Origin of the sequence: uncultured Roseibium sp. (assembly GCF_963675095.2) — a bacterium.
Taxonomy (GTDB): Bacteria; Pseudomonadota; Alphaproteobacteria; order Rhizobiales; family Stappiaceae; genus Roseibium.
Genome location: NZ_CAXXSJ010000056.1, coordinates 1 through 56,746, shown reverse-complemented (window position 1 = coordinate 56,746; position 56,746 = coordinate 1). Strand labels below are relative to the sequence as shown.

Here is a 56,746-nt window from a genome sequence, read left to right as displayed (position 1 = left end):
GTCAGCGGCTGCGCAGGCGCACGTCGGCGTGGTCGCGGAGCCAGTCGCCGAGGATCTGCACGGCGAAGGTGAGGAGCAGGATCATCATCGCCGGGGCGACCACGATCCACGGGGCGGTCGGCAAGTAGTCGCGGCCGACGCCGACCATGGACCCGAGCGTCGCCGTCGGCGGCTGCACGCCGAGGCCGAGGAACGACAAGGTCGATTCCAGGATGACGATGTTGGAGAAGTTCAGGGTGAACTGGACCACCAGCGGCGACACCACATTGGGCAGGATGTGGCGCAGGGCGATGCGCAGCGGGGTGGCCCCGGCCGCCCGCGCCGCCTCGATGAACGGCATTCCGGTCAGCTTGCGCACCTCGCCGCGAACGATACGCGCGTGCTGCTCCCAGCCGTAGACGCCGAGCACCAGCACCATGATCTCCAGCGAGCTGCCGAAGATGGCCAGGATCAGAAGCGCGATCAGGGTGAAGGGAATGGCGATCTGGGCATCGACCGCGCCCATGACGACATCCTCGAACACGCCGCCGACAAGACCGGCGAGCAGGCCGAGCGTGCCGCCGATCAGCAGGCCGATGACGGCGCCGGCGAGAGCAAGGGCAAAAGTCAGGCGCAGGCCGTATATGCAGCGCGAGAGAACATCGCGACCGAGCTCATCCGTGCCCAGGAAAAACCCGGCCTTGTAGCGCTCGAAACCGAGCGGCGGGCGCAGGCGCGAAATCAGGCTCTGGTGGTTGGGGTCGAACGGGGAGATCAGCGGTGCCGCGAGCGTCAGCAGCACCAGGATCAGCCCGACGATCAGCGCGATCCTGAGAACCCAGTCCGCCTTGCACCACAGCGTGTAGCCGGGGATCCGGTGCAGCGACATGTAAGGTCTCCGGGAGGTCTGGGGCAGGGAAGAGGTGAGGTCGCTCATGGCTTATCCCTTTGCAAGACGGATGCGTGGATCGGCATAGGCGTAGGCGATGTCGACCGCCGCGTTGACGCAGATGACAGCGACGGCGACCATCAGCACGCCGAACTGGAGCACCGGGTAGTCCCGCATGATCGCGGAGCGCACCAGCAGGTCGCCGATCCCCGGCCAGGAGAAGATGGATTCGATGACCACACTGCCGGCCGCGATCCAGCCGGCAATCTGCAGGCCGACGACGGACAGGATCGTGATGGAGGCGTTCCGAAGCCCGTGTTTCAGGATCACGGTGCGTTCCGGCAGGCCCTTGGCCCGGGCCGTGCGCATGTAGTCCTGGCCGAGCACGTCCAGCATGGCGTTGCGGGTAAAGCGGGTCAGGGCCGCGACGAACATGCCCGACATGGCAAGCGTCGGCATGATGAAATGCAGCGCGGTGCCGTCGCCGACGACAGGCAGCCAGTTGAGCGTGTAGGCGAAGATCAGCACCAGCAGGGTGGCGATCACGAAGGGCGGCACCGCATAGCCCATGAAGGCGATGACCATGATGGCGCTGCCGACGAACCGGGTCCGGTAGACCGACGCCGCAATGCCGAGCGGGATGGAAAGCGCGAAGGTGAAGACCGCGGTGCTCAGCAGGAGCTTCAGCGACGGCCAGATCCGTTCGGCGGCGATCTCCGCGACCGGACGCCGCTCCAGGAACGACAGGCCGAATTCGCCGGTAAGGATCGAGGCGATGAATTTCCAGTACTGGGTCGCGATGGAGCCGTCGAGGCCGTAATAGGCGATCAGCAGCTGGCGGTCTTCCTGGGTGATGCCTTCGCCGATGACGAAATCGATCGGATTGCCCGACAGCCGGGTGGCGAAGAAGACCAGCGTGACGATGATGAACAGCGTGACGGCCATCTTCAGCAAGGTGCGCAGCACATAACTCAGCATGACAGCGCTCCCTGGCCGATGGAGACGGGGTCTTTGTGAAAGGCAGCGGACGGCGGCCGGGCCACGTGAATGAAGGCCAGACCGGCGCGGGCGGCGGCCTCGCCGTCGGTTGCCGGATTGTCGCCGACGAAGACGGAGGTCTCCGCCGTGGCGCCGGAGCGGCTCAGCGCCAGGTCGATCAGCGCCGGTTCCGGCTTGCCGACGGAACGCAGGACCACATCCGGCTTGCACAGGCGTACCGCGGCGGCCAGCGCCCCGGTCTCGGGAACCGGCAGGCCATCCGGATCCGGATGGGTGGCGTCCAGATTGGTGACGATGAGCTCGGCGCCGTGATGCAGCGCCTTCAGCAGCCGCTGCAGGTCGCCGATGGCGAACTTCGGATCGCGCGCGAGCAGCACCACGTCAGCCGCATGGTCGGACAGCCGAAGGCCAAGGCTCTGCGCGAGATCACGGATCGGGTCCTCCGCAAACACCTGAACCATGGCGCCCGGATACTCCCGGGCGATCCGGTTGACGGCGACTTCACCGGCAAGGCAGATCCGCTCTGCCGGGATGTCGAAGCCGATCAGGGCCAGACGGTCGGAAAGCGTTTCCCCGGTATCGGCGGAATTGTTGGAGACGATCCAGAGGCGGTTCGCCACGGCATCGGCGAACTCCAGCGCTCCGGAAAGCGGCCTCCCTCCGGCCACCAGGCAGCCGTCGAGGTCGCACAGGACGGCATCATAGCCGGCGACCATCTCCGGGGTGAGTTCCTTGACCTGCCTGTTTCTCAATTCCAGCATTTGTCCATCCGATTGGCCGCAATTGATCGTTCAGGCGCTCTGGCCGGCAGGGCAGCCTGGTACGGAATGCGGTCCGTTTTTGCGTCTAAAACCGGTCTGGCTTGGGACCCGGATCCGGTCTCGGGATGGATATGAAACTGTCGTCTAAGTGTGACGCCGCCGTAACAAAGAAAACCTATGGTATGGGCCAGCAAAACATTTGCATTGCCCCCAACAGGAATGGCTGACTTTTCATGTCGGTGACATTGTCTCGTATCCGCGCGATCAATGCGGTCGCGGCCGGCGGCTCCTATGCGGAAGGCGCCCGGGCACTCAAGGTTTCCCAACCGGCCGTGGCCCGTCACGTCAAGGAACTGGAGGCGGAATTCGGCGTCCGCCTGTTCGATCGCAAGAACGGCATTCTCTATCCCACGCCGCTCTGCAACGAGCTGTGCGATATCGCAGAACGGATGGCCGAAGCCGAGCGCGAGGCACGCCGCATCCTCTCCCGCCACAACACGCTGCTGAACGGGCGGCTGACCATAGGGCTCGGCAATTCCATGCCCGGCATGGCGCTCGTCGCCCAGTTCCTGAAACGGCATCCCAGCATCGAGATCGCGGTGGAGACCGGCTCCCACGAACAGATCACCAAGGCGGTGCTGCGGCGCGAAGTCGACGTTGCCGTCCTGCCCGACGTGCCCGCCGACGGCCGCTTCCGCCAGGCGCTGCTCGCGCGCCAGAACGTGGTCGCCATCGTCCATCCGGACAGCGCCCTGTCGCGGGAGGCTTCGGTCACCTGCGAACGGCTGATGGCCGAGCCGCTGATTTTCCGCACCCGCGGTTCGTCGACCCAGAGGGTGGTGGACCGCGCCTTCCGCGCCGCCGGGTTCGAGCCGGTCCCCTTCCTGACCCTCGACACCCGCGACGCGGTCTATGAAGCCGTGGTCAACGGCCTCGGTGTCGGCTTCCTGTGGCGCTTCGGCACCGGTCGGACCGACGTGGTCCACCGGGTGCCGGTCAGCGACATGCAGCGCGAATACGATGAAGTGGTCTTTTCCCTCGCCGACGAGCGCAGCGTCCTGCTCGACGCCTTCTTCGCCGCCGTCGAAGCCTTCCGCAAGGACGCGGACAGCATCCTGCAGCAGTAGAAATGGCCGAGCGGTCAGCGAGGCGTGGCAATTGCTCTAAGGCGATTTCACCGCCTGGTTTTCCATCGACGTACTGAATCCGGTACTCTGTCAGGAATGATTTCATTCTTGCTCGAGAAGTAACCTATATGTTACTAATTTACCAATGCAATTAGTCGAGTACCAAACCGGTGACGGCAAAAGCCCATTCGCGGAATGGTATAACAACCTCGACCCAAGAGCGGCCGCCAAAGTGACGGTTGCCATGGTGCGTATGGAGCAAGGCAACTTTTCCAATGCCAAGGGGGTCGGAAGCGGCGTCCAGGAGTTCCGCATCGACTTCGGACCGGGCTACCGGGTGTATTTCGGTAAAGATGGCGACCGTCTCGTTATCCTGCTTGCAGGCGGCACCAAGAAACGCCAGCAGAAAGACATCGAGGCAGCCCAGGCCCGTTGGCAGGATTACAAACAACGGAAGAAGAAGGGCTAGCGATGGCTGGACTGACACGTGAATTCAAGGGGACGGTAAAGGCACGCGCCGAACGTGACCAGGCGTTTCGTGCTGCCCTGCTCTCCGAGGCTGTAGACCTGCTGATTTCCGGCGACGTGGATACCGGCAAGGCCGTTCTGCGCGACTACATCAACGCAACAGTGGGTTTTGAGGAACTGGGCCAAGAAGTAGGCACCCCCTCAAAAAGCCTCATGCGGATGCTGAGCGAAAAGGGCAATCCAACTGCTTCAAAGCTGTTTGCGGTTATCAGCCAGTTGCAGAAGGCAACCGGGGTGCATCTGGCGGTGGGTACTGCACACCAAGCATAGATAGAAAACGCAAATTTATGAAACGGGATGATGATTATATACGGCAGATGCTCATAGAGCTTGAAGCGTCAAATGAGCTATATTTGATAGCTCCATTGACCATGGGAGCCAGCCCCGAAGAAACGAAACGATACCAGCATGCCGAGCTGTTATGTGATGCTGGTTTTTTTGAAGCTGTGAATGAAGGCGTCTATCGCATGACCAACCAAGGTCATGATTATCTAGAAGCTGTTCGCAACAATACAATTTGGGAAAAGACAAAAGTTGGGGCGTCGGTAATTGGCGGCGCTACCCTTAACATTATGAAAGACCTAGCTGTTGCCTATCTGAAGCAGGAGGCCAAAGCTAAACTGGGCCTAGATTTATAATGGTTATCAATAGACATGAGCGCTAGACGGAAACAGGTTTCAGATTCTTTATTGCGAGTTTTTCTCAGGCTTCTCCCGATTGTGCCGGGGTCAGAAATCTATGATTTGATAAGAAGGGCGGCAAGATCATCCGAAGATACTGAGAAGCAGATAAAAGAAGCAATGGACGCTCTTTATAATTCATCAGAATTGATTGGGCGGCTGGAAAGCACCCTCAAGGATAGAGAGGTGAAGCTAACAGCTCTCAAGGAAGAATATGAGCGCGTGTCACAGCTGGCTTCGCTGACCCGAGAACAAGGCGAGGCTATTGCTGGTTCACTAGAAAAAGTAATTGGTAAGTCACAAGGAAAAGAGAGGGTTATCGCCTTTATTACAAACATCAGCGCGGGCGTGTTGGTTTTTGTTTTGGGCGTATTCGCATCCGATTGGGTAAAGAGCCTCCCTTCACTCATCTCTGGTTTGTGGCAATAGGCGCTGTTCATCGCGGCTCTGACTTCTCTGAAAGCCGATAGTGCTCCTGCATCATCTTAATAACCCCAGTGGCCGAGGTTGCCCTGATTTCAAGGTCAGAGGTTTTATAGGTTGTGAGGGGTATCAGCCGCCCAGCGGCTAAGAGCACCCTGCCCTGCTCTACAATCGCTACCCACATCTCCATATCTCCAAGCCTTCTGCATCGAGAAAACTGATAGCAGGTGATGGTTAGCGTTATCACCCGCGCGGTGGCGTGGGTGAATCTGCCCCCCATCTGAAAGGTGTTAAGTGCGAAAGGCTGAAATTTGGCCAAGATTGGCTGAATCCTGCCACTACGAAAAATGCCGGAACAAAGCTTCAGGGAGGTAAGTGCTATTGTGCGCTTACTCCCCGACTTTTTGTCGCCAACCTAAGATGGTAACGATTTATTTATGATTAGAGCTTAAAAATTGCGAGAACAGCCAGAAAACCGTCTTTAAACGCACCCAGGAGGGCTTCTGATGAGCGAAAAAGTCCCGAGTGTCCAAAAAGTAGACACTCTGCTCAACTCACTTAAGCGGCACTTTCCGTCTATAAATTTCGTAGCAAAACAGAAATCTACGACAATGACAGCGAAAGGGTGGGGCATTCGCTTGAGCCGAACTCAAACAGAAACGACTGTTGCTCCACACTCCGGAGGAGATGATGAAGGGCGTTGAACTCAAGGGGTGGCGAAAGAAACACAACTACTCTAGTCAATCAGCTCTACAATTGGAGCTTGACCTTGGGTCGAGAGCTACAATTAGTGCATGGGAAAATAGTCAGGAAGAACTTCCCCGCACAATACAGCTCGCGCTCATGGCATTAGAAAAATGCCCTGAACTACGCAAGGTCGATGGACTGCGTTCGACGCCAGGGAGACAAATTTCGTCTAGAACTAACGTAAAAAAACAGGCCTATCCATTTAGTGAAATCGTAGAGAAGTGAGCCGCACCGCAGAAATCGGACAATCACGTAAGCTATAAGTTGTTGTCCACTGTTCCCATGATGAGAGCGTGTTGGTTTCTGCATCCCATAAGTCATAACTATTGCTGCACTAACCTGAGGCCACTTGCTCTGAAACCGAAGTTTGGAGGACAGCAGGTAGAGTTTTCCCGTTTCGATCACGATTACGCGCCAACTGCGCAGGCGATCCAAAACAATTTCTTATTTAGGCGCCGTGGCCGGGGCGACCATGCCGGGGACGTAGGCGCTGGAAATGAATGCGCGGGCGTGGGCCTTGAAGGCTTCCGCCAGCCGGGACGGGCGCAGGGATTTCAGGCTCGCCACCCCGAGGGTCATGGGCCGGTGGCTGCCGGAGATGCGGACACGGACGACCTTGCGCCCGTCGAGGGCGGCATCCGAGCGCGGCGTCACATTGGCGAGCGTGTAGCCGAAGCCGTTGGCGACCATGGTGCGGATCACGTCCGGATGGGCGAAACGGTAGCCGATGTTAGGCGTCAGGCCTTCGGCCATGAACAGCGCCTGGAAATATTCGCCCGAGAGCGGCAGGTCGAGGAACACCATCGGCAGCTCGGCAAGCTCCTCGAGGCTGGCCGAGGACCGCCGGGCGAGGGGATGGTTCTCGCCGAAGACCGCATGGACGGGAAGTTCCACCAGCGGCTGGAAGTCGATGTCTTCCGGGATCGACAGGTCGTAGGTCACCGCCACGTCGATTGCGGCACTCCTGAGCCCGTTCAGCATGGTCTCCTGATGATCCACATGGGGGCGGATGGTGGTGCCGGGAAAGGCGGAGGTGAAGGCAAGCGCCAGTTCCGGCAGGATCATCGGCGCCAGGGTGGTCAGGCAGCCGACGTTGAGCTGGCCGCGGATGTCGTCGCTTGCCTCTGTTGCGACGCTGTAAAGGGTTTCCGCCTGTTCCAGCAGTTGCTTGGCTTCCGCCAGCAGTGTCCGCCCGACCGGGGTCAGCGACAGCCCCTGGGCATGGTGGCGGATGAACAGCTGGACGTTGAGCTCTTTTTCAAGCTGGGAAATCGCCGTCGACACCGACGGCTGGGATATGCTGACCCGCTCCGCCGCCCGGGTGATGCTTCCGGTCTCGCCGGCGGCGATGAAATACTCAAGCTGTCGGAGCGTGAAACGCATGCTCTGGATCCTGTTTTCAGCAGACCCTAGAGCAAGCCGCATTCGGAGTGAATCACTTCAGCCGCTTATTCGTCGCCGGGCACGCCGTAGCTGGGAGCCGCGGTCGGATCGATGGCGCGGGTGACGTAGTCTTCAAGCTGCGGCTTGTAGAGATCCCAGAGGTTCGACAGCGCCCCGATCGGATCTTCCTCGACCCAGTCGACCCGGAGATCGGCCACCGGCCAGCTCACGTTGCGGACCATGTAGAGGCCGGCGGAATGAACCGGCCCGGCTTCGCCGCCCGCCGCAAGGCCGGCCTTCATGGCGGCGATCAGCCGGTCTCCGAGATCGCCTTTTGTTTCCGAGAAGTTTGCGACCATGGCCGACGGAACCGTGTCATTGGCAAGCAGATTGCCCGCCGCGGCGCAATAGGGTCCCTGCGCGGTCGCGTTGATGCCAAGGGTCTCATCGCCGGAAAAAGTCGCCGTCTGCCCGGTCCGGTCCAGGACAACCACCTGCCGCCAATCCTTGGTCGGATAATCGGAGAGCAGGATTTCCAGCGCCTTTGCGGCCGCTATACCGCTTTGCAGGAGGTCGAGCGCCTTCGGACCCAGGGACGGGTCGGTGATGTTCTGCGAGGCGACCACACCGGCCCCTGCGCGGGCATGGGAACAGCGCGCCGCCACGGCGGGCGAGGACGAGGAAATGGCAATCCCCATCATTCCGGATTTGGGGCAGCAGGCGGAAATCGAAAAGGTCATGAAAGAAGCCCTGGATTATGCATCGGGGATGACGGCGGTCACGTCGATTTCGACCAGCCATTCCGGGCGCGCCAAAGCCGAAACGACGATGCCGGTCGAGACCGGATAGACGCCCTTCAGCCACTTGCCCACCACCCGGTAGACGGCTTCCCGGTAGCGCGGATCGACGATGTAGATGACGATCTTGGTGATATGCGCCAGTTCGGAACCGGCCTCCTTCAGCAGCATGTCGATATTGGTCATGGCCTGTTCCGCCTGGGCGGTGACATCGCCGATGCCGACGTTTTCCGAGGTGTCGAGGTCCTGGCCGATCTGGCCGCGTGCGAACACCATGGTGCCGCGGGCGACCACGACCTGGCACAGATCGTTGTCGAGCTTCTGCTCCGGATAGGTGTCCTTGGTGTTGAAGCAACGGATGCGTTTATGGGTCATGGGCTTTCCGTCAGTCATGCGTCTTCCGTCTCCAACTGCGGGGAGTGGGTGTAGGTCATGTAGCCGCGCTGCTTTGCGATATGGTCGGCCACATATCCGGCGTCGTACCACACACCCCAGATGAAGGAGGACCCGCGCCGGGTCTGCCAGGGCAGGCCGAGGAAATAGACCCCCGGCTCCTGCGAGACGCCGCGCTTGTGGATCGGCCGGCCCTGATCGTCGAAGGTGTCGACCTGCAGCCAGTCGTAGTCGACGGAAAAGCCCGTCGCCCAGATGATGGTGGTGATCCCGGCCTCCGCCAGGTTCAGCTCAAGGATCGGGTTCGCCACACACTCCGGGTCGGGATCGATCTCGCGCGCCTCCGGTTCTTCCGGCAGATCCAGGCCGTTGCGTTCGATAAAGGCATCGGCCTCGTCCAGAACCGACAGGTAATTGGCATCCCCGCCTTCGATATTGGCCTTGAGATCGGGCGCAAAACGCAAGGAGCCGTCCTCGTAGGCTTCGGTCCGGCCGAGAAGCGTCATGCCCTTTGCCGCGAGACGGCGGAAATCGACCGTATGGCCGCCGTCGACGCCGCTGACGGCAATCGTCGTGTGCTCCACGCCCGGCGTGGCTTCCGCGTCCCACTTGTTCAGGACTCCCAGCCACCAGACGAAGTCGCGGCCGCGATAACTGCGCGGCGGGCGGTCGTGCGGGCCGACGGATAGATAGACCTGCTTGCCTGCCTCAAGCAACTCTGCCGCGATCTGTGCGCCCGAGGACCCTGCACCGACGACCAGCACCGCGCCTTCGGCCAACTGGCCGGGATTGCGGTAGGCGGCCGAATGCATCTGGGTGATCCCGGCATGCGCGGGAACCATATCCGGCATGACCGGGTGCTGGAAGGCGCCGGTGGCCGCGATCGCGTAATCGGCCTCGATCGGGCCGTCTGAGGTTTCGGCATGAAACCCGCGCCGGCCGGTGTTCCGCTTGACCTCGGTCACCTCCACGCCGCAGCGGATGGGCGCGGAAATCTGGTTCGCATAGGCAACGAAATAATCCGCGACATCTTCCTTCGCAACGAAGGCATCCGGATCGCAATCGGGAAATTCCATGTTCGGGAACCGGTCGTGCCAGGCAGGGCCGTTGGCAACCAGCGAATCCCAGCGTTCCGAGCGCCAGCGCTCGGCGATCCGGTGCCGTTCCAGGACGAGATGGGAGATGCCGCATCGGCTCAGGTGCTCGCTCATGGCAAGGCCTGCCTGACCGCCACCGACAACGAGCGCTTCCACTTTTTCAACCGTCATGTCCGAGCCCCGTCCTGGCATTCTGAAGAGCTTCGATGATGGCCGGAGTCGTTGATTAGGTAAATTCTTTCTTTTCTATATTTTGCTTCAGGAAAAGCTAAGTAGCGAGTTGATCGCTGACCCTTTGAAGCATGGCCCGGCAGGCTTCCATCTGGTCGCGGGTGACGAATTCGTCCGGCTTGTGACCCTGTTCCATGTTGCCCGGTCCGCATACCACCGCCGGCACGCCGAGCGTCGAGGTGAACAGGCCGCCTTCCGTTCCGAAGGCGACCTTGATCGCTCGGTTGGTCCGGGAAAGCGAAAGCGCGTTGGAAACCGCCGCGCCGCCGGAGGAGGTATCGAGGCCCGGGTATTCGTTGAAGATCTCGATGTCGATGCCCGCTTCGGGAAAACGTTCTTTGGCCCTAGCGGAAATCCGCCCGGCGGAGGCGAACAGCCGGTCCATGAGGACCTTCGGATCGTCGGAGGCGATATTACGGATCTCGAAGGACAAGGTGCAGTGATCGGGCACGATGTTCAGCGCCGTCCCGCCATGGATGATGCCCGCATGAACGGTGGTGTAGGGGATGTCGTAGTCATCGTCCCGGCTGCCGGTTTCCTCCAGTTCCCCCTGCAGGGCGCGGATGTCCTTCAGGAAGTCGGTGGCAAGGTGAATGGCGTTGAGCCCGGTCGGTGCCAGTGCCGAATGGGCGGCGACACCGCAACAGGTCGCATGGGCGCCGGTCTTGCCCTTGTGTCCGGCGGCCACCTGCATGGAGGTCGGTTCGCCCACCAGCACCCAGTCCGGTTTCAGCCCTGCCTTGGAAAGTTCCGCCAGCATCGGCCGCACGCCGACGCAGCCGATCTCCTCGTCATAGGAAAGCGCGATATGCAGCGGCCGCGACAGGGGATGGTTCTTTGCCGCAACCATCGCCTCCATGGCGCAGGCGACGAAGCCCTTCATGTCGGTCGTGCCCCGGCCGTAAAGTCGGCCGTCCGCCTCGCTCATGCGGAAAGGATCGCGGGTCCAGTCCTGACCGTCCACCGGCACCACGTCCGTATGGCCGGAGAGAACAATCCCGCCCGGGCCCTCCGGCCCGACGGTGGCGAACAGATTGGCCCGGTCGCCCGTCTCCGACGGGTAAAGCCGGCTTTGAATGCCGTTTGTCTCAAGGAAGTCCGCAACGTAGCGGATCAGGTCGATGTTGCCGTCCCGGCTGACCGAAGGAAAGGCAATCAGGCGGTCGAGGATGTCGAATGCGGTGCTCATGAACTCAATTTTCGACATTTCGAGCGATTTGACCAGTTTTCTCCGGCCCGAGGGAGAGAATGGACACGAAAAACAGTACCGCATTTTCTGAATAGCCGAATTTTCCGAGAGGCTTATACCCCCCTCTGTCTCCTGACGGAGACATCTCCCCCTCAAGGGGGGAGAGGAAAACAAGCGGATAAGCCAGAGCTTCAACGTGTACGCCGTTACACTGGACACGAGTGGCTAAAGCGTGGAAATCACTTCGGTAATGCTGTCGCGCAGGATGTCCGCCACTTCCCCGATCTGGCGTTCGGTCAGGATCAGGGTCGGCGACAGGATCAGGATGTTGCCGAGCGGGCGGGCGATCAGACCGCGTGCCTGGGCGGCGCGGGCGACCTTCAGGCCGATCTCGTCTTCCGGCGTGAACGGCTCCTTGGTCGCCTTGTCCTTCACGAACTCGATGCCGATCATGAAGTGGCTGCCGCGCACTTCGCCGACGATGGACAGGTCGTCGAGGCCGCGCAGGGCGTTTTCGAAGATCTTGCCGGTGGCGCGCACCTGTTCGGGCAGCTTGTCCCGTTCCATCAGTGCGATATTGGCAAGACCGGCCGCGGCCGCTGCCGGGTGGCCGGAATAGGTCATGCCGTGCAGGAACAGCCCGCCCGGCCCTGAAATGACCTCATGGATTTCATCCGACACGATGGTCGCCGACATGGGCTGGTAGCCCGAGGTCAGGCCCTTGGCGGTGGTGATGATGTCCGGCGTCACGCCGAACACGTCCTTGGAGGCGAAGAAATGGCCCAGCCGGCCGAAGGCGGTCACCACCTCGTCGGAGATGTACTTGATATCGTTTTCCGCGCAGACCGCGGCCATGCGGGCATGATAGCCCTCCGGCGCGACGATCACGCCGCCTGCCCCCATGATCGGCTCGGCGATGAAGGCGGCGATGTTTTCCGCGCCGATGTCTTCGATCGAATCTTTAAGATCCTCGACAAGCGCGTCGAGGAATTCCGCTTCCGTCATGCCGTCGCCCTCGCGCCAGTAATGCGGAGAGCGCAGGTGGTGCACCAGGTCATTGGCGCCGTCCCAGCCGACCGAATAGAGCGGCGTCGTCATGGCGATCGCAAGATGGGTCGAGCCGTGATAGGCGCCGATGCGGCTCAGGATCTTCTTCTTGTTCGGCCGACCCAAACGGTTGTTGTAGTGGTGCAGCATGCGCACCGCACTGTCATTGGCGACAGACCCGGAATTGCCGAAATAGACCTTGTTCAGGTGACCCGGCGCCAGGCTCGCGATCTTTTCCGCAAGGGCGGCAGCCGTCGGGTGGGTGAAATTGTAGAAGGTCGAATAGAAGTCGAGCTCGTTGAGCTGCTGTGTGATCGCGTCGATGATTTCCTTGCGCCGGTGGCCGGCGTTGACGCACCACAGCCCGCCGATGCCGTCGATCAGCTCGTTGCCTTCACTGTCGCGAACCAGTGCGCCGTCGGCGCCGACGATCACGGTGCGCGCACCGTTCTGCTTCAGGGCGTTCAGGTCGGCGAAGGACTGGATCAGATGGGTATCTGCCGTCAGCACCGCGTCGGTGGTCATGTTCAGATCAAGTTTCATCGGTTTTCCCGACCTCCCTGTAGTCTTCGCGTTGAAGTGAAAGCAGTTCCGGGGCAATGCCGTCGACCGGAGCGAGGTCCGCAACAAGAAGCGCCTCGCCCGTTCCGGCTGAAGCCAGCACCTTGGTGTCCGGGCCGACGATGACGGAATGGCCGCCGAAGGTGATATCGCCCTCGGATCCGCAGAAATTGGCGTAGGCGATGGTCAGGCGCATTTCCGCCGCACGTGCCGGCACGAAGGTGGTCGACACATGCTCGAATCCTTTCGGATTGGCGGTCGGCACCAGCACCAGACTGACGCCCTGTGCGGCCAGGGCGATGCAGTGCTGGGGAAATTCAATGTCGTAGCAGATCATCAGCGCGGCCTTGTGGCCGTAGAGATCGAACACCGTATAGGCGTCGCCGTAGGAAAAGCTGGCGCGCTCCATCGGCCCGTAAAGCTGGATCTTGCGGTAATGGGCGAGCTGTTCGCCCGTGTCGTCGAATGAGGTGGCGGCATTGTAGACCGTGCCGTCTGCGGCTTCCGCCCAGCCGATGGTCAGGCCGCAGCCGGCCTGTTTCGCAAGGGCGGCGAGCCGTTTCGTCCAGGCCCCGCCCAGAGGCTGGGCGAGGCTTTTGTGCAGGTCCGGCCGGTTGTAGCCGGGCAGGAAGACTTCCGGAAAGACAGCCATCCTCGCGCCCGCCAGGGCGGCGGCCGACAAGTACCGTTCGATGCGGGCAAAGCCTGCCTCGATATCGCCGCCGATCGCCGGTCCCTGGTAGAGCGCGAGTTTCATGGCTGCCGTTCCGCTTACTTCTTCAGGTTGGTCCAGATGGCGTCGTAGAGGACCTGGGTCTCTTGCGGACAGGCTTCCACGAAGACGCCCTTCGGGCCTTCCGGCGGATTGGATTCCGGCGAGTTCTTGACTTCCGGGTCGAGGAACGGATCGACGCCCTTCACGCCCGCGGTGTACTGGGCGTAGTTTGTCACGGCCGCCGCGTTTTCCGGCTCGAGCAGGAAGTTCATGAACTTCAGCGCGTTGTCGCGGTTCGGGGCGTCCTTCAGGAGAACCACGTTATCCATCCACACGATGTAGCCTTCCTTCGGGAAGGCGTATTCGATGTTGGCGCCTTCCGCCCGTGCCTTGGCGGAGAAGCCGGACCAGATCATGCCGGCGGCCGCGTCACCGGAGACGAGCACGTCCTTGGCGACATCCGAGCCGAACGAAGCCCAGTCCGCCTTGGCGTCGATCACCAGCTTGTTCAGTTCCTTCAGCTGGTCGCGATCGGAGCTGCACTGGGGAATGCCCAGGTAGAGCGAGGCAAGGGTCAGCGTCTCGCCGGCGGTGTCGAGCACGTTGATCTTGCCCTTCAGCTCTTCCGGCGGATCGAAGATCACCGACAGGCTGTCGATCGGTCCCTTGTAGACGTCGCGGTTGACCGAATAGGAGGTCGATCCCCACTGGTAGGGGATGGAGCTTTTCCGGCCCGGATCGAAGGACACGTCGACCCACTGGTCCTGGATATTGCCGAAGTTGGACAGCTCCGACGGCTCGAACGTGTCGAGCATGCCTTCAGAGCCCAGGATCTTGACCATGTAGTCGCCGGGCACGGCCACATCGTAGGAGCCGAGCTTGCCGGCCTTCAGCGCCGCCAGCAGCGCCTCGTTGCTGTCGTAGGTGTCCATGGTCACCTCGACGTCGTATTCCTTGGCGAACTTGTCGAGCAGTTCCTGCGGAATGTACTCGAACCAGTGATAGATCGAGAGTTTCCCTTCGGCCTGCGCCGCGCCGGTCAAGGCGAGAAGTGCCAGGGACGTTGTCATTAGAAGCTTTTTCATGTCTTGCTCCACTCTGGTTGGCAGTTGTTTTTGCTCAGTTTTCTTTTGTTTTATTTTGCCCCGCCCGGCCGATCAGCCAGGACAGGGAAACGAAAATCACCGATATGCCCAGCATCAGGGTGGAAATGGCCATGATGTTGGGCTTGATGCCCTGCTTCACCGATCCGAAGATCGCCGTCGGCAGGGTTTCGACGCCGGCTCCCTTGACGAAATTCGTGATCAGGAAGTCGTCGAGCGAAATGATGAAGGCGAGCAGGAAACCGGACAGGATCCCGGGCGTCATCAGCGGCAGAAGCACCAGCTTGAAGGCTTCCCTGGGGGTGGCGTAGAGATCCATCGCCGCCTGCTCGTACATGTCCGGAATGCTCTGCATCCGCGCCGAGATCGGCAGATAGGCAAACGGGATGCAGAAGACGATATGGGCGACCAGGATTGTCATCAGCCCGGTGGTGAAGCCGATCGCGGTGAAGAACACCAGGCTCGCCACCGCCGTCACCACTTCGGGCACCATCAGCGGCAGGCTGATCAGCGCAAAGCTCAGCGTCTTGCCGTTGAACCGGCCGGTTCGGGTCATGGCGACGGAGGCAAGGGTGGCGATCGCCGTGGCGATGATGGACGCGGTGATGGCGATGACGAAGGAATTGATTGCCGCCTGCTGGAACTTCGGCGCTTCGGGACCTGTGAAGACGTCCACGTACCAGGCCAGAGACGTGCCGCCCCATTTGGTGATCGAGGTCGATGCATTGAAGGAATAGACGGCGACCACGATCAGCGGCGCATAGAGCACGATCAGGCACAGGATCGTGATCGTCAGGAAACCGGGGAAGCGGCGGAGATCCGTTCTGGCTGCCATCTCACGCCCCTTTGTTCTGGTTGCGCGCATAGACCAGCAGCACGGCCATGACGATGGTCAGCAGGATGGTCGAGGCGGCCGCGCCGAAGGGCCAGTTGCCGGCACTGCCCTTGAACTGCTCCTCGATCAGCGAGCCGATCATGAAGGTCTTGGCGCCGCCGAGCAGGTCCGGCGCAAGGAAGGCGCCGAGCGAGGGCACGAACACCAGAATGCAGCCGGCGACGATGCCCGGCTTCACAACAGGCAGGATCACCAGCCGCAGGGTGGTCCAGACACCGGAATAGAGATCGGCGGCCGCCTCGGAGAGGGCGAAGTCATACCGTTCCACCGCCGCATAGATCGGCAGAACCATGAACGGCAGGTAGCTGTAGAAAAGCCCGAGTTGGACGGCGAAATTCGTGTTGATCAGCCCCAGCGGTTCGGAAATGGTTCCCGTCCACAGCAGGAACTCGTTGAGCGGTCCGGTGTCGCGGATGAGGAATTTCATCGAGACCGTACGGATCAAAAGGTTCACCCAGTAGGGCACGGTCACCAGAAACAGCCAGACGGAGCGGGTCTTCGGGTCGCGGGTCGCGATGAACCAGGCGGTCGGAAACCCGATCAGCAGGCAGGCAATCGTCGCAAGCCCCGCCTGCCAGATCGAGCGCCAGAAGATGCCGATATAGGTCCACTCGATGGTCGGCGGTTCATCGCCGAACAGGCCCCGGTTGAAGAAAAACTGATCATAGGCGGCCGTCGAGAACTCCCAGATCACGCCGCCGCGGAATTCCTTGGTCAGGAACGAATAGATCGCCATCATGACGACGGGTGCGAGCAGGAAAATGCCGATCATCACCCAGGCCGGAAGCATCAGCTTGAGGCTATTGCCCCGATAGATGTTGGAGGCATGGCCTGCGCCCATCGGCGCGCCGGCCGCCATCAGTCGGCAAGCAGGCGTGCAGCACCTGCCTCCAGTTTCAGGCCGACAACGGCGCCGGTTTCCGGAACCGCTGTTGTTTCCGAGTTCTGCAGCCGGACGGTCATCTTCTCGCTGTCGGCAAGGCGAACCTGCAGATGGATGTCGGTGCCGAGATAGACCTGGCCTTCCACGGTGGCATCGAGGTCGCCCCGCCCCGGCACGCACAGGCTGATGCGTTCGGGGCGCACGGACAGATGGCCCTTGCCCGGATCAACAACGGCCGCCGCCGGGCAGGTAAAGCCATGCCCGCCGGGCAGCAGGATCGCCGCCATGCCGTTTTCGACCGAGCGCACCTCGACATCGAGCAGGTTGGTCTCGCCGATGAAGTCGGCGACGAAACGGTTGAGCGGGGTCTCGTAGATTTCCTTTGGCGAACCGATCTGCTGGACCCGGCCTGCGGACATCACCGCGATCCGGTCCGACATGGTCAGCGCTTCTTCCTGGTCGTGGGTGACGAAGATGAAGGCGATGCCGGTTTCCCGCTGCAGGGCCTTCAATTCCATGCGCACCGCCTGGCGCAGCTTCAGATCCAGCGCCGACAGCGGTTCGTCGAGGAGCAGCACCTGGGGCCGGGGCGCGAGCGCGCGGGCAAGGGCGACGCGCTGCTGCTGACCGCCGGACAGCTGAGTGGGCCGGCGCGCGGCGAAGTCGCCAAGCTGCACCAGCTGCAGCACCTGGTCGGCACGGGCGTGCGCTTCCTGCTTCGACCAGCCGCTGCGCAGCATGCCGAACATCACGTTCTCGGAGACGGTCATGTGCGGGAACAAGGCATATTGCTGGAAGACGGTATTCACCGGCCGCTTGTGCGGCGGCAGGCCGGTGATGTCGTCCCCTTTCAGGCGGATGGCGCCTTCGGTCACCTCCTCGAAGCCGGCAATGGAGCGCAACAGGGTGGTCTTGCCGCAGCCGGACGGTCCGAGCAGGGTGAAGAACTCGTTCTCGCGGATATCCATGGAGACGCCATGCAAAGCGGTGACCGGGCCATAGCGCTTGACCACCTTGTCGATACCGACCGCAATCTCGGTGCTGGCCATGGATGCCTCTTTTCTGATACCCCTGAGTTGGTGAGGGAAACCGTAAATCGGCACAATACGGGGGGTATATACCCCCAAGGAGGTATGTCCGATGGAGCTGCCGAATTCAGCGGAAAAGCACTTGGGGGCGGCCATATCCGCGCTGGCGACGGACCAGTTCGAAACCAAGCTGTATCAATGGCTTATCCGGTGTTTTGAGATCGATAACACGACCATGCTGGCGTATTTCCAGAACCGGGCGCCGGAAGTGCTGTTTACCCAGGCGGTCGAAAAACGGGTCCATGAAAAGCTCGAAACCGACTACATTCCGGGCGCCTATCTGCTCGATCCGTTCCACGCCCTGCATGTCGAAAACGCCCCGCCGGGGCTTTACCGGCTGAAGGGGATCGCGCCCGACCAGTTTCACCGCAACGAGTATTTCGCCGCCTATTACCAGCGCACGACGCTGATCGACGAAATGGCCTATATCGCCTATCCGGCAGAAGGGGTGTCGGTGCACATCTGCCTTGGCCGGGACGTCACCTCGAGCCGGCGCTTTTCCGTGCGCGATGTCCAGAAGGCGGAACGCATTGCTCCCATCGTCTGCGGTCTGATCGAACAGCGCTGGTCCGGCCTGCAGTCGAGCGGCGACTTCCGCGACGAGGATCTGGCCGACCACCTGATCTCTGCCATGAAGCAGGAGCACTGTGTCTCGCTTAGTCCGCGACAGGCGGAAATCGCCCTGCTGATCCTGCGCGGCCATTCTTCCGTGTCGATCGGCTTGCGCCTCGGTATCTCCGCGCAGACGGTTAAGGTGTTCCGCAAGCAGCTTTACAGGAAATGCGGGATCTCATCGCAGGCCGAGTTGTTTTCCCTGCTTATGCCATTGCTGACATTTCACGAAAACGATCGTTAGGAGGTTCAGGTTCTATTTGATCTGCACAGTATTTTCGTCGGCGATGGTATCGCAACTCTGCTGTACGGCTTTGCGTTACAACCCCTTAAAAAGGCAGCTCAAGGAAATGTCGCTAAAAACGAAAAGCAACCTAGAGGAAGGTAAAATAAACAAAATGATTTAATTAATTTAATATGGATTCAATATTATACATCGTGAAAAATGACAATAAATAAATAAGTGAAATCATATACTTATTCAATTTCGCGTTAATAAATACAGTTTAAGCTAATTCCATATCTGCGGTTGAGGCACCGATATGGTTGAAGCATTTGATGGCCGTTTTGCAGAGCTGACAGCGGCTTTTACGAAGCGGCTTACTTCTGAACTCGACATGCTCGAGAAATTCGGTCGCGAGCTGGAACGTCATGCTGCGGATCCGGCCATGTTCGATCAGGTTTGTCATGTGGTTCACAGGCTGGCCGGATCGAGCCGCGTCTTCGGCTTTGGCGAACTGACCCGTCCCGCGCAGGAAGTCGAAGCTCTCATTGCCGAACAGGCGGACCCGGAACGCATAGCTGAAGGAACCCGTCAGCTCGCCGAGGACATCCGCCGGTCCATCAACCCATGACGCCGCAATTGCGCAATCTTTCGTTCTTTTCGGGATAGTCATATGACGCTGATTTCACTAGTAAAATCTGGAAATCCCGAGGCAAAATCTGTCAAAGGCACCTCCGAGTTCGAGCCCGGACAGGCAGAAAGAAAACGCATTTACCTGTTTGACCGGGACCCCCATCTGACGGATTTGAGTCAGAAACTGCGGAGCCTTGGCTATGAGGTTGCCAGCGGTCCAGGCGACGGAAACAGCGAAAAATGCCTCGCCGCGGTGATCCACGAAAAGGCCGATCCGGAGCTGGAGCTCACGGCTTCCCTGATCCCGGATCACAAGGTCATCGTCCTGTGCGAAAACAGGAGCTTCGATTTCAGGATCAAGGCCGCCCGCCTGGGCGTGTCCGCGTTGGTCCAGCATCCGGTCGATCTCATCGAGCTGGAAGGCTGGTTTTCGGATTTCGACCGCGATCAGCAGGTCGAGCCAAAAGTCCTGATCGTCGATGATGATGACATCGTCGCCGAAGCCTATGCCTTTGCACTTCAGCAAAAGGGGATGCGGGCCGAAACCCTGTCCAATCCGCTGAAGACCGGACAGATGGTGGAGGATTTCTGCCCCGACCTGATCGTCATGGATCTGGACATGCCGGAGGCGAACGGTCTGGACGTGGCCAGGGCCCTTCGGCTGTCCCGGCCGCATCTCTCGTTGCCGATCCTGTTTCTGTCCGCCGAGCAGGACGAGGACATCCAGCATCAGGCCCGGCAAATCGGTGGAGACGACTTCATCACCAAGCCGGTCGATCTCGCCACCCTGACGAACAAGATCTCCATCCGGGTCTCCCGGGCGCGGGACCTGCGCAACATCATGGAGCGCGACAGCCTGACCGGTCTGTTGAACCACGTGAATTTCAAGGAACGGCTGGCGGCGGAAGTCGGAAGGTCCCGGAGAACCGGATCGCCGATCGCCGTGTGCCTGCTGGATCTGGATCACTTCAAGGCGGTCAACGACACATTCGGTCACCAGGTCGGAGACAGGGTGATCCAGATGTTCGCCAACTGCCTGACCGGGTCCTTGCGCAGCGTCGATGTGATCGCGCGCTACGGCGGCGAGGAATTCGGCCTGATCCTGCTGGATGCGACACCCGAGCAGGGCGCGCGCGTTCTCGACGGGATCCGCCGGAGTTTTTCCAATTTCCTCTTCGATACGGATGATGGCCCTCAATCGGTCACCTTCAGCGGCGGCGTCTGCGGGCTTGAGGATGCGTCGACGACAGAAGGTCTCCTGGGAGCCGCGGACAAAGCGCTCTACGAGGCAAAGCAGAAGGGCCGGAACCGGATTGTTCTGCATTCGCAGCTGGAACAGCGGTGACCGGAGGGGGCTTGCTGGCAGGGTAAGAGCGGGGGATGGGCATGACCAGATCGGGTACGTCCGTTGAACACGAACATGACGAGGCTGCCCGTTCCGGACGCCGATTGGCAATGTCCATGCAGCGCCGAATCATGTTCCTTGCCATTTTCTGCGTGATCGCAAGCACTTTCGTGATCGGCAGCATCGCCTACGATCGTATCCGGTCCGCAGCGTTCGATCAGGCCACCGAACGCCTGGCCGGCCAGACCAAACTGGTTTCCCAGAGATTCCGGCTCGCTTACCGGGATATCCAGGAAGATCTGTTTGCCCTTTCGACGACACCGCCGATCCGCGGCATCATCCGCGCCTCGGCAACCGGCGGCATCGACCCCTACGACGGATCGTCACTCCAGGCCTGGCGGACCCGCCTGGAGGCGATCTTCGCCTCGATCATGCGCAATCATCCCTCCTATTTTCAGATCCGCTTCATCGGTGTGGCAGACTCAGGCAGAGAGATCGTCCGGATCGATCGCGTCGAGAACGGGGTGAAACTGGTGCCGCCCATCCGGTTGCAGCAGAAAGCAGGGGAACCCTATTTCTCCGAAGCGCTGCAGGCGCAGGCAGGAAAGGTTCTCTTTTCTGATGTCTCTTACAACCGCGAATTCGGCAAACTGGATCCCCGAAAGATCCCGACGATCAGGGCGATGCTGCCGATCGAGCTGGCGGATGGCAGCCGTTTCGGTTTCATCGTCATCAACGCGGACTATCACCTGATGCTGAAGGAGATCGTCGACGAACTGGCGCCCCACGTCGATACATATGTGGTCAACGGAAATGGCGACTACATGGAGCAAATCTCCAATATGGCCTCAAGCGACACCTATCTGGAGCTTCACGACCAATACACCAAAACGGTGCCCGAGGTCGTAACCAGGACCCTGCAAGCGAAGGAAAACGAGGGCATTATTCATATCGACGAAAGCGTGGCCTATTTCGTCAAGGATCATGGCAATGTCGGCCCGTCATCTTCCCTTGCGGTCATTCTCAAGGTCATGGAGGACGGGCTCTACGGGGATGCCCGCAAGACCCGAAGGGAAGTTCTGCTGATCGGCGGTCTGTTGATGCTGGTCTGCCTGTTCATTTCCGTATTGATTGCCCGAGCGATGATGGCGCCGCTGAACCGTCTGGTCGGCCTTGTCCGCGGTGTTGACGATCACGAATTGCTTTCGAAACTACCGGTCGGCCGCTCGGACGAAGTCGGCGATCTTGCCCGTTCCCTGAGGCAGCGGACACAGGCGCTGATCGCTTCAGAAGCCCGCGCGAGCGCCATTGTCGACAACGTCCTGGATGGCCTGCTCCTGATCGGGGAAAACGGCATCATCGAGCGTTTCAATCCGAGTTGCGAACGCATTCTCGGCTACAAGGCCGAGGAAGTCATTGGCAAGAACGTCGCCATGTTCATGGATCCCTCCTTGGCCGCGCGCCATGGAAGTTTCCTGCATAATTATGTTCGAGGCCAGGGCAGCGGGTTTATCGACACCAACCGCGAGGTGGAAGCGGTCACCCGCTCGGGCAAGAGGATTCCGATCGAGTTGGCGATCAGTGCCTTGCGGCTTGACGGAGAGATGAAATTCAGTGGTGTCATCCGCGATATCAGCGACCGCAAGGAGATGGACCGGTTGAAGGCGGAGTTCGTCTCCACGGTCAGCCATGAATTGCGGACACCCCTCACCTCCATTCGCGGTTCTCTCGGTCTCATTGAGCGCCTGATGCCGAGGGATCTGCCGGATTCCTTCCGCCAGATGATGCACTTGGCCCGCAAGAACACCGAACGCCTGATCGTCCTTGTCAACGACATCCTCGATTTTGAAAAGCTTTCCGCTAACAAGCTTGATTACGACATGACCACGGTCGACGTGAACGAGGAGCTGAAACAGACAGCCGAACTCAACGCGGGATATGCGGAACAGCACCATGTTTCGATTGAGCTACAACTGGCGGAAGATCCGCTCTTCATTCTGGTGGATGTCAACCGGTTCCAGCAGGTGCTCGCAAATCTGGTCTCCAACGCCGTCAAGTTTTCCGAGCGGGACGGTGTGGTCATTATCCGCGCAGAAGAGACAGGCGGAAACGTCCGTATTTCCGTGATTGATCGGGGCGAAGGTATTCCTGACGCCTTCAAGGAAAATCTGTTCACGCCGTTTGCTCAGGCGGACGGAACCTCGAGCCGGAAAAAGAGCGGGACCGGTCTCGGCCTGGCGATTACGAAGCGGTTTGTCGAAGGCATGAACGGGTCGGTCGGATTCAGCAGCCGGGAAGGCGAAGGAACAACCTTCCGGGTCGAATTCCCTCAGGTCCTTGCGGGCGCTTCGATAGAAACGCTGGACCGGCACGAGAGCGACGGCCGGGTAATTGGGCTGCACATCGAAGACGATACCGATTTTCACAAGATTCTGGCCGCCGCAGTGTCCGACGACATCCTGCTGGTGCAGGCCCGGACCTTGAACGAAGCCCGGCACCGTCTGGCGGTGGACTTTTTCGATGTGCTGATTATCGACATCGCCCTCGAAGATGGAAACGGCCTGACCATCCTGGATGAGGTCGGTGATGCGGAAGGCATGCTGGTTGTCGTCGTCACCGCCCTCGACATTACGATTGAGGATCCCCGGGTGGATATGGTCGTGGTGAAGTCGAGACCCCGCAAGGGAAATCTGCCGGAAATACTGCATGAACTGATCGAGCGGAAGATACGGAAACGAGCGGTCGCCTCCTAGGAATCGAGCAAGGCGCCGGAGCGGAAACGTTTATCCGAACGAATATGGCCGGGTGCGTCTCAAACCGGCGTCTTTAATGTTTCAAGCAGGTCGGCGACGTCTTCGGCAAGTGTGACCGGCTCGAACGGCTTGGCGATCGTGCCCCGGGCGCCCAGGCCGGAAAGTTCCGCCAACTCGTTTCTTTGCGTCTTTGCCGTGACGAAGATAACCGGAATATCGGCCGTCACCGGATTGCCTTTCAGTTTCCTGTAGGTGGAAGGCCCGTCCATGACCGGCATCATCACATCGAGCAGGATCACATCCGGGTTCCAGTCGGCGGCAATCTCCAGCCCCTCGGCTCCGCTGGATGCATGCACGGCATCGAATGTATCGTTCAGTTTCAGACACATGACCGCAATGGTGCCGATGTCCTCGTCGTCATCGATATAGAGTGCTTTCATTGGCATGTGTAGGTTCCATTGGTCTGGAGGGCGCGCGCCGGTCAGGCGGCGGCTTTTCCGGTCTTGTGGCGGGCCTTGATCGCATTCGCCAGCTGGTCCAGGCCTTCGGTCACCTCCGCACTCGCATCATCAAGCTTTTTCAGGGCGTCCAGCATGGCCTTGTGATCCTGGGCCTTTGCAGCCTCGAGCGCCAGCTTGGCGGAGGCGTGTACCGTCTGGTGCGGGGTGACCAGAGACTGGAACGCGGGCAGGGAACGAATGCTTTCATCGGTAATCTGGTCGTACCATTTGCCCAGCCGGCAGTGATGGTGATCGGGAACATCGGCCACGTTCCAGTTGTCGGCGCCCAGGCAGGTGTCGATGATGCGCTTCTTGAACAGCGCGTGGTCGATCTTGGCCATGTAGCACAGGCCGACATCGGACTGGGGATCGAACAGCTGGTCCGCATTGACCTTGAACTGGTTCGTGCTTGAGGTCATCGCCGATGCGATGATCTTCACGTAGTCGTGGCTTTCGCCGGCGAGGTTCGCAACGTCATTGATGCTGACCGCGATTTCGCCGCTGGCCTGCTTCTGCTGGGACAGCACCGCGGCGATTTCCGACATCCGGCCCGAAACGCTGTCCACCTGCTCTGCGAACCGGTCGATCTGCTCCGACGTGCGGGCGATCGCCTCTTCGCTTTCCTCGACGGCTTCCGTCGAGGTCTGCATGTTGGTCTGGATCGCCGACATGCCTTCGCGCAACGCCGCGATGCGTCGGGCAATATCATCTGTGGACTGCGCCGTCTGGGTCGCCAGTTGCTTGACCTCGGACGCCACGACGGCGAAGCCCTTGCCGGCTTCTCCCGCACGGGCCGCCTCGATCGTGGCATTCAGCGCCAACAGGTTGGTCTGCTGCGCGATGCCTTCGATCACGCTGAGCATCTGGCCGATCTGGTCGGAGGCTTCGGAGAGTTCATCGACACTGCTGGAGGTTTCATGGACGGCCCGGGCGATGTTGGAGACGACAGACGACAACTGGCTGATTGCCGTTCTCCCGTTCGCGACGGAGGCGTTGCTGTCCTGCGCTTCCTGGGCGGCGTTTTCGCTCGATGAGGCGATGCTTTCGACCGACGAAACGAGTTCGGTCGCAGCCGAGGAAATCGTCTGGCCGTTGTTGGCCACGTCGCTCGAATTGCGCTGCAGGAACGCAAGCTGCAGGATCACCTTGTTGATATCCGTAACCGAGTCGGCGAGCTTGCCCAGGCTGTCTGTCTTGTTTTCCAGCGCGTCATTCAGCGTTTTCCGGATCAGGGCTTCCTCATAGCCGGTCTGGGCCGCGGCCATGTCGGTGAACAGCCGGAACATCAGGGTGCACAGGACGCTTTCCAGTTCGCCCTTGCGGAATCGATGTTTGCGGATGAGCTCGGGTACCAGTTTCATCAGCACCCAGCCATAGGCGCTGATGTACCAGACGGGAGACAGGCCGATCCTCAGGTGCGTCTTGCCGATCTCTTTCGATTTTTCCAGGGTCAGCGGCGACAGCTCGTCCTTGAAAAGTTCCTGCCAGTGGCTGAGCTGGGCGGATCTGGCCGACGCGGCCTTGTTGCTGTCCGGAAAGAACTCCGCCGCCGGTGAAGCCATGATACGCGCATAAAATTCATCGAGAATGTCAGGGAGCTTGCCGACAACGCCTTTTCTCGTTTCAGCGACCCGCTCCGGCCCGGACATTGCGGACGACAGGAATTTTAGTGCTGCATCGCTGGCGATTTCCATCGGCATTCCCCCATTTCACGGTTTCGGCTTCGGAGCCGGACCAAAGCTTTTCGTGCTCTCAAGAATCAATGGAGAGCAGGAAGTGCCATGAATGTAATCTTTCGAAATATAATAAATAATTACCCTACGGAAATAATGGCGTATTGGTTATTACTTACGGATAGTATTCGTAAAAATGACAGTGAAACAGGAATATTATCTATGAATAGGGCGTAGAAAGATACGTTGTCGCGGCGCGTATTCGGAATATTGCTTATAATTGCTTGCGGAGGTGGGTTGCGCACTGATGTGCAGCCCTTAAGCGGAAGCTCCGCTCGCCATTTGTGAAAATGCCATTTTCGCTTCTGATTAAAAATTCGCCTTGACCACAGGCGCGGCAGTTTCCTACGATTTCTTGACCAAATGGTCAGACGTTTTGCCTGCGCGAATAAGCAAAAACAGCGCAGGACGCGGAGGACCGGAGCGGATAGGCTGCCGATGGCGTGCGCGCACGTTTACAGCGGCAGGGGCGGAAGGCTCTCATTCGCTTCGTTGGTTTTGAAGGTTTCCAGAGAAGGGGCCGTTCGGTCCCGACGAAAAAGGAGTAGGGGAATGGCATTGAAGGCTTTGAAAGCTCTGGCGGTTGCATCTGTGTTCGGCGCAACGGTCATGGCGGGTGCTGCACAGGCAGCCGACGAGCTGACGCTTCAGCTCAAGTGGGTCACCCAGGGTCAGTTTGCCGGTTACTACGTGGCCAAGGACAAGGGCTTCTACGACGAGGAAGGCCTCGACGTCACGATCAAGCCGGGCGGTCCGGACATTGCTCCGCCGCAGGTGATCGCAGGCGGCGGCGCGGACGTGATCATCGACTGGATGCCGTCGGCTCTTGCCAGCCGCGAAAAGGGCGTGCCGCTGGTCAACATCGCCCAGCCGTTCAAGAAGTCGGGCATGATGCTGACCTGCCGCAAGGACACCGGCATCACGTCTCCGGACGATTTCAAGGGCAAGACCCTCGGCGTCTGGTTCTTCGGTAACGAATATCCGTTCCTGTCCTGGATGAGCCACCTCAACATGCCGACAGAGGGCGGTGCCGACGGCGTGACCGTCCTGAAGCAGGGCTTCAACGTCGACCCGCTGCTGCAGAAGCAGGCCGACTGCATCTCCACCATGACTTACAACGAATACTGGCAGGTGATTGACGCCGGGATCCCGGAAGACGACCTGATCGTCTTCAAGTATGAAGACCAGGGCGTTGCCACGCTGGAAGACGGCCTTTACGCGCTGGAAGACAGCCTCAAGGACCCGGCCATGGTCGACAAGCTCGCCCGTTTCGTGCGCGCGTCCATGAAGGGCTGGGCCTACACGGCCGAACATCCGGATGAAGCCGCCGAGATCGTGCTTGAAAACGACGCCACCGGCGCCCAGACCGAAAAGCACCAGAAGCGTATGGTTGGCGAGATCAACAAGCTGGTCGACGGTTCCGACGGCAAGCTCGACATGGCCGCCTACGAGCGCACCGTGAAGTCCCTGCTGTCCGGCGGTTCCGATCCGGTCATCACCAAGGAGCCGGAAGGCGCCACCACCACGGTCGTCACCGACAAGATGTAATCCGGCCCACAGGACTGGTTAGGGAAAGGGCGCTCTTCGGGGCGTCCTTTTTCATTTTAAGATGCGAAACGGTTGCGAACGCTGTGCGCTTGCGCCACTGCTTTGGTCAGCAAAGGAAAAGGGGCGAAGTTTGACGGCGGGTAAGGCCTATGTACTGGGTGGATACGGCTTCATCGGCGCAAGTTGCATCCGTGCTCTCAAACGCGCCGGCTATGACGTCACCGGTGTCGGCCGGTCTCTGGAGGCAGGCCTGGCCAGCGATCCGGGCATTTCCTGGCTGGAACGCGACATCGCCCGCACCGATGCGGCAACCTGGAAACAGGATCTGGCCGACGCGGATGTCGTGATCAACGCCTCCGGCGCCCTGCAGGACGGCGCGCGCGACAGCCTGAAAGCCATCCATGAAACCGCGGTGGCGGAATTGATCGCCGCGCTGAAGGGGTCCGATACCCGCTTCATCCAGATCTCCGCCGCCGGCGTTGCCGAAGAGGCTTCGACGGATTTCTTTCAGACCAAGGCCCGGGGCGATGCCCTGATCGCAGCCTCGGACCTGAACTGGATCGTGCTTCGGCCAGTTCTGGTGATCGGGCCGGAGGCTTACGGCGGCACCGCCCTGCTTAGGGCAAGTGCCGCCATGCCGGGAATCAGCTTCGCCATTCAAACCGGAGTTCCTGTCCAGACCGTTTTCGTCGAAGACCTCGCCGCAGCGGTGGTTCAGGCGGCAAGCGGCGAGCTGGGTGCCGGATTCATCGCCGATCTGACGGAAGATGAGCCCGTGAGCTTTGGCGAACTGACGTCCCGGATCAGGGCCTGGCTCGGCTACAAGCCCTGGCGGTATGTGCTCCCGGTCCCGGACGCCGTCGTCAGGCTGATCGGTCGCTGTGCGGATGCTCTCGGCTGGCTGGGCTGGCGCTCGCCGTTGCGCACCAATGCGCTGAAGGCGCTGGCGGAGGGCATCGTTGGCGATCCGTCGGAATGGAAGAAGCGCGGCGGCCGGCATCTGCGCAGCCTGGAGGAAACCTTGCAGGCCATGCCCGCAACTCCTCAGGAACGGATGTTCTCACGGCTTTTCCTGCTACTGCCTGCGGCAATTGCGGCTCTCGCCCTGTTCTGGGTCCTCTCCGGCTTGTTCGGGTTCATCAGCTTTGGCGAGGCGGCGGCCGTTCTGACGGACAAGGGAGTTTCCGATGCCGTTGCCGGTGCGGCGGTTCTCGGCGGCTCGGTGATCGACATCGGTCTTGGGCTTGCCATCCTGAACCGAAAATGGACCCGGCGCGCAAGCCTCGGCATGCTCGTCGTGTCGCTGGCCTATCTGATCGGCGGAAGCCTCATCGCGCCTGAGCTTTGGGCCGATCCGCTGGGGCCGCTGGTCAAGGTTCTGCCTGCGATGGTGCTGGCCCTCTTCCCGGCCCTTTTGCTGGAGCGCAGGTGATGGTCTACGAACTCTTGCGGTTTGCCCATGTCATCGGCGCCTGCGTGTTGCTCGGCACCGGCGCGGGCATTGCGTTCTTCATGGTGATTTCGAACCGGACGCAGGATCCCGCGCTGATCGCCCATGCCGCCGGGATCGTGGTGCTGGCCGATACGGTCTTTACCGCGACCGCAGCCGTTTTCCAGCCGATCACCGGCCTGCTTTTGGCGAACATAACCGGCTATCCCGTCCTGGAAGGCTGGGTCGCCGTTTCCCTCGGTCTTTACGTCTTCGTCGGCATGTTCTGGCTGCCGGTGGTCTGGATCCAGATCAGGCTGAGACGTCTTGCCGCCACCGCCCGGGACGCAGGGACGGGACTGCCGCCCGCCTATCACCGGCTCTACCGGATCTGGTTCGCCTGCGGCTTTCCGGCGTTCCTGGCCGTTCTGGCCATCATCTGGCTGATGCTGACCAAGCCGGATATCTGAAACACATCATTCGGCGATAACGGAACAGAGAAAGACGTAACATGGTGTTGAAGATCGTTCGGCGGCTCATTCCGAATTGGGGGACGACCTATGGTCCGTCAGGGGACGGGCCATTTCCGGCCGTCATGATCTTTCACGGATCGGAAGGCGCCTATTCGGGGTGGAGCCATCGCAACGCCGTGTTGCTGGCGGCTCACGGCTTCCTTGCATTTCCTTTCGCCTATTCCAGGGGCGGCAACGCCTGGAACGCAGGCAATATCGAGGATGTGCCGCTGGATCGCAGCGTGGAAGCGCTTGCCGCCTTTCGCGCCTTTGCCGCTACGGGTCGGAAACTGGCTTTCTACGGTGTGTCGCGCGGCGCCGAGCATGCGCTTCTCCTGACGTCGCTGATGGCACGCGATGGTCTGGAAGGGTTGCCGGACGCCGTGGCCGCGCACAGTCCGCCGGATGTTGTTTGTGGTGCTTTCGATGCGCGAAGGCATCGCGATGCCGGCGATCCGGGCTGGCAATCATGGGATGCGGCAGGGCGGGCATGGTCCTGGCGGGGATCTTCTGAAGACCTGCTGCCCACGCAACCGATCGAGATCGAACGTTATGGTGGGCCAATTTTCCTCAGTCACGGCACCGCCGATCGCGTCTGGTCGGTCGAGATGACCCGCAGGCTATCGGCCCGATTGGAAAAGCACGGCCGAAATCCTGAGGTTCATTACTACGATGGACAGGACCACATTCCCGGCAGTGCGGCCGAGAACGAACACCACGAGCGCCTTGTTTCCTTTCTGGAACGGCATTTATCAGCATAGGCACGTTTTCAGAAAGCGTCACATGTCTCTCGAAAACTGGTTCGCATTTACGATCGCCTGCATTGTTTTGACCCTCATTCCGGGTCCCAGCGTTCTTCTGGTTATCGGTCAGGCGCTGACCAGGGGAAAAAGAGCCGCGATGATGTGCATTGCCGGAGATCTGATCGGCAGCATCGTTTTGATGGGTCTTTCCTTCCTGGGGGTCGGCGCGATTCTCGCGGCGTCCGCCGTGCTTTTTCAGGCTGTGAAATGGGCCGGCGTCCTGTACCTGGCCTATCTTGGATACCGGCAGATTGCCGACAGCCGGAAGGATAGGTTTGAACTGTCCGGACAAGAGAACGTGTCCACCGGATGGGGAAGTCTCTGGGCCGGAGCCGTCACGGCGGTCCTGAACCCCAAAGCGATTGTCTTCTACATGGCCTTTCTGGCGCAGTTCATTGACCCGGCCGGCAGTTTCGCACAGCAGGTGGTCATCCTGACGGTGACGTCCACCCTTGTGGTGGCTGTTTTGCTATCCGCTTACGCCATGATCGCCACCCGTGCCCGTCGGGCCTTCCAAAGCAGAGCGGCACGAAGGAAAATCGGCTATGCCGGAGGCACATTCCTGCTGGGCGGCAGCGTCTTGATGGCGACCACGCGTTAGGGTGTCAGGCGGCGAAAACAGCCGGACCGGAAAAAGCCCTTCTCCCCGAGTGTAGGGTTCGGGGAGAAGGGCTGGAGTGGGCTTCGGGCAAGATGTCGAAGCCGGGTCTTGCGGGAGGTTATTCGGCAGCCTCGACGGCCATCGGGTTGTTCGGATGGGTCGTCCAGTTGGCGTAGTTCGGATCGACGGTTTTGCCCGTGCGCGGGTCGGTGCTGCCGGCAGCCATGGGTTCCATGGTGATGCAGTTGTCCACCGGGCAGACGTTGACGCACAGGTTACAGCCGACGCATTCGTCGTCCATCACCTCGAACTTGCGCACGCCGTCGACCATGTTGGTGATCGCCTGGTGCGAGGTGTCCTCGCAGGCGATGTGGCAACGGCCGCACTTGATGCACAGATCCTGATCGATCTTCGCCTTGGCGATGTAGTTGAGATTGAGATGCTGCCAGTCGGAGCAGTTCGGCACGGCACGGCCGACCACTTCCGACACGGAAGAATAACCGGCCGTTTCCATCCAGTCCTTCAGGCCCTCGATCATGTCTTCCACGACCTTGAAGCCATAGGTCATGGCCGCCGTGCAGACCTGTACGTTGCCGGCGCCGAGGGAGATGAACTCGGCCGCGTCGCGCCAGGTGGTTACCCCGCCGATCCCGGAGATCGGCAGACCGGCAAGCGCCGGGTCGCGGGCGATTTCGGCCACCATGTTGAGCGCGATCGGCTTCACCGCCGGACCGCAATAGCCGCCGTGGGCGCCCTTGCCGTCGATGACCGGGCTCGGGCACATGTTGTCCAGGTCGACCGAAACGATGGAGTTGATCGTGTTGATCAGCGACACCGCATCCGCACCGCCGTCCTTGGCCGCCTGCGCGGGCCTGCGGATGTCGGTGATGTTCGGCGTCAGCTTGACGATCACCGGCATACGCGTGTGCTTCTTGCACCAGCGGGTGACCATCTCGATGTATTCCGGCACCTGGCCGACCGCGGAGCCCATGCCGCGCTCGCTCATGCCGTGCGGACAGCCGAAGTTGAGTTCGACGCCGTCGGCTTCCGTGTCCTCGACCTGTTTCAGGATCGTGGCCCAGTTTTCTTCCTCGCAAGGAACCATGAGCGAGACGACGAGAGCCCGGTCCTTCCAGTCGCGCTTGACGCGCTTGATTTCCTGAAGGTTCACCTCAAGCGGCCGGTCGGTGATCAGCTCGATGTTGTTGAGGCCCAAGAGCTGCCGGTCCTTGCCGTGAACGGCGCCGTAGCGCGGGCCGTTGACGTTGACGATCGGGTCGCCGTCTCCAAGCGTTTTCCAGACGACGCCGCCCCAGCCGGCCTTATAGGCGCGGACGACGTTATATTCCTTGTCGGTCGGCGGCGCGGAGGCCAGCCAGAACGGGTTTGGCGACTTGATGCCAACGAAATCGGATCTCAGATCAACCATGACGGGATCTCCAAAAGAACTTAAGCGGAAAGGGCGCGGGTAATCGCTTCGGCGGCGATCTTGCCGTCTTCCACGGCTGCGACCGTCAGGTCCTCGCCCCCGAGAATGCAGTCGCCGCCGGCCCAGACCTTGTCCAGGGACGTCTTGCGATGTTCGTCGGCAACGATCCGGCCATTGCGGATCATGGGTACGGCGCTCTCCAGGTCGGCCTGAACCAGCGTCTGGCCGACGGCCTTGAACACCATGTCGGCCGGTAGGGTGACAATGTCCCCGGTTCCCTTCAGGGAGCCGTCCGCCGCCTGTTCGGTCTTTTCCAGGGCGATCCCGGTGACATGGCCGTTTGCGCCCAGAAGCGCGTTCGGCTGGACCCAGGTCAGGATCTTCACGCCGTTGGTCTGCGCCAGATGCTGCTCGTATTCGCTGGCGTTCATCCGGTCCTGGCCGCGGCGGTAGGCGATGGTGACATCGTCCGCACCCAGCAGCTTCGTCTGGACGGCGATGTCGACGGCAGTCATGCCGCCCCCGATCACCACGATGCGGCGTCCGACCGGAAGTTCGGCGAGGTCGTCAGCCTGGCGCAGGTCGGCGATATAGTCGACCGCGTCGAGCACGCCATCCTTGTCCTCGCCGTCGAGGCCAAGCGCGTTCACGCCGCCAAGACCGATGCCGAGGAAGACGGCATCGTATTCGCTCTGCAGAGCCGTCAGGCTGAGATTGTCGCCGAGCCGCTTGCCGGTCTCCACGGTGATACCGCCGATGGACAGGATGAAGTTGACTTCGCGCGCGGCGAAATCGTCGACCGACTTGTAGGAGGCGATGCCGTATTCGTTGAGCCCGCCGAGCTTCGGCCGGGCATCGAACAGGGTCACGTCATGGCCGTGGACGGCCAGCCGGTGCGCGCAGGAGAGCCCGGCCGGACCGGCGCCGACGACGGCGATCCTTTTGCCCGTGGGTTCGCCCCGCGTGAACGGTGTGGATTCATGGGAGGCCATGAAATGGTCGGTGGCATAGCGCTGCAGCTCGCCGATCTTCACCGGCTTGCCTTCCGCGTCGTTGCGCACGCAGACCTGCTCGCACAGGTTTTCCGTCGGGCAGACCCGGGCGCACATGCCGCCGAGGATGTTCTGCTCGAAGATCGTCTTCGCGGACCCGGTCGGGTTGCCGGTCGAGATCTGGCGGATGAATTGCGGAATGTCGATGCTGGTCGGGCAGGCGTTCATGCACGGCGCGTCGTAGCAGAAGTAGCAACGGTCGGCCTCGACCTGGGCTTCATGCGGATCGAGCAGCGGGTGCAGGTCGCAGAAATTCTTGTCCAGTGCGTCCTTCGTCAGTCGCCCCGCGGCGACATCTGGCGCGGTAATAGTCTCGGTCATTCTGATCTCCGGAAGGAGTGGCGATCGTTCAATTTGCCGCCTCTTTCATTGCGTGAAGAGGCTGTCATCGTTCATTGGAAAAAAATTTGAACAAATAGTCAAATATTTTCCAAGTCCTTGAAAATATGAGATAAAAACTCAGGAAATAAGAGCGCGATATATCAATTGGTTACCGCAAATATGGGCAGCTGCAAAAAATCAAGGCAGGCGCGTCAAACGGGCAATTCCGGCCGCATTGGCGGATCAAATCCGGCCGGAACCTATTCGGGATACCACAGCCGGGCCTTCTCCGCGCCGCGCTCGATGATCACGTGGGAATTGGCGAAGACCCGGTAGGCGTGGCTCCAGTCCCCGTCCGGCCAGCGAATGCGGACCTGGGCCCGTTCCGAAACGCCGAGCCCGAAATGGATGAAGCCGAGCTGGCCCGAGGCATGACCCGCGCCGATCTGGACGTCGCGCACGATGCTGCGATTGCCGATCTTCACGCTGATTTTCGCACCGACGCCGTAGCGATTCGGCTGATGCCGGTCCTGCCGGATCTCGACGGCCAGCCAGTTTCCCAGCGGGCGCGGCTGTTCCGCCGTGCCGGCGCCGACATTGCGGAACAGGCTGACCGGCCCGGCCCGGTTGACCACGACCAGATCGAGAAGCCCGTCCATGTTGAAATCGGCCAGCCCCGCGCCCCGGCCGCGCCGGTTGAGCGCGATCCCGGCGGTGTCGCCGGTTTCGACGAACTTCTCGTCCCATTGGCCGAGTAACAGGTCATCCGGATCGAAGGCGGCGAAATCCGGCATGGCTTCCACGTTGCCTTTGGCGATGAACAGGTCCCAGAGCGTGTCGTTGTTGACATCCTGGAATTCCGAGTGCCAGCCGGTCGAGGGCCTGAGGTCATCACCTGTATAGGGCCGATGGGCGGTCGCGCGCCGGTCGAAGGCGATATCCCGATAGACCGGAACAGTCTCGTCGGCTTCCGCGTCCAGGGTCTGCAGTTTGGTGTCGCCCATGCTGGTCAGCGCATATTCCGGATAGCCGTCGCTGTTGAGATCGATGGAGGCAATGCCCATGCCCCAGATTTTCAGATGCCGCCAGCCGTCGGAGCGGCGATAGGCGCGCGGAGGCCGCCCGGGCGCCACGGCCCAAAGCTGCTCCTCGCCGCCGCGGTAGTACTGGCGGTCGTTGGAAATCCGCAGCGAAGGTTCGCCCGACCGGTTCCAGTCGGTGAACAACATCGACAATGCGCAATAGCCCGGTGTCAGCCGGGTGGCCTCGTCGTAACGCAGCGTGTCCGCTCCTTGCGGTCGGAACAGGAAATTGTCGTGGCACGTTCCCCAGGGCGAGCCGGGTTTCGACCGGTCGACGTAATTTCCAAAGGCAAGTGTCGGATAGGTCTGGCCTTGCTCCCAGACCGCGGAAAAGCCGGTGGTCCATTCCCGCCCGCCGTCGAAGGCAAGCGCCCGGTTGGCCTCCTCGAAGCGGCAGTCGCCCTTGCCCTTGAGCAGCAGGTTCTCGCCCAGGCGCAGAACCGCGAGGTCGACGATGCCGTCATTGTCGAAGTCCAGCGGATAGGCGCCGAGCACCTTGGTCATCTGGCGGTCCGGCAGGCCGATGTCGTGCGCCTTGAAGGCAAGTGCACCGCCGGTCGGGCTTTGGTTTTCGAAGAGCTGCGCCGGGTTCTTGCCGCCGGCCAGGAACAGGTCCGGCCGCCGGTCGCCATTGCAATCGAAGATAGCTACACCGCCGCCGACGAAGAATTCCCAGGCACCGTCATAGGTATGGTCGATCCCGGCCGTCGCGGCTTCCTCGACGAAATGCGGGATCGGAGCCGACGAAACCGGACGTGGCGCATCTTCCGCCAGCGCTGCTGCGGGAAGCGCGAGCGCGGCGAGCGCCAGGACAAGACGGATCGCATGCCGGCTCATTCGGGGATCTCCAGGCTGCGCAGGAAGGCGATCACCGATTGCCGATCCGTCTCCTCAAGCGCCGAATAGGCCTTGGTGGTCTCCGCGGCTTCGCCGCCATGGGCCTCGATCACCTCGTTCAGGGTGGTGAGGTCGCCCCGGTGGCCGTAGGGCGCGGTATTGCCGACGCCCCAGAGTTCCGACGTCATGAAGACGTCGCGGGCGACGAAGCGCTGGCTGAGCAACTCGTTGCCGAGTGTTTCGCGCACCGCATCGGTGATCTTGTGCCGCTTCAGGTCACCGAACAGAGGCACCAGGACCCGGCCCTTGTCGTCTTTCGGCAGCGCCTTGACCCAGTCCAGTTCGCCAAGATCGAGCACGATGGGCTGTGCCACATCCGCCCGGCGCAAGGTGCCGGCCCCTTCGAATGGCGAGGGATCTTCGAAGCGAAGGCTTTCCAGAGGCAGGGCCGGACGGTGGCACTCCGCACAGCCGATTTCCGAAAATAGCCTTTCTCCCTGAACGGCGGCCTCCTGCCAGGCTGCGGGCAGGTCCGCCTTGCGTTCCGGGGCAGGCCGTGTCGCCTGCCAGGCGACAAGGGCGGAAATCTGGCCGATGCTCATCTCGTCCTTGACCCCGTCGCCGTCGAAATCGTCGGTTCCGGTCCAGGCCTTGCCGAACCGTTCCTGCGGCTGGATGCCGTGATGGTCGTTCATGGCGTTGACGGTGAACTGGCGAAGGGAGGAAAAAACGCCCTTCTGGCCGAAGGGGCGCAGGGTCAGATCGTCGTCGATGCCCTCCAGTCTGGAGACGTCGAGCGATCCGTCCGGTTCCGCCGTCAGCTTGCCGAAGGCAACGCCCTTGGTTTCGAGCGAGACTGTCACCGGCTCTTTCGTTTCCCGGGCCTGCTTGAGCGCGGCATGGCGCTGGGCGCGCAGGTCTGCCGTCATTTCCCGGCCGAGCAGTTCGATCAGGCCCGATCCCTGAAGGGCGACCGTGCCGCGCTCGTTGGAAAACTGCGGATCGATGGAATCGAAGTCCGCGCTTTCGAAGCCCTCGGAAACAAAGACGTTGGCGGTAAAGGCGCCGGCGCCGCCAATCCCAGGTTCATTGTGGCAGGAGGCACAGGAATTGGCATCCGGACCCGCCATGCGCTGAAAGGCAAGCGCGGACGGACGCCGCCGTTTGGTCGGGACAATGGCCTGTGTCGCCTCGGGCCGGCCCGCGCCGTCCTCGGTGACGAATTTCGCCTTGAACAGCTTTTCGCCGAGCTCCACCAGTTCGGGCAGCGGATCGGCGTCACCATTCGCCAGCGTGTCGAAATCGAGATCCCCGGTAATGCCCCGTTCCGACCAGGGCGGAACCGCATCGGCAGCAGATCCCTGCGCCGGCCAGATACCGGCGACAAGGATCAGGGCTGCCAGGCGCGGTTTCATGCCGCCGCCCCCCGGTCGCGGGGTGGAACCGTCTTGCGCGTCGCCGCGCCAAGGTAATCCTTGTCGAGGCGGTCCATGGCCTGGGCAACAAGTCCCCGACGGATGAAGTCCTCGTTCCACGGCATCACGTCGATCTCGTAATTCTGCCTGAGATCCTCAACCAGGGCTTCTTCCAGCCCCTCATGCATGCTCGCTTCCATGAACCGGAAGGCCCGCATGGCGGCGCCGGTCAGGACGATGCGTTTCGGATCGAGAATGGCCAGCAGGCGGGCCAGACCGTAGCCGAGGACCCGGCCTGCACTCGCAAAGGCGGTCAGCGCGTCCTCATCTCCCTCGTCAGCGCGTGCGATCAGGGCGGCGAGCCCCGCCACGCCGGCATTGATTTCCTTCGGATCGGTGGTTTCCGGCAAATGGGTGGCGGCCCGCACCAGAGCGTAGTCGGACAGATAGGCCTCGATGCAGCCCCGTTTCCCGCAGCGGCACAGCGCTCCGCCGGGAATGTGGTTGGAATGGCCGAATTCCGCCGCCATGCCGTTGGCGCCTTCGAACAGGCGATTGTCGAGATAAAGGCCCATGCCGACACCGTAGTCGAGCATGACCACCGCGAACGTGTCGCTGTAGCGCGCCGGATCGATCCAGTGCAGCGCTTCGGTGATCATGTTGGTGTCGTTGGACAGGATGCATTCCGCCTCAAAGGCTTTGGTGAGCGGCGCCACGATGGGAATGTTGCGGCCCGAAAAGGCGGGGCTCCAGACCACCATGCCCGTGCCTTTGTCGACGACACCCTGGGCGGCCACTCCGATTTCCCGGATACTCTCGGGACGGACGGCGGCTTCGCCGACAAAGCTTGCGATCGTTTCGATCAGGAGCATGGGGAAGCTTGCCGCATCGGCCGACGCGCTGTCGAAGGGCACGCGCTTGTTCAGGAAGGTTTCGCCGGCGAAATTGGCCAGCGACATGTCGATCGCGTTGACCGAAAGCCGGATCGCGACCACGCAGGCCGCTTCCGGATTGAGTCGCAGCAGCGACCGGGGCCGGCCGCGGGACTGGGGCGCTTTCGGCTCGTCGCTTTCGATGCCCTCGATCAATCCCTGATCGAGCAGGTCCGAGGTGATCGCCGTGACCGTCGCCGGGCTCAGCCGGGTGATCTGGCCAAGGTCGATCCGGGCCATGGGTCCTTGCCGGCGTAGCGCCTTCAGGATGATGCTTCGATTCTGTCGCCGGATCTGATCCCGGTCCGCTTTCCGTGTCATTCGCTGACAGCTCTTCCCTGACGTGTTTCCCCAACAGCCGGTTTATCCGGTCTTGTTTTGTGCAGTCTCGCCAATTTTGCGGCGCAGAACAATGTTTTGCAAAACCATGTTGACAGGAGCGGCGCTTTGGAGCAACTTTTTTTCGGACGTCAAAAAAAATAATTATCAGACGTCGCCCGCGTTTCCGCCTCAGGCGGGAACCTCGCTTTATGGGATGTGAAGCGGCATGACCGGACAAATCCAGGTTGTGCCCGACGGAGGAAACACCGCGATGCGTAAGATAAACATTCTTTTGGTTGGCGCACTTCTGTCCGCCACGGCAATCTCTGCTGCGCAGGCTGCCGATATCGTTGTCGGCGTGAGCTGGTCGAACTTCCAGGAAGAACGCTGGAAGACCGACGAAGCCGCCATCAAGGGCGCTCTTGAAGCCGCCGGCGCCAAGTACATTTCCGCTGATGCGCAGTCGTCGTCTGCCAAGCAGCTTTCGGATGTCGAGGCGCTGATTGCCCAGGGCGCCAACGCTCTGATCATTCTCGCTCAGGATTCGCAGGCGATCGGCCCGGCCGTGCAGGCTGCCGCCGACGAAGGCATTCCGGTGGTCGGCTACGACCGCCTGATCGAGGATCCGCGCGCCTTCTACCTGACCTTCGACAACGTCGAAGTCGGACGGATGCAGGCCCGCGCGGTCTTCGCGGCCGCGCCGGAAGGCAACTACGTCATGATCAAGGGGTCTCCGACCGATCCGAACGCCGACTTCCTGCGCGGCGGTCAGCAGGAAATCCTGCAGGCGGCCATCGACGGCGGCAAGATCAAGATCGTGGGCGAAGCCTATACCGACGGCTGGCTGCCGGCGAATGCTCAGCGCAACATGGAGCAGATCCTGACCGCCAACGACAACAAGGTCGACGCGGTTGTCGCCTCCAATGACGGCACCGCTGGCGGTGTTGTCGCAGCTCTCACCGCGCAGGGCATGGAAGGCATTCCGGTTTCCGGCCAGGACGGCGATCATGCCGCCCTGAACCGCGTTGCCAAGGGCACCCAGACCGTTTCCGTGTGGAAGGATGCCCGTGAACTCGGCAAGGCTGCCGGCGAAATTGCCGTGGAACTGGCCGGTGGCAAGAGCCTTTCCGAAGTCAGCGACGCGGGCGCCTGGACCTCTCCGGCCGGGACCGAGTTGACGGCGCGCTTCCTGAAGCCGGTGCCGGTCACCAAGGACAACCTCAATGTCGTGGTCGATGCCGGCTGGATCAGCAAGGACGCGCTCTGCCAGGGCGTGACCAACGGTCCGGCTCCCTGCAACTGATAGCACCAAACAATCCGCGGTCCCGGTTTTGCGCCGGGGCCGCGGACGTGGTTTGATCGTATTACGCGCGCCGGCGGGGATGGACGCCCCGGCGAACAAGCGTCTGGTCTCCAAGTGGGAGGAAACCGATGTCCGATACCGCCGTGTCCGGGCCCAAGGCCCCGGCAGCACGCAGCTTCTTTTCCGCGCTTCAGCTCGATACGCGCCTTTTGGGGATGATCGGCGCCTTCGTCGTGTTGTGCCTGGTGTTCAATTTCTTCACCGATGGCCGTTTCCTGACGCCCCGGAACATCTTCAACCTGTCCATCCAGACCGTCTCGGTCGCGATCATGGCGACCGGCATGGTGTTCGTCATCGTCACCCGCAACATCGACCTGTCGGTCGGCTCGTTGCTGGCCACCTGTTCGGCGATGATGGCGATGACGCAGACGGTGTTGACACCGGAATGGCTGGGCCTGGGGCTCAATCATCCGGGCACCGCACCGATCGCGATGGGGGTCGGACTGGCGACGGGCCTGGTGATAGGCGTCTTCAACGGCTGGCTGATCGGCTATCTCGGTATTCCGGCCTTCATCGTCACCCTTGGGGGGCTCCTGGTCTGGCGCAACGTCGCCTGGTACGTGACCAATGGCCAGACGATCGGTCCGCTTGATGAAAACTTCCAGCTGTTCGGGGGGATCAACGGAACCCTTGGCGCTACGGCAAGCTGGGTCGTCGGCGGTCTTGCGGTCCTGGCGGCCTTCTACGTGCTCTGGCAGTCGAGACGCGCCAAGATCAAGCACGAATTCCCGGTCAAGCCGGTCTGGGCCGAATTCGTGATCGGGGCCATTATCACGGTGGCGATTCTCGGATTCGTGGCCATCCTGAATTCCTATGAAATTCCGGGCCCCCGCCTGGAGCGGATGTTCGAGGCGAATGGTGAGGTCATGCCCGCCGGCTTTACGGCCAGCTACGGCCTGCCGGTATCGGTCCTGCTGCTGATCGCGGTCGCCGTTGTCATGACGCTGATCGCGCAGCGGACCCGGCTGGGCCGGTATATCTTCGCCACCGGGGGCAATCCGGATGCGGCCGAGCTGTCCGGCATCAACACCCGCCTTCTGACCGTCAAGGTATTCGCTATCATGGGCGTTCTGTGTGCGATATCGGCGATCGTCGCCTCCTCGCGTCAGACGTTTCATTCCAACGATATCGGCACGCTGGATGAATTGCGCGTGATTGCCGCCGCGGTCATCGGCGGAACGGCTCTTTCCGGCGGCATCGGCACGATCTATGGCGCCATTCTGGGTGCCCTGATCATGCAGTCGCTGCAGTCGGGCATGGCCATGGTCGGTGTCGATGCTCCGCTGCAGAATATCGTGGTCGGCATCGTTCTGGTCGTCGCCGTTCTCGTCGACATCCTCTACCGCAAGCGCACGGGAGACTGATCGAAATGGCAACTCCCCTTGTCGAAATGAAGGAAATCAGCATCGCCTTCGGCGGTGTGCATGCGGTCGATCACGCCTCGGTGGACCTCTATCCGGGCGAAGTGGTCGGGCTTCTCGGCCACAACGGTGCCGGCAAGTCCACGCTGATCAAGTGCCTCTCCGGCGCCTATCGCGCCGACAGCGGCGAGATCCGCATCAACGGTGAAAAGGTCAGCATCCACAGCCCGCGCGATGCCCGCAAATACAACATCGAGACCATCTACCAGACTCTCGCTCTGGCCGACAATCTCGATGCGGCGTCCAACCTGTTCCTCGGGCGCGAGCTGGTCACGCCGCTCGGTTTTGTCGACGACGATGCCATGGAAGCGGAAACCCGCAAGATCATGGGTCGGCTCAATCCGAACTTCAGGAAGTTCAAGGCGCCGGTCAAGGCGCTGTCGGGCGGCCAACGCCAGTCGGTCGCCATCGCCAGGGCGGTCTATTTCAATGCCCGTATCCTGATCATGGACGAACCGACGGCGGCCCTCGGCGTGCAGGAAACGGCCATGGTGACGGAACTGATCCACGAACTGAAAAAGCAGGGCCTGGGCATCTTCCTGATCGACCACGACATTCACTCGGTGATGAAGACCTGCGACCGCGCCGCCGTCATGAAAAACGGCAAGGTGGTCGGAACCGCTAAGGTCGATCAGGTAACCGAAGACGATCTTCTGGGAATGATCATTCTCGGGAAATGTCCCCCGGGTGCGATCCCGGGCCCGGGCGCGATCAATCCGGAGATTGCCGCAGCTTGAACCTCCGTCGCCGCGGCACCCGAAAAGGGCTGTCGGCGACAATCCTCTCCATCGCGCCGGCTGTTCGGCTGGCGCGATTATCTTTTGCCTGTATTTGAGGTGCGCTCCTCATGTTTGTCGGTCTCGACATTGGAACAAGTTCGGTAAAGGCCGTTCTCCTGGATGAAAACCAGTCGTATGTCGGTTCGGCCTCGTCCGGCCTGACGGTGGAACGGCCCCATCCCTCCTGGTCCGAGCAGGATCCGGACAGCTGGTGGACGGCCTGTGAAGCGGTGATGGACGAGCTGGCCACCCGGTTTCCGGCCGAGATGGCCGCGGTCCGCGGCATCGGCCTGTCCGGCCATATGCACGGCGCCACGCTGCTCGGTGCCGACGACAAGCCGCTTCGCCCCTGCATCCTGTGGAACGACGGCCGGTCGGCGAAGCAATGCGAGGAGCTGGAACGGGCCGAGCCGAAGTTCCTGACCCTCGGCGGCAACCGGGTCATGCCGGGCTTCACCGCTCCCAAGCTGCAGTGGGTGCGCGAGAACGAGCCGGACGTCTTCGCCAGGGTGGCAAAGGTATTGCTGCCGAAGGATTACGTCCGGCTGAAGCTGACCGGTGATCATGTCGGTGACATGTCAGACAGTGCCGGCACGCTCTGGCTCGATGTGGCGGCTCGCGACTGGTCCGATGATCTACTGGCCGCGACCGGTCTGACGCGGGGCCACATGCCGCGGCTGGTCGAGGGGTCTGAAAGCTCCGGGCAATTGCGCAAGGACCTCTGCGACCGCTGGGGCATAACCTCGGCCCCGGTCGTGGCCGGCGGTGGCGGCGACAATGCTGCGTCCGCCTGCGGTGTCGGCGCGGTCGAGCCGGGTTCCGCTTTCGTCTCGCTTGGAACGTCCGGCGTCCTGTTCGTCACCAATGACCGCTTCTCCCCCAATGTGGAAAGCGCCGTCCATGCCTTCTGCCACGCCGTGCCCGATACCTGGCATCAGATGGGCGTGATCCTCTCGGCCACCGACAGCCTCAATTGGCTGGCCCGGACGCTTGGCACGGAGCCCGGAAACCTGACCGGGGCGCTGGGCGCCGTCGCGGGCCCGTCCGACGTCATGTTCCTTCCCTATCTCGGCGGCGAACGCACGCCCCACAACGACGTCAAGATCCGGGCAGGCTTTGCCGGGATCGGACACGAGACCGATCAAAGGGCACTGACCCATGCGGTTCTCGACGGCGTCGCCTTCGCTCTGAAGGATTGCATGAAGGCCCTGAGTGCGGCCGGCACAAAGGTCAGCCGCGTCACCGCGGTCGGCGGCGGCTCGCGCTCGACCGAATGGCTGGAAATCATCGCCACCCTGCTCGACGTGATCATCGACGTACCCGCCGACGGCGATTTCGGCGCGTCCCTTGGTGCGGCCCGTCTCGGTCAGGCGGCAGCGGAAGGCCAGACAAGCGGCGTGTTCACGCCACCGCCCATGCGCATGCAGATCGAACCCCGGCACGACCTTCAGGACGATTACCGCCACGCCTACGAGCGTTGGCGGTCCCTCTATCCGGCCCTGAAACAGGCCGGCTTTTAAGGAGTAAAACCAAAATGAGCACCGGATTTTTCGGCGATCTCGAGCCGATCCGCTACACCGGCCCCGAAAGCACCGACCCGCTCGGCTACCGTTTCTACAACAAGGACGAAGTGGTTCTCGGCAAGCGCATGGAAGACCATCTGCGCCTGGCCGTGTGCTACTGGCACAGCTTCTGCTGGCCGGGCACCGATCCCTTCGGCGGCGATACCTTCCAGCGCGCCTGGATGGCGGCGGACGGAGATCCGATGGCGCAGGCACGCCTGAAGGCGGATGTCGCCTTCGAGATGTTCGAGATCCTCGGCATGCCGTTCTTCACCTTCCACGACCGCGACATTGCACCGGAAGGCGCGACGCTTGCCGAAAGCAACGCCAATGTGAACGCGATTGCCGACATCTTCGAAGACAAGATGGCGGCCTCCGGCATGAAGCTGTTGTGGGGCACGGCCAACCTCTTCTCCAACCGGCGCTTCATGGGCGGTGCCGCCACCAATCCGGACCCGGACGTCTTCGCCTATGCCGCCGCCCAGGTGAAGAACGTCATGGATGCCACCCACCGGCTGAAAGGCGAGAACTATGTGCTGTGGGGCGGCCGCGAGGGCTATGAGACCCTGCTCAACACCGACCTGTCCCGCGAGTTGGACCAGCTTGGCCGCTTCCTGTCCATGGTGGTCGACTACAAGCACAAGATCGGCTTTACCGGCACGATCCTGATCGAGCCCAAGCCGCAGGAGCCGACCAAACACCAGTACGACTTTGACGTCGCCACGGTCTTCGGGTTCCTGAAGAAATACGGCCTGGAGAACGAAGTGAAGGTCAACATCGAGCAGGGTCACGCGATCCTGGCCGGCCATTCCTTCGAGCACGAACTTGCGCTCGCCAGCGCGCTGGGCATCTTCGGTTCCGTCGACATGAACCGGAACGACTACCAGTCCGGCTGGGACACGGACCAGTTCGCCATGAACGTTCCCGAACTTGCGCTCGCCTATTACGAAATCCTGAAGGCGGGCGGGTTTACCACCGGCGGCACCAATTTCGACGCCAAGCTGCGCCGCCAGTCGATCGATCCGGTCGATCTGATCCAGGCCCATGTGGGCTCGGCGGATGCGATTGCTAGGGGCCTGAAGGCGGCTACCCGGATGCTGGAAGACGGACGGTTGAAGGCCCATGTCGAGGACCGCTACGCCGGCTGGAACAAGCCGGAAAACGCCGCGATCCTGAAGGGTGAAAGCTCGTTGGAAGCGCTGGCGGCCAGGGTTCACGATGGCAATCTGGACCCGCAGCCGAAGTCCGGCCGCCAGGAATATCTGGAAAGCCTGGTCAACCTTTATCTGTGAAAATCCGCCGTGCGCACATGACCCGGTGCGCACGGCTTTTACAGGCCCCGATTACCGCCCCGATGCCACCACGCACCCTGGACTGCCACAAGTTTGTGCCCGGTTTGCGTCGAAAAGCAGCAGCATAACCTTTTCATAGCCATGCATATTTCCTAAGAAAGGGGCATGAAGGATTTGCCGCCGATCGGGCCGAGTGAGGCTCTTTTTCTCGATTTCGACGGGACACTGGTGGATTTGGCGCCGCGTCCGGAAGATGTCCGGGTGTCGGATGATCTGATCGCCGCGCTCTCCCGCCTGCAGGACCGTCTCAACGGAGCCCTGGCTGTTGTCTCCGGCCGGCCGATCTCCCAGATCGACGCCTTTCTTGCGCCTTTGCACCTGCCTGCCGCCGGGCTTCACGGGCTGGAACACCGCCACACGGTCGATGCCGATATCGAGCGGACGAAACCCGGTCCGGAAATCCGGGCTCTGAAAGGCGTGGTCCGCAACTCCGGCCTTTTGGAAAAGGGCGTCTACCTGGAAGACAAGGGCGCCACGCTCGCCCTCCACTACCGGTCCGTACCGGCCATGGAAGAGGCGGTGGTCAGGCTCGTGAGCGAAGCCCTCGAGGCGTTACCTGCTCTTCACATCATTCGGGGCAAGATGGTGGTTGAAGCCAAACCCTTCGCCAGCGACAAGGGCAGTGCAGTCCGGTCGTTTCTCGAACACGCGCCGTTCAAGGGCCGTAAACCGGTCTTCATTGGGGACGACGTAACCGATGAAGACGGCATAGCGGCCGCCCAGGACGCCGGCGGGATCGGCATCAAGGTAGGTGAAGGCGAAACCTGCGCGCAGTTCCGGCTCAATGATGTGGCGGCCGTGCATGACTGGCTTGCAGGAAAAATTACAGTTTCGGAGGCCTGATTGATGGTTTGGACACCGCCTGTAAAACTCCCTCCCTCGCTCGATCTGGCGATGATCGGCAACTGCTCCTTTGCCGGGCTGATCGACAGGATGGGCTCGGTGGTCTGGTGCTGCCTGCCGCGCTTCGACGGCGATCCGGTGTTTCACAGTCTGCTCGGTACGCGCGGAGAAGTCGGCGACGGCGAATTCACCATCGAGCTGAACGGCGCGGTCCGCTCCGAACAGGAATATGTGCCCAACACAGCGATCGTGAAGACGCGCCTGTTCGACGGACAGGGCAATGCCATCGAAATCACCGATTTCGCGCCGCGCTTCACCCGCAAGGGCCGCACGTTCCGGCCGAACAGCATCGTCCGCCGCGTCCGTCCGCTGTCCGGCCATCCGCGCATCAAGGTCTGCTGCCGGCCGCGGTTTGCCTGGGGCAAGCGCGTCCCGGACATGACCTTCGGGTCCAATCACATCCGCTGGGTCGGCGATGGCACCACCTTGCGGATGACCACCAATGCCTCTGTTACGTATGTCCGTGAGGAAACGCCGTTCCTGGTCGACGGCCCGTTGTCGTTCTATCTCGGCCCTGACGAATCGCTGACGGAACATCCGGAATGGCTGTGCCGGGATTTCGAGGAAAACACGGAACGGTACTGGACCCGCTGGACCCGCCGTCTCGGGCTGCCGCTGGAATACCAGGAAGCGGTCATCAGGGCCGCGATCACGCTGAAACTCTGCACCTACGAAGAAACCGGCGCGATCATCGCCGCGGCGACCACCTCCATTCCCGAAGCGGACAAGACCGAACGCAACTGGGACTACCGCTACTGCTGGCTGCGCGACGCCTTTTTCGTGATCCGGGCGCTGAATTCCCTCTCCGAAATGGAGACGATGGAAAACTACCTGCGCTATCTGAACAACATCGCCGCGGTCACCAACGGCGGCCACGTCCAGCCGCTGTTCGGCATCGGCCTTGAGGAAAAGCTGGTCGAGGAATTCGTCGATCTTCCGGGCTACCGCGGCAACGGCCCGGTGCGGGTCGGCAATCAGGCCTACGAGCATTTCCAGCATGATGTCTACGGCAACATCGTGCTCGGCGCGGCTCAGGCCTATTTCGACAAGCGTCTGCTGCACCAGCCGGGCCTGGAGGATTTCCGGCGCCTGGAACAGGTGGGCGAGCGTGCCTTTGCCATGTACGACCAGCCGGATGCCGGCATGTGGGAGCTACGCACCCGCGCGAGGGTGCACACGTCCTCGGCGCTCATGTGCTGGGCGGCCTGCGACCGTCTCGCCAAGATCGCCCACCGTTTCGGGCTTGAAGAACGCACGGCCTATTGGCGGGACCGCGCGCAAATCATTCACCGGGCCATCTGCGAACGCGGCTGGAACCAGGAGCGCGGCGCCTTCGTTGAGAGCTTCGAAGGCTCCGATCTCGATGCGGGGCTCCTGCTGATGGCGGAAGTCGGCTTTCTTCCCGCCAATGATCCGAGGTTCATCGCGACCGTCGACAAGATCGGCGCGCACCTGCGCCATGGCAATCACCTGTTCCGCTATCATGCGGCCGACGATTTCGGCGCACCGGAAAATGCCTTCAACATCTGCACCTTCTGGTACATCGACGCGCTTGCGCGGATCGGCCGCAAGGACGAGGCGCGCGAAATCTACGAGACTATGCTCTCCTGCCGGAACCATGTCGGACTGTTGTCGGAGGACACGACACCTGCGACAGGCGAATTGTGGGGCAACTTCCCGCAGACCTATTCGATGGTCGGCATCATCAACGGCGCCGTGCGTTTGAGCGCCGGGTGGGAAAGCGTCACCTGAACCGCCTTCCCGGCGAAGCGAAACAGACAAACTGGAGGACCAAATGGGACGGCTCGTCGTCGTATCGAATCGCGTGGGACCGCTGAAGGATACAGGACGGGCAGGCGGACTGGCTGTGGCGCTCGTCGATGCCCTGACCAAAACCGGCGGCATCTGGTTCGGCTGGAGCGGCGACGTTTCCGAAGAAGGCACCTTCGGCCAGTTGAAGACGCAGAAGTCGAAATCGGTTCAGATGGTGCAGGTCGACATGACCCAGGCCGATTACGATGACTTCTATGCGGGCTACGCCAACCGGACCCTGTGGCCGGTCCTGCATTACCGGCTGGATCTGGCGGTGTTCGACAGGCGCTTCGAACAGGGCTACCGCCATGTCAACGACCGGTTCGCGACGCGGCTACGCCCGATGGTCAAGCCGGACGACGTCATCTGGGTCCACGATTACCATTTCCTCACCATGGCCTCCAATCTCAGGGCGATGGAGGTGACCAATCCGATCGCGTTTTTCCTGCATATCCCGTTTCCGGCACCGGAAATCCTGGCAGCCCTTCCCAACGCCGGCTCCATCGTCCGGGCGATGCTCGCCTATGACCTGATCGGCTTCCAGACCAAACGGGATGCAAGCAATTTCCGTCGCTTCGTCCGGGAGGAGCTCGGCGGGCTCGATCTGGGCGATGGCAGGATTGAGGTCGGCGGCCATGAGGTGATCGCACGCGCCTATCCGATCGGGATCGATGCGGAAGCCTTTTCAAAATTCGCCATGTCCCCGGACGCGCGGCGCAACATGTCCAGGCTGGAAAAGCTGCTGGGCGGCCGCCAGCAGATCATCGGCGTCGACCGCATCGACTATTCCAAGGGCCTGCCGGAACGGTTCAGGGCGTTCGAGCGGCTTCTTGAGGATTATCCGGAAAACCGGGGACGCGTGTCCCTGATGCAGGTCGCGCCGCCGTCGCGCGCGGAACTCGACGCCTATATCGACATTCGCCGGGAACTGGATGAACTGTCGGGCCATGTGAACGGCAGTTCGCGGAACTCGACTGGACGCCGATCCGCTTCATGACGAAATCCTTCCCGCGCCGGGCGCTCGCCGGCATCTACCGGGCAAGCCGTGTCGGCCTGGTCACGCCCCTGCGTGACGGCATGAACCTTGTCGCCAAGGAATATGTCGCAGCCCAAAGGGCGGAAGATCCGGGCGTGCTCGTCCTGTCCCGCTTCGCGGGGGCCGCGGAGGAAATGCAGGAGGCAATGATCGTCAATCCGCATTCGGCGGAAGAGGTCGCAGCGGCCCTGCAGACCGCGATCACCATGCCCCTGGAGGAACGCCGCGACCGCTGGCAGGCCATGTTCGACCGCCTGTGCGTGAACGATGCGGTCGCCTGGGCGGGAAAGATCATGGCGGATGTGGAAACCATGAAGCGCAACGCCGCCGGCTGAGCCATCCGCCAAGAGGCTCTAAAGCTAAAGCCCCCGGTAAAACCGCTTTCCGTCCGGATCGTTCAGGTCGTGCAGCCGCTGGGCGGCATTTCGGGCAAAGCGCAGGGTGACAGCCTTTCGGGTGGCGGCGGCAACCTTGTGCTCCGGTGCCTCCCGGATGATTTCGGCGCCGAACCCGTCCGACAGGATCAGGCCGGCTTCTTCCGGGAAAATGTCGAGCGGCACGTCCGGATGGGTAGCGAAAAAGAGCCGGTCGCAATGCTGGCGGTAATCGGGCCACTTCGTATCGGCCCTGAAATCGGCGATCGACGACTTCACCTCGATGATCCAGAGTTCCTGCTTGGGACCGAGCGCGAGCAGATCGGCACGCCTTCCGGAAGCAAGGGTGACTTCCGGCAGACAGGCGTAGTCCATGATGCGCAGCAGCCGGGCTGCGCCGCGCCAGACCTTCAACGCGGTTTCCGACTGCCGCCCGTCCGTTAACGGATCGTCGAGCAGGATGCGGTTGGCGCGTGGACCGGTTTCCTCATTCATACCGGCAATGTTCCTCATTTGTTCGTTTTTGACAAGGCCGGTACCGAAAAATCCTAATGCAAGCGTTCGGATTTTCCGGGTTTTGCTAACAAATTTGGCAATTTTCCGGAGGCAGACCTATGCTGCGTGATGCAAATGTCACGGTCTTTCTCAAGAATGGGTCATTTAACCAGCTTGTGCATTGCCGAGTCCTTCGGATCGCCACTAGGTTATCCGAACTTTCATATGAGCTTTGGCGTAGGAGGCTGCTAGGTGCTCATCCGGACGGTTGTCGTCGTTTTATTGGGTGTCGGATCCGGTCTCCTGACAGGAGGCTACTCCGCCCATGCGGCCAAGGGTGATATGCAGGTTGCTGTCCAGCGATCCTCGCCGATCCTCGAAGGTCGGATTCTCGATCTGAAATTTGCCGGCTTCGCGCAGGGAATATGGACCCGGGAAGCAAGCGATTGCGATGGCCTGACCACTGTTGACAAGGGTAGACCGGGCGCGGTGATCGCGATATTCCGCAGCTTGATGGAAACCCCCGAGGAGATCTGCCAGGTCTACGGTGCCGAACAGGCAGACACGGATGCCCAGCGGGCCGCGATGAACTGCAGGCAATGGAGCGGTGCCGAAACGCTCGGTCTTGTGACCATCAGTCAACGCGGAGCGACCGGGATTTCCGTTCAGGACGGTGAGCGTCCGCCGGTTCATTACCGGTTCTGCCGGGCCATCGTACCGCTGCTGCAGCCCGTCAGTCAGCAGGCCGGCCGCTAACGGTCTCGCACGACCGGACACCCAACGCCCTGGCTATCCCTGCCATCCGCTCGTCGACCGGAAACCGGTCGCAGGTTTGCACAAGCAGGTCCCGCGCCGCAGGCAAGGCACCGCTTTCGATCAGGCATTCGACCCGGCGCAGCGGGATTTCCTTGCGCCAGCGCTTCGGCAGCGTCCGAAGCACCGGGTCGTTTTCGACCAGGTCTTCGGCCTGTCGGAACAAGGCGGCTGCGCTGGACAGGTCGCCCGATGCGGCAGCCGCTTCCGCCGCGAGCCGGATCATGCCGGGATTTTTCGTGAAACCGCTCAGGGCGATGACATCCTCCGGGCGTATCTGTTCTTCGGCTGCCAGCCGTTCCGCGAGCAGACCGTAGGCCTCCAGATCTTCCATCTCCACTGTGGCGAGCAGGCCTTTCGAGGCAAGTTCCGTTTCGGGATCGCGCGAGAAGGTGGTGATGATCCTGCGGATCAGGTTGAGGCTGTAGAGATGGTCGTGGCTTGCGTGGCAGGAGCGCAGCAGATGAAGCCGGGCGTCCGGCAGCAAGCGGGCCGCCGCTGCCGCGTTGATCGCATCGACCGGATCATAGACGCCGAAATACAAATGAACCGGACACACTGGACGCGGGGCCTGCTGAAAATCGAACAGCCCCGGATCGTCGGCGGCAATGCCGTAGTCCCGGCTCTGGCTGCCCGGATGTCCGGCCCGGAGTTCCGGCCCGAAGGCGTGGATGGCGCCGTCCTGCCGGCTGAGCCCGGTCACCAGGGCGCCGTACCCGCCCATGGACGAGCCATAGTAGACCACGTTCCGGGCGCCGGTTTTGGCAAGCGCATCGTCGATGGCAGACTGGATGCCGTTTTCCAGGCCCAGGTACCAGCTGTTCGCGGTGTCGTTCAGGAACAGGCAGGCATGCCGTGTCCGGGCGAACAGGCGCTCCAGGCCGAATTTCCCCGCTGGAACCCGGACCTGTGAAAACACGATTACGAGCGTGTCATCGTAGCCTTCGGCAAGCCGGTGCTGCAGGTGGTTTGGCAAGGCGGTGTCGGCAGGAGGCGTCATGTGCCGGACACTGGAGCGAAACCGCGTCTTCCGCAAGCATCCGGATGGCTGACGATTTTGTTTATCCCGCGGCCTTGGTTACTGTCCGGGCTTCCGAACACTGTGCGGTTTGCGGATCGAGCTCGCACAGCGCCTGATACTGGCTGAGGAAAACCTTGCCGCTCAGATGGTCCAGGAAATCCGTTTTCTGCAACCGGTCCATGACCGGACCCTTGACCTCCGACAGGTGGAAGGAGACACCGGAATCCGACAGGCGGTGATTGATTTCTTCCAGGCTTTCCAGCGCGCTGGCGTCGATCTCGTTCACCGCCGGGCACATCAGCACCACATGCTTGATGTTCGGTCGGTCGGCCACCAGCGCATAGATCTTGTCTTCCAGAAACCGGCTGTTGGCGAAGAACAGGCTTTCGTCCACGCGCAGGGTCAGGACCTTGTCGCCGGTCACGACCTTGTGCCGGTCGATATTGCGGAAATGCTCGGTTCCCGGCACCACGCCGACAATTGCCATATGCGGACGGCTGTTGCGGTAAAGGTAAAGCCCGATGGACAGGGCGACACCGGTCACGACCCCCTGCTCGACCCCGAAGAAGAGGGTGATCAGGATCGTCGCCGCCATGGCGGCAAAATCGCTCTTGGAATAGGCATAGGTGCGCTTGATCGCGCCGAAGTCGACGAGAGAGAGAACCGCGACGATGATGGTTGCCGCCAGGGTCGCCGTCGGCAGATTTGTCAGCAGCGGGGTCAGGAACAAGGTGGCGACGGCAATGCCGACCGCTGTAAAGGCACCGGCCGCAGGCGTTTCCGCGCCGGCATCGAAGTTTACCACGGAACGGGCGAAGCCGCCGGTAACCGGATAGCCTCCCGATATGGCCGAGGCGATATTGGCGGCGCCGAGGCCGATCAGTTCCTGATCCGGTTCGATGCGCTGGCGTTTCTTGGCCGCGAGCGTCTGGGCCACCGAAACCGATTCCACGAAGCCGATGACGGATATCAACAGCGCCGAACCGACCAGTTGCAGCCACAGCTCCGCATCGAACGGCGGCAGTTGCGGCACGGGCAGGCCGGAGGGGATGTCCCCGACCAGCCGAACGCCGTGATCTCCCAGGTTGAAGACAGCGGCGACAAGGGTCGTGACCGCAACCGCGGCGACCGGACCCGCCTTCGTCAGAAGATCGGCTGGAAACGGCTTGAGGCCTATGCCGAGCAGGACCTTCTTCAGGCCCTTGCGCACCCAGAACAGAAAGACGGTGCTGCCCGCGCCGATCGCCAGGGTGATCAGGTTCGTCTCGCCGATGTGCGAACCGATCGATACGAAGATGTCATAGAGCGTGCGTCCCGATGCGGATACGCCGAGAATGTGCTTGAGCTGGCTGGAGGCAATCAGCAGCCCCGAAGCGGTGATGAAACCGGAAATGACCGGGTGGCTGAGCAGATTGGCCAGGAAGCCGAGACGCAAGAAGCCAAGCGCCAAAAGCATCAGGCCGGAAATGAACGCGAGCGCGATCGCCGCGCCGAGGTACTCCGGTGTTCCGTTCTTGGCGATTTCGCCGACGGTGGCAGCCGTCAGCAGCGAGACCACGGCGACGGGCCCGACAGCAAGCGCCCGGCTGGTGCCGAAGATGGCATAGGCGACCAGCGGCAGGATCGAGGCGTAAAGCCCGACCTCCGGCGGCAGGCCGGCGAGCATTGCATAAGCCAGGGACTGGGGGATCAGCATGATCGTCACGATCACCGCGGCCACGAGATCGCTGGTTGCCGTTTCCTTGTTATAGGCGCGACCCCAGGTGAGGATCGGCAAATAGCGCTCGAGATATTTCATGGAAACCCTGCTTATACGTCTTCTTGAATAGGGTTGCGGGCCGGTTGTCCGGCCCGCAGGGAAGTTCTGAATAGGTGCGGATCAGGCGGCCGTTACTTTTTCCGGTTTGGCCATCCATTCCTTGCCGCGCAGCATCGCCTTCCAGTAGATCGGCGGCAGGATCCGTTCCTTGAGGAGCCACGCCGTATGGCTCGGCTTGGTACCGTCGATCAGCCAGCGCGGGAAACTCGGCAGCAGCGCGCCGCCGTAGCCGAATTCGGCAAGAACGATCTTGCCCTTTTCCACGGTCAGCGGGCACGAGCCGTAGCCGTCGTACTGGGCGACCGCGCTGTGACCGTCGATGTCCGAGACGATGTTTTCGGCAACCACCGGCGCCTGCTTGCGGGCGGCTGCCGCCGTTTTCGCGTTCGGTGCGTTCATCACGTCGCCGAGCGACCAGATGTTGTCGAAGGTCTTGTGGCGCAGGGTCGCCTGGTCCACATCGACCCACCCGGCGGCATCGGCCAACGGCGAGACCCTGATGAAATCCGGCGCGGTCTGCGGCGGCGTGACGTGGATCATGTCGAACTCGACTTCCACCTGACGGACGTCCTTTTCCGGCTCCTTCACCTCGAAGGTGGCCTTTTTTGCCTGGCCGTCGATGGCCACCAGATTGTGGAAGTAGTTCAGGTTGGCGTTGTAGCGCTCGATGTATTTCATCAGGGCCGGCACGTAGTCCTTCACCCCGAACAGAACGCCGCCGGCATTCATGAACTGAATGTCGATGTTGCCGATGGTGCCCGACCGGGTCCAGTGATCGGCGGACAGGTAAAGCGCCTTCTGCGGCGCCCCGGCGCATTTGATCGGCATGGGCGGCTGGGTGAACAGGGCCCGGCCCTCTTTCATGCCCTGCACCAGTTGCCAGGTGTAGGGCGCCAGGTCGTAGCGGTAGTTGGAGGTCACGCCGTTGCGGCCGAGCGTATCCACAAGCCCGTCGACCTTGTGCCAGTCGAGCTTCAGGCCCGGACAGACGACCAGTCGATCGTATTTGACCACGCGGCAACCGTCGAGGACGACCGCGTTGTCCTTGGGCTCGAAGGCCGCGACCGCGGACTTGATCCAGTGGACACCGGCGGGAATGAGCGAGGCCATGGTCTTGGCGGTTTGCGGTGCCTGGAAGATGCCGCCGCCGACCATGGTCCAGCCGGGCTGGTAATAATGGACGTCGGCCGGATCTATGATGGCAATGTTGAGACCGTGCTTGCGCGAGGCCAGGCTGGAGGCAACCGAAATCCCCGCCGCTCCGCCGCCGACAATGACCACGTCGAAACGTGCGTCTTCGGCGGTTTCGGTCGGCGTCCTGCCGCCGTTGACAATGCGCCGGACCACGCCGGCCATGTCGTAGCCGGCCTTCTTGGTGCTTGCCAGGATGTCGGCTACCGGCAGGGTGCCGGCCTGTGCCAGGGACCACAGGGTCGCCGAACGGGTTCCCGTTCGGCAATAGGCGAAGACCGGCTTTGGCAGTTCGTCGAGAGCGGCCTTGAAGGCCTTGGCATCTTCGTCCTGCACCTTGCCGGAAACGACCGGCAGGTACCGGGCTTCAAGCCCGGCCTTCTTCGCGGCCGCCTCGACTTCCTCGAAGGTTGGCTGATCCGCACCTTCTCCATCCGGCCGGTTGCAGATCACCGACCGGAAACCGAGCATCGCGATCTCGGGGATGTCCTTCGGGTCAATCTGCGGACTGACCGCGAGTTGCTCGTTAATCGCCCTGGGCTCCATGGGGGCCTCCCTTGTCCTTGTTATTGTTTGTTTTCTCAGAGCCCGTTCACGGGCACTTTCAGGAACCGCTTGCCGGATTCATCTGCCGGAGGCAGCTTGCCGGCGCGCATGTTGACCTGCAGCGACGGAATGATCAGCTTCGGCATGTCCAGTTCGGCATCGCGTTCGGTCCGGAACTTGATGAATTCCTCGCGGGTCTTGCCGCCGCCCACATGGATGTTGTGCTTCTTCTCTTCGCCGACGGTGGTTTCCCACTTGATGTCGCGGCCGTTCGGTCCGTAGTCGTGGCACATGAACAGGCGCATGTCGTCCGGCAGAGCGAGAAGCTTCTGGATGGAATCATAGAGCGTGCCGGCATCGCCTCCGGGGAAGTCCGCGCGTGCCGATCCGCCGTCCGGCATGAACAGGGTGTCGCCGACGAAGGCAGCATCGCCGATCACATGCACCATGCAGGCCGGTGTGTGGCCCGGGGTGTACATGGCGAAGGCCGTCATTTCGCCGATCTTGTAGGTGTCCCCGTCCGCGAACAGCCGGTCGAACTGACTGCCGTCGCGCTGGAATTCGGTGCCTTCGTTGAAGACCTTGCCGAACGTGTCCTGGACGACTGTGATCTTGTCGCCGATACCGAGCTTGCCGCCCAGCTTGCCCTGGATATAGGGGGCCGCCGAAAGGTGATCCGCGTGCACATGGGTTTCGATCAGCCATTCCAGCTTGAGGCCGTTTTTCTCAATGTAGGCGATGATCTCGTCGGCATGATCGTAGGTGATGCGGCCGGCGGCGTAGTCGATGTCCATAACGCTGTCGACGACCGCGCAGGCATTGCTGGCCGGATCCTTGACCACATAGCTGATCGTGTTCGTTGCCGGGTCAAAGAAGGCAGTGACGTCGGGTTTGACCGACATGTCGACCGGATAATTTGCAGTACTCATTCTGGTCTCCCTAGAGCGCTGTGAGGGCCGGTGTCCCGGCCGTTGTGGTTATAATCGGCCAGGCCGATATCAGGTAGAAGAAGGGGCTGTCTGGCGGACACGGATACCGGTGATGACACGCAAGGTGATCATTCCGGCCAGAATTGCCGCCGCCGTGAGGATCGGTGCGGAAACCCCGAGGCCCATCGCCGGGACGAGCCCGCCCGGACAAAAGCCGCTCAGGCCCCAGCCGATGCCGAAAATCGCGGAGCCGCCGACCAGCTTCATGTCGATGTCCTTGCGGGTCGGTACATGAAAGACGGCCGAAAGAACCGGGGCAGGCATCCGGAACACGAGCCGGTAACCGATGCCGGTGACGATCAGCGCGCCGCCCATGACGAAGATCAAGCTCGGATCCCAGGTGCCAAAAATATCGAAGAAGTTCAGGACCTTAGCTGGATCTGCCATACCGGACAGCAGAATGCCGACACCGAACACGAGGCCGATCGCGAATGCGGAAAGGATTTTCAACATGGGTTCAGCCTCCGATCACGTGGCGCATGACATAGACCGTGACCAGGCCCGTTGCCATGAAGGTCAGGGTGGCGACGATCGAGCGCACCGACAGGCGCGACATGCCGCAAACGCCATGGCCGCTGGTGCAGCCGGAACCGAGCGAGGCGCCGATGCCGACCAGGAAGCCGCCGATGACCAGCAAGACCGGTTCGACCGGAACCGTGATCTGCGGCATTTGCCCGGTGGCAAACAGGATCGCCAGGGGGCTGGCGATCATGCCGGCAATAAAGGCGGCCCGCCACGCCCAATCGCTCGTTCCCGGCCGCGCAAGAAGGCCGGCGGCAATGCCATTGATCCCGGCAATTCGTCCGTGAAAAGCCATGAGAGCCACTGTGGCCAAACCTATGATCGCGCCGCCGATCAACGACAGCACGGGAGTGAATTCCGTCATATGAGAGCCCGTCCTTATATTCAACAATTCGAATATAGTGGTCGCGCGCCGGAAGTTTCAAGTCCGATTTTAGGGTTTGTTGAACGCTACGGTAATTTGGGAAGCGCACGGACCGGTGGCGATACAGGAATACCCTCGCAAATCGCATCGGTGCTGGCGTTCGACGGGAAAGCGGACCATGGTTATAGGGTTAAACGGATTACATGATTCATGAGACGGGGCGGGGGAAAAGACGGAATGGGTTTCCAAATGGGGAGGTTGGCCTTTTGGGCCGCGCTGGCGATATCCGCCGTGATGGTTTCGGCACCGGTGACACCGGCGCACGCGCAGGAAGATGGGACGGATATCGATCTGAAGCTGTTCGGCACCAAGGATCTGCCGTCGAATTCGACCGGATGCCATTTTGCCCTGTGGCAGGCGAACCGGGATCCGGCAACCGATAAATACGCCTATCTTTTCTACCTGCCGTTTTCCGAAGACGGAGCACCGCTCAAGGCACGGATGAAGATCGGCGACGAGTTCATCGAACTCTATGAAATCGCACAGAGCCAGGAAGACACGGTCGGCGGATTGCCGCGCCATTTTGCCTACCGTTCCGACAAGCCGAGATATCGGGTTCTGATCGAACTTCTCAAGGTGGGCGACGCCGGCTCGATGGCGCCGGTCACCGAGGCCGATATCTATGTCGTTCGCTCGAAGAAGTTTCCGTTTCTGGCAGGCGCCAAGGCGAGTACGGTTGCCCGGGCAAGGGGCCGATGAAGCTTGAAGCCCCGTCCTCTGCCGAACCT

At 61.4% G+C, this 56,746-nt stretch carries 51 protein-coding genes and 1 pseudogene; 24 read left to right on the top strand and 28 right to left on the bottom strand.

What is annotated here, in order from left to right; all coding sequences use genetic code 11:
• Position 1 precedes the first annotated feature (1 nt).
• The 3 genes from ABIN98_RS21595 to ABIN98_RS21585 are packed head-to-tail and all read right to left on the bottom strand — an operon-like array spanning position 2 to position 2,628.
• Entirely contained in the window at positions 2–916 is a 915-nt protein-coding gene (locus ABIN98_RS21595; RefSeq protein WP_346913021.1) for an ABC transporter permease, read from the bottom strand.
• A gap of 3 nt (positions 917–919) precedes the next feature.
• Positions 920–1,846, bottom strand: coding sequence for an ABC transporter permease (locus ABIN98_RS21590; protein WP_346913018.1), 927 nt, complete (start codon positions 1,844–1,846; stop codon positions 920–922).
• Positions 1,840–2,628, bottom strand: a complete 789-nt coding sequence (locus ABIN98_RS21585) for an HAD family hydrolase (protein ID WP_346913016.1) — start codon at positions 2,626–2,628, stop codon at positions 1,840–1,842. The genes ABIN98_RS21590 and ABIN98_RS21585 overlap by 7 nt, the downstream gene beginning before the upstream one ends.
• A gap of 233 nt (positions 2,629–2,861) precedes the next feature.
• On the opposite strand from ABIN98_RS21585, the gene ABIN98_RS21580 reads away from it, so the two are divergent.
• The 5 genes from ABIN98_RS21580 (at position 2,862) to ABIN98_RS21560 (ending at position 5,392) form a co-directional block, all read left to right on the top strand.
• Positions 2,862–3,755: a LysR family transcriptional regulator gene (locus ABIN98_RS21580; RefSeq protein ID WP_346913014.1), complete on the top strand. Its 894-nt coding sequence runs from the start codon at positions 2,862–2,864 to the stop codon at positions 3,753–3,755.
• A 145-nt stretch (positions 3,756–3,900) separates the two neighbouring features.
• The gene (locus tag ABIN98_RS21575; protein ID WP_346913012.1) at positions 3,901–4,224 is read left to right on the top strand and encodes a type II toxin-antitoxin system RelE/ParE family toxin; all 324 of its coding nucleotides are present in this window, start codon (positions 3,901–3,903) and stop codon (positions 4,222–4,224) included.
• A gap of 2 nt (positions 4,225–4,226) precedes the next feature.
• Complete coding sequence (locus tag ABIN98_RS21570; protein ID WP_346913010.1) at positions 4,227–4,553, top strand: transcriptional regulator; 327 nt, start codon at positions 4,227–4,229, stop codon at positions 4,551–4,553.
• Between the two features lie 17 nt (positions 4,554–4,570).
• Positions 4,571–4,921, top strand: coding sequence for a DUF2513 domain-containing protein (locus ABIN98_RS21565; protein WP_346913008.1), 351 nt, complete (start codon positions 4,571–4,573; stop codon positions 4,919–4,921).
• A 15-nt stretch (positions 4,922–4,936) separates the two neighbouring features.
• Complete coding sequence (locus ABIN98_RS21560; protein ID WP_346913006.1) at positions 4,937–5,392, top strand: hypothetical protein; 456 nt, start codon at positions 4,937–4,939, stop codon at positions 5,390–5,392.
• Between the two features lie 1,185 nt (positions 5,393–6,577).
• On the opposite strand, the gene ABIN98_RS21555 is transcribed toward ABIN98_RS21560, so the two are convergent.
• The 11 genes from ABIN98_RS21555 to ABIN98_RS21505 form a co-directional block, all read right to left on the bottom strand.
• Entirely contained in the window at positions 6,578–7,516 is a 939-nt protein-coding gene (locus tag ABIN98_RS21555) for a LysR family transcriptional regulator (RefSeq protein WP_346913004.1), read from the bottom strand.
• Between the two features lie 65 nt (positions 7,517–7,581).
• Positions 7,582–8,256 (bottom strand): DUF1028 domain-containing protein, encoded by a 675-nt coding sequence (locus ABIN98_RS21550; RefSeq protein WP_346913002.1) that lies wholly within the window; start codon positions 8,254–8,256, stop codon positions 7,582–7,584.
• 15 nt (positions 8,257–8,271) lie between these two features.
• Positions 8,272–8,688, bottom strand: coding sequence for a RidA family protein (locus ABIN98_RS21545; protein ID WP_346913000.1), 417 nt, complete (start codon positions 8,686–8,688; stop codon positions 8,272–8,274).
• A gap of 14 nt (positions 8,689–8,702) precedes the next feature.
• Positions 8,703–9,974 carry an NAD(P)/FAD-dependent oxidoreductase gene (locus tag ABIN98_RS21540; RefSeq protein WP_346912998.1) on the bottom strand — a complete coding sequence of 424 codons (1,272 nt, stop codon included), beginning with the start codon at positions 9,972–9,974 and terminating at the stop codon, positions 8,703–8,705.
• A gap of 97 nt (positions 9,975–10,071) precedes the next feature.
• A complete protein-coding gene (gene argE, locus ABIN98_RS21535) occupies positions 10,072–11,223 on the bottom strand; it encodes an acetylornithine deacetylase (protein WP_346912996.1) in 1,152 nt (383 codons plus the stop codon).
• 225 nt (positions 11,224–11,448) lie between these two features.
• Positions 11,449–12,813, bottom strand: coding sequence for an aminotransferase class III-fold pyridoxal phosphate-dependent enzyme (locus tag ABIN98_RS21530; RefSeq protein WP_346912995.1), 1,365 nt, complete (start codon positions 12,811–12,813; stop codon positions 11,449–11,451).
• A complete protein-coding gene (locus ABIN98_RS21525; protein ID WP_346912993.1) occupies positions 12,803–13,588 on the bottom strand; it encodes a carbon-nitrogen hydrolase family protein in 786 nt (261 codons plus the stop codon). The genes ABIN98_RS21530 and ABIN98_RS21525 overlap by 11 nt, the downstream gene beginning before the upstream one ends.
• Before the next feature lie 14 nt (positions 13,589–13,602).
• Positions 13,603–14,631, bottom strand: coding sequence for an extracellular solute-binding protein (locus ABIN98_RS21520; protein WP_346912991.1), 1,029 nt, complete (start codon positions 14,629–14,631; stop codon positions 13,603–13,605).
• A 34-nt stretch (positions 14,632–14,665) separates the two neighbouring features.
• On the bottom strand, positions 14,666–15,484 hold the full coding sequence (locus tag ABIN98_RS21515; protein WP_346912989.1) for an ABC transporter permease: 819 nt from the start codon (positions 15,482–15,484) through the stop codon (positions 14,666–14,668).
• A gap of 1 nt (position 15,485) precedes the next feature.
• The gene (locus tag ABIN98_RS21510) at positions 15,486–16,385 is read right to left on the bottom strand and encodes an ABC transporter permease (protein ID WP_346912987.1); all 900 of its coding nucleotides are present in this window, start codon (positions 16,383–16,385) and stop codon (positions 15,486–15,488) included.
• Between the two features lie 17 nt (positions 16,386–16,402).
• Complete coding sequence (locus ABIN98_RS21505) at positions 16,403–17,476, bottom strand: ABC transporter ATP-binding protein (RefSeq protein WP_346912985.1); 1,074 nt, start codon at positions 17,474–17,476, stop codon at positions 16,403–16,405.
• A gap of 91 nt (positions 17,477–17,567) precedes the next feature.
• On the opposite strand from ABIN98_RS21505, the gene ABIN98_RS21500 reads away from it, so the two are divergent.
• The 4 genes from ABIN98_RS21500 (at position 17,568) to ABIN98_RS21485 (ending at position 23,081) form a co-directional block, all read left to right on the top strand.
• Positions 17,568–18,371, top strand: a complete 804-nt coding sequence (locus tag ABIN98_RS21500; protein WP_346912983.1) for a helix-turn-helix transcriptional regulator — start codon at positions 17,568–17,570, stop codon at positions 18,369–18,371.
• A 298-nt stretch (positions 18,372–18,669) separates the two neighbouring features.
• Entirely contained in the window at positions 18,670–18,981 is a 312-nt protein-coding gene (locus ABIN98_RS21495) for an Hpt domain-containing protein (RefSeq protein WP_346912981.1), read from the top strand.
• 174 nt (positions 18,982–19,155) lie between these two features.
• On the top strand, positions 19,156–20,328 hold the full coding sequence (locus ABIN98_RS21490) for a diguanylate cyclase (RefSeq protein ID WP_346912979.1): 1,173 nt from the start codon (positions 19,156–19,158) through the stop codon (positions 20,326–20,328).
• A gap of 41 nt (positions 20,329–20,369) precedes the next feature.
• Entirely contained in the window at positions 20,370–23,081 is a 2,712-nt protein-coding gene (locus tag ABIN98_RS21485) for an ATP-binding protein (protein WP_346912977.1), read from the top strand.
• 59 nt (positions 23,082–23,140) lie between these two features.
• On the opposite strand, the gene ABIN98_RS21480 is transcribed toward ABIN98_RS21485, so the two are convergent.
• Positions 23,141–23,527, bottom strand: coding sequence for a response regulator (locus ABIN98_RS21480; RefSeq protein ID WP_346912975.1), 387 nt, complete (start codon positions 23,525–23,527; stop codon positions 23,141–23,143).
• Between the two features lie 35 nt (positions 23,528–23,562).
• The gene (locus ABIN98_RS21475) at positions 23,563–25,275 is read right to left on the bottom strand and encodes a methyl-accepting chemotaxis protein (protein ID WP_346912973.1); all 1,713 of its coding nucleotides are present in this window, start codon (positions 25,273–25,275) and stop codon (positions 23,563–23,565) included.
• A gap of 648 nt (positions 25,276–25,923) precedes the next feature.
• Here ABIN98_RS21475 and ABIN98_RS21470 point away from each other — a divergent pair.
• The 5 genes from ABIN98_RS21470 (at position 25,924) to ABIN98_RS21450 (ending at position 30,207) form a co-directional block, all read left to right on the top strand.
• Positions 25,924–26,862 (top strand): ABC transporter substrate-binding protein, encoded by a 939-nt coding sequence (locus ABIN98_RS21470; RefSeq protein ID WP_394701588.1) that lies wholly within the window; start codon positions 25,924–25,926, stop codon positions 26,860–26,862.
• A 130-nt stretch (positions 26,863–26,992) separates the two neighbouring features.
• Positions 26,993–28,294: an SDR family oxidoreductase gene (locus ABIN98_RS21465; protein ID WP_346912969.1), complete on the top strand. Its 1,302-nt coding sequence runs from the start codon at positions 26,993–26,995 to the stop codon at positions 28,292–28,294.
• On the top strand, positions 28,294–28,761 hold the full coding sequence (locus ABIN98_RS21460; protein WP_346912967.1) for a DUF2269 domain-containing protein: 468 nt from the start codon (positions 28,294–28,296) through the stop codon (positions 28,759–28,761). The genes ABIN98_RS21465 and ABIN98_RS21460 overlap by 1 nt, the downstream gene beginning before the upstream one ends.
• Positions 28,762–28,802: 41 nt before the next feature.
• Positions 28,803–29,564, top strand: a complete 762-nt coding sequence (locus tag ABIN98_RS21455; RefSeq protein WP_346912965.1) for an alpha/beta hydrolase — start codon at positions 28,803–28,805, stop codon at positions 29,562–29,564.
• Positions 29,565–29,586: 22 nt separating this feature from the next.
• Positions 29,587–30,207: a LysE family translocator gene (locus ABIN98_RS21450; protein WP_346912963.1), complete on the top strand. Its 621-nt coding sequence runs from the start codon at positions 29,587–29,589 to the stop codon at positions 30,205–30,207.
• Positions 30,208–30,325: 118 nt separating this feature from the next.
• On the opposite strand, the gene preA is transcribed toward ABIN98_RS21450, so the two are convergent.
• The 5 genes from preA to ABIN98_RS21425 all read right to left on the bottom strand — a co-directional run bounded on the left by preA (position 30,326) and on the right by ABIN98_RS21425 (position 37,596).
• Positions 30,326–31,636, bottom strand: a complete 1,311-nt coding sequence (preA, locus tag ABIN98_RS21445; protein ID WP_346912961.1) for an NAD-dependent dihydropyrimidine dehydrogenase subunit PreA — start codon at positions 31,634–31,636, stop codon at positions 30,326–30,328.
• Positions 31,637–31,656: 20 nt separating this feature from the next.
• Complete coding sequence (locus tag ABIN98_RS21440; RefSeq protein WP_346912959.1) at positions 31,657–33,009, bottom strand: NAD(P)-dependent oxidoreductase; 1,353 nt, start codon at positions 33,007–33,009, stop codon at positions 31,657–31,659.
• A 260-nt stretch (positions 33,010–33,269) separates the two neighbouring features.
• Complete coding sequence (locus ABIN98_RS21435) at positions 33,270–34,928, bottom strand: CRTAC1 family protein (RefSeq protein WP_346912957.1); 1,659 nt, start codon at positions 34,926–34,928, stop codon at positions 33,270–33,272.
• The gene (locus ABIN98_RS21430) at positions 34,925–36,343 is read right to left on the bottom strand and encodes a di-heme oxidoredictase family protein (protein ID WP_346912955.1); all 1,419 of its coding nucleotides are present in this window, start codon (positions 36,341–36,343) and stop codon (positions 34,925–34,927) included. The genes ABIN98_RS21435 and ABIN98_RS21430 overlap by 4 nt, the downstream gene beginning before the upstream one ends.
• A complete protein-coding gene (locus ABIN98_RS21425; RefSeq protein ID WP_346912953.1) occupies positions 36,340–37,596 on the bottom strand; it encodes an ROK family transcriptional regulator in 1,257 nt (418 codons plus the stop codon). Before ABIN98_RS21425 ends, ABIN98_RS21430 begins: the two co-directional genes overlap by 4 nt.
• Before the next feature lie 271 nt (positions 37,597–37,867).
• On the opposite strand from ABIN98_RS21425, the gene xylF reads away from it, so the two are divergent.
• The 8 genes and pseudogenes from xylF to ABIN98_RS21385 all read left to right on the top strand — a co-directional run bounded on the left by xylF (position 37,868) and on the right by ABIN98_RS21385 (position 48,159).
• Positions 37,868–38,899, top strand: coding sequence for a D-xylose ABC transporter substrate-binding protein (gene xylF, locus ABIN98_RS21420; RefSeq protein ID WP_346912951.1), 1,032 nt, complete (start codon positions 37,868–37,870; stop codon positions 38,897–38,899).
• Positions 38,900–39,027: 128 nt separating this feature from the next.
• Positions 39,028–40,323 carry a sugar ABC transporter permease gene (locus tag ABIN98_RS21415; protein WP_346912949.1) on the top strand — a complete coding sequence of 432 codons (1,296 nt, stop codon included), beginning with the start codon at positions 39,028–39,030 and terminating at the stop codon, positions 40,321–40,323.
• 26 nt (positions 40,324–40,349) lie between these two features.
• A complete protein-coding gene (locus tag ABIN98_RS21410) occupies positions 40,350–41,117 on the top strand; it encodes an ATP-binding cassette domain-containing protein (RefSeq protein WP_346913320.1) in 768 nt (255 codons plus the stop codon).
• A 110-nt stretch (positions 41,118–41,227) separates the two neighbouring features.
• Complete coding sequence (xylB, locus tag ABIN98_RS21405) at positions 41,228–42,679, top strand: xylulokinase (protein ID WP_346912947.1); 1,452 nt, start codon at positions 41,228–41,230, stop codon at positions 42,677–42,679.
• 14 nt (positions 42,680–42,693) lie between these two features.
• A complete protein-coding gene (gene xylA / locus ABIN98_RS21400; RefSeq protein WP_346912945.1) occupies positions 42,694–44,013 on the top strand; it encodes a xylose isomerase in 1,320 nt (439 codons plus the stop codon).
• A gap of 165 nt (positions 44,014–44,178) precedes the next feature.
• A complete protein-coding gene (gene otsB, locus ABIN98_RS21395; RefSeq protein ID WP_346912943.1) occupies positions 44,179–44,916 on the top strand; it encodes a trehalose-phosphatase in 738 nt (245 codons plus the stop codon).
• A gap of 3 nt (positions 44,917–44,919) precedes the next feature.
• The gene (locus ABIN98_RS21390) at positions 44,920–46,728 is read left to right on the top strand and encodes a glycoside hydrolase family 15 protein (protein ID WP_346912941.1); all 1,809 of its coding nucleotides are present in this window, start codon (positions 44,920–44,922) and stop codon (positions 46,726–46,728) included.
• A 43-nt stretch (positions 46,729–46,771) separates the two neighbouring features.
• Positions 46,772–48,159 (top strand): annotated as a pseudogene (locus tag ABIN98_RS21385) (trehalose-6-phosphate synthase).
• Positions 48,160–48,183: 24 nt separating this feature from the next.
• On the opposite strand, the gene ABIN98_RS21380 reads toward ABIN98_RS21385, so the two are convergent.
• Positions 48,184–48,693 (bottom strand): MmcB family DNA repair protein, encoded by a 510-nt coding sequence (locus ABIN98_RS21380; RefSeq protein ID WP_346912935.1) that lies wholly within the window; start codon positions 48,691–48,693, stop codon positions 48,184–48,186.
• 252 nt (positions 48,694–48,945) lie between these two features.
• Between ABIN98_RS21380 and ABIN98_RS21375 the strand changes: the two genes are divergently transcribed.
• Positions 48,946–49,449, top strand: coding sequence for a hypothetical protein (locus ABIN98_RS21375; RefSeq protein WP_346912933.1), 504 nt, complete (start codon positions 48,946–48,948; stop codon positions 49,447–49,449).
• On the opposite strand, the gene ABIN98_RS21370 is transcribed toward ABIN98_RS21375, so the two are convergent.
• From ABIN98_RS21370 to ABIN98_RS21345, 6 genes are all read right to left on the bottom strand, one after another.
• Positions 49,427–50,506 (bottom strand): hypothetical protein, encoded by a 1,080-nt coding sequence (locus ABIN98_RS21370; RefSeq protein WP_346912931.1) that lies wholly within the window; start codon positions 50,504–50,506, stop codon positions 49,427–49,429. The genes ABIN98_RS21375 and ABIN98_RS21370 overlap by 23 nt on opposite strands.
• Positions 50,507–50,567: 61 nt before the next feature.
• A complete protein-coding gene (locus tag ABIN98_RS21365; RefSeq protein ID WP_346912929.1) occupies positions 50,568–52,325 on the bottom strand; it encodes a sulfate permease in 1,758 nt (585 codons plus the stop codon).
• Positions 52,326–52,406: 81 nt separating this feature from the next.
• Positions 52,407–54,083 carry a TIGR01244 family sulfur transferase gene (locus ABIN98_RS21360; RefSeq protein WP_346912927.1) on the bottom strand — a complete coding sequence of 559 codons (1,677 nt, stop codon included), beginning with the start codon at positions 54,081–54,083 and terminating at the stop codon, positions 52,407–52,409.
• A gap of 35 nt (positions 54,084–54,118) precedes the next feature.
• The gene (locus ABIN98_RS21355; protein WP_346912925.1) at positions 54,119–55,012 is read right to left on the bottom strand and encodes an MBL fold metallo-hydrolase; all 894 of its coding nucleotides are present in this window, start codon (positions 55,010–55,012) and stop codon (positions 54,119–54,121) included.
• Between the two features lie 69 nt (positions 55,013–55,081).
• Positions 55,082–55,525, bottom strand: a complete 444-nt coding sequence (locus ABIN98_RS21350) for a DUF6691 family protein (protein WP_346912923.1) — start codon at positions 55,523–55,525, stop codon at positions 55,082–55,084.
• Between the two features lie 4 nt (positions 55,526–55,529).
• A complete protein-coding gene (locus ABIN98_RS21345; protein ID WP_346912921.1) occupies positions 55,530–55,958 on the bottom strand; it encodes a YeeE/YedE family protein in 429 nt (142 codons plus the stop codon).
• Positions 55,959–56,195: 237 nt separating this feature from the next.
• Between ABIN98_RS21345 and ABIN98_RS21340 the strand changes: the two genes are divergently transcribed.
• On the top strand, positions 56,196–56,717 hold the full coding sequence (locus ABIN98_RS21340; RefSeq protein ID WP_346912919.1) for a hypothetical protein: 522 nt from the start codon (positions 56,196–56,198) through the stop codon (positions 56,715–56,717).
• Positions 56,718–56,746: the final 29 nt, after the last annotated feature.

Excerpts from the sequence above, each read along its gene's own strand:
- ABIN98_RS21595 (WP_346913021.1), bottom strand. The coding sequence starts at position 916 with ATGAGCGACCTCACCTCTTCCCTGCCCCAGACCTCCCGGAGACCTTAC.
- ABIN98_RS21590 (WP_346913018.1), bottom strand. The coding sequence starts at position 1,846 with ATGCTGAGTTATGTGCTGCGCACCTTGCTGAAGATGGCCGTCACGCTG.
- ABIN98_RS21585 (WP_346913016.1), bottom strand. The coding sequence starts at position 2,628 with ATGCTGGAATTGAGAAACAGGCAGGTCAAGGAACTCACCCCGGAGATG.
- ABIN98_RS21580 (WP_346913014.1), top strand. The coding sequence starts at position 2,862 with ATGTCGGTGACATTGTCTCGTATCCGCGCGATCAATGCGGTCGCGGCC.
- ABIN98_RS21575 (WP_346913012.1), top strand. The coding sequence starts at position 3,901 with ATGCAATTAGTCGAGTACCAAACCGGTGACGGCAAAAGCCCATTCGCG.
- ABIN98_RS21570 (WP_346913010.1), top strand. The coding sequence starts at position 4,227 with ATGGCTGGACTGACACGTGAATTCAAGGGGACGGTAAAGGCACGCGCC.
- ABIN98_RS21565 (WP_346913008.1), top strand. The coding sequence starts at position 4,571 with ATGAAACGGGATGATGATTATATACGGCAGATGCTCATAGAGCTTGAA.
- ABIN98_RS21560 (WP_346913006.1), top strand. The coding sequence starts at position 4,937 with ATGAGCGCTAGACGGAAACAGGTTTCAGATTCTTTATTGCGAGTTTTT.
- ABIN98_RS21555 (WP_346913004.1), bottom strand. The coding sequence starts at position 7,516 with ATGCGTTTCACGCTCCGACAGCTTGAGTATTTCATCGCCGCCGGCGAG.
- ABIN98_RS21550 (WP_346913002.1), bottom strand. The coding sequence starts at position 8,256 with ATGACCTTTTCGATTTCCGCCTGCTGCCCCAAATCCGGAATGATGGGG.
- ABIN98_RS21545 (WP_346913000.1), bottom strand. The coding sequence starts at position 8,688 with ATGACCCATAAACGCATCCGTTGCTTCAACACCAAGGACACCTATCCG.
- ABIN98_RS21540 (WP_346912998.1), bottom strand. The coding sequence starts at position 9,974 with ATGACGGTTGAAAAAGTGGAAGCGCTCGTTGTCGGTGGCGGTCAGGCA.
- argE (WP_346912996.1), bottom strand. The coding sequence starts at position 11,223 with ATGAGCACCGCATTCGACATCCTCGACCGCCTGATTGCCTTTCCTTCG.
- ABIN98_RS21530 (WP_346912995.1), bottom strand. The coding sequence starts at position 12,813 with ATGAAACTTGATCTGAACATGACCACCGACGCGGTGCTGACGGCAGAT.
- ABIN98_RS21525 (WP_346912993.1), bottom strand. The coding sequence starts at position 13,588 with ATGAAACTCGCGCTCTACCAGGGACCGGCGATCGGCGGCGATATCGAG.
- ABIN98_RS21520 (WP_346912991.1), bottom strand. The coding sequence starts at position 14,631 with ATGAAAAAGCTTCTAATGACAACGTCCCTGGCACTTCTCGCCTTGACC.
- ABIN98_RS21515 (WP_346912989.1), bottom strand. The coding sequence starts at position 15,484 with ATGGCAGCCAGAACGGATCTCCGCCGCTTCCCCGGTTTCCTGACGATC.
- ABIN98_RS21510 (WP_346912987.1), bottom strand. The coding sequence starts at position 16,385 with ATGGGCGCAGGCCATGCCTCCAACATCTATCGGGGCAATAGCCTCAAG.
- ABIN98_RS21505 (WP_346912985.1), bottom strand. The coding sequence starts at position 17,476 with ATGGCCAGCACCGAGATTGCGGTCGGTATCGACAAGGTGGTCAAGCGC.
- ABIN98_RS21500 (WP_346912983.1), top strand. The coding sequence starts at position 17,568 with ATGGAGCTGCCGAATTCAGCGGAAAAGCACTTGGGGGCGGCCATATCC.
- ABIN98_RS21495 (WP_346912981.1), top strand. The coding sequence starts at position 18,670 with ATGGTTGAAGCATTTGATGGCCGTTTTGCAGAGCTGACAGCGGCTTTT.
- ABIN98_RS21485 (WP_346912977.1), top strand. The coding sequence starts at position 20,370 with ATGACCAGATCGGGTACGTCCGTTGAACACGAACATGACGAGGCTGCC.
- ABIN98_RS21480 (WP_346912975.1), bottom strand. The coding sequence starts at position 23,527 with ATGCCAATGAAAGCACTCTATATCGATGACGACGAGGACATCGGCACC.
- ABIN98_RS21475 (WP_346912973.1), bottom strand. The coding sequence starts at position 25,275 with ATGGAAATCGCCAGCGATGCAGCACTAAAATTCCTGTCGTCCGCAATG.
- ABIN98_RS21470 (WP_394701588.1), top strand. The coding sequence starts at position 25,924 with ATGGCGGGTGCTGCACAGGCAGCCGACGAGCTGACGCTTCAGCTCAAG.
- ABIN98_RS21460 (WP_346912967.1), top strand. The coding sequence starts at position 28,294 with ATGGTCTACGAACTCTTGCGGTTTGCCCATGTCATCGGCGCCTGCGTG.
- ABIN98_RS21455 (WP_346912965.1), top strand. The coding sequence starts at position 28,803 with ATGGTGTTGAAGATCGTTCGGCGGCTCATTCCGAATTGGGGGACGACC.
- ABIN98_RS21450 (WP_346912963.1), top strand. The coding sequence starts at position 29,587 with ATGTCTCTCGAAAACTGGTTCGCATTTACGATCGCCTGCATTGTTTTG.
- preA (WP_346912961.1), bottom strand. The coding sequence starts at position 31,636 with ATGGTTGATCTGAGATCCGATTTCGTTGGCATCAAGTCGCCAAACCCG.
- ABIN98_RS21440 (WP_346912959.1), bottom strand. The coding sequence starts at position 33,009 with ATGACCGAGACTATTACCGCGCCAGATGTCGCCGCGGGGCGACTGACG.
- ABIN98_RS21435 (WP_346912957.1), bottom strand. The coding sequence starts at position 34,928 with ATGAGCCGGCATGCGATCCGTCTTGTCCTGGCGCTCGCCGCGCTCGCG.
- ABIN98_RS21430 (WP_346912955.1), bottom strand. The coding sequence starts at position 36,343 with ATGAAACCGCGCCTGGCAGCCCTGATCCTTGTCGCCGGTATCTGGCCG.
- ABIN98_RS21425 (WP_346912953.1), bottom strand. The coding sequence starts at position 37,596 with ATGACACGGAAAGCGGACCGGGATCAGATCCGGCGACAGAATCGAAGC.
- xylF (WP_346912951.1), top strand. The coding sequence starts at position 37,868 with ATGCGTAAGATAAACATTCTTTTGGTTGGCGCACTTCTGTCCGCCACG.
- ABIN98_RS21415 (WP_346912949.1), top strand. The coding sequence starts at position 39,028 with ATGTCCGATACCGCCGTGTCCGGGCCCAAGGCCCCGGCAGCACGCAGC.
- ABIN98_RS21410 (WP_346913320.1), top strand. The coding sequence starts at position 40,350 with ATGAAGGAAATCAGCATCGCCTTCGGCGGTGTGCATGCGGTCGATCAC.
- xylB (WP_346912947.1), top strand. The coding sequence starts at position 41,228 with ATGTTTGTCGGTCTCGACATTGGAACAAGTTCGGTAAAGGCCGTTCTC.
- xylA (WP_346912945.1), top strand. The coding sequence starts at position 42,694 with ATGAGCACCGGATTTTTCGGCGATCTCGAGCCGATCCGCTACACCGGC.
- otsB (WP_346912943.1), top strand. The coding sequence starts at position 44,179 with ATGAAGGATTTGCCGCCGATCGGGCCGAGTGAGGCTCTTTTTCTCGAT.
- ABIN98_RS21390 (WP_346912941.1), top strand. The coding sequence starts at position 44,920 with ATGGTTTGGACACCGCCTGTAAAACTCCCTCCCTCGCTCGATCTGGCG.
- ABIN98_RS21380 (WP_346912935.1), bottom strand. The coding sequence starts at position 48,693 with ATGAATGAGGAAACCGGTCCACGCGCCAACCGCATCCTGCTCGACGAT.
- ABIN98_RS21370 (WP_346912931.1), bottom strand. The coding sequence starts at position 50,506 with ATGACGCCTCCTGCCGACACCGCCTTGCCAAACCACCTGCAGCACCGG.
- ABIN98_RS21365 (WP_346912929.1), bottom strand. The coding sequence starts at position 52,325 with ATGAAATATCTCGAGCGCTATTTGCCGATCCTCACCTGGGGTCGCGCC.
- ABIN98_RS21360 (WP_346912927.1), bottom strand. The coding sequence starts at position 54,083 with ATGGAGCCCAGGGCGATTAACGAGCAACTCGCGGTCAGTCCGCAGATT.
- ABIN98_RS21355 (WP_346912925.1), bottom strand. The coding sequence starts at position 55,012 with ATGAGTACTGCAAATTATCCGGTCGACATGTCGGTCAAACCCGACGTC.
- ABIN98_RS21350 (WP_346912923.1), bottom strand. The coding sequence starts at position 55,525 with ATGTTGAAAATCCTTTCCGCATTCGCGATCGGCCTCGTGTTCGGTGTC.
- ABIN98_RS21345 (WP_346912921.1), bottom strand. The coding sequence starts at position 55,958 with ATGACGGAATTCACTCCCGTGCTGTCGTTGATCGGCGGCGCGATCATA.
- ABIN98_RS21340 (WP_346912919.1), top strand. The coding sequence starts at position 56,196 with ATGGGTTTCCAAATGGGGAGGTTGGCCTTTTGGGCCGCGCTGGCGATA.